The sequence below is a fragment of the Caballeronia sp. KNU42 genome, assembly GCF_053760385.1.
The window spans coordinates 1,888,411-1,946,081 of the sequence record NZ_CM132390.1 but is presented as its reverse complement, the minus strand read 5'-3'; the positions used below and the strand labels follow the sequence as shown (position 1 = coordinate 1,946,081).

The 57,671-nt window shown below is 60.6% G+C and carries 50 protein-coding genes (1 of these 50 running past the window's edge); 26 read left to right on the top strand and 24 right to left on the bottom strand.

Translation table 11 applies throughout. The annotated features are described in order from the left end of the window. On the bottom strand, window positions 1–906 hold the 5' portion of the coding sequence (locus ACSOSP_RS39985; protein WP_455314527.1) for a LysR substrate-binding domain-containing protein. It extends 27 nt beyond the left edge of the window; 906 of the gene's 933 nt are visible here — the first part of the coding sequence; its start codon is at window positions 904–906; its stop codon lies off the left edge, out of view. Between the two features lie 274 nt (window positions 907–1,180). Here ACSOSP_RS39985 and ACSOSP_RS39980 point away from each other — a divergent pair, with 274 nt between their 5' ends. The 3 genes from ACSOSP_RS39980 to ACSOSP_RS39970 are packed head-to-tail and all read left to right on the top strand — an operon-like array spanning window position 1,181 to window position 4,108. Further along, window positions 1,181–2,368, top strand: coding sequence for an NAD(P)/FAD-dependent oxidoreductase (locus ACSOSP_RS39980; protein WP_455314526.1), 1,188 nt, complete (start codon window positions 1,181–1,183; stop codon window positions 2,366–2,368). A gap of 60 nt (window positions 2,369–2,428) precedes the next feature. Further along, the gene (locus ACSOSP_RS39975; RefSeq protein WP_455314525.1) at window positions 2,429–3,178 is read left to right on the top strand and encodes an electron transfer flavoprotein subunit beta/FixA family protein; all 750 of its coding nucleotides are present in this window, start codon (window positions 2,429–2,431) and stop codon (window positions 3,176–3,178) included. Then, entirely contained in the window at window positions 3,179–4,108 is a 930-nt protein-coding gene (locus tag ACSOSP_RS39970) for an electron transfer flavoprotein subunit alpha/FixB family protein (RefSeq protein ID WP_455314524.1), read from the top strand. A gap of 78 nt (window positions 4,109–4,186) precedes the next feature. Here the strand turns inward: ACSOSP_RS39970 and ACSOSP_RS39965 are convergent, their stop codons facing one another. The 10 genes from ACSOSP_RS39965 to ACSOSP_RS39920 form a co-directional block, all read right to left on the bottom strand. After that, complete coding sequence (locus tag ACSOSP_RS39965; RefSeq protein ID WP_455314523.1) at window positions 4,187–5,326, bottom strand: alpha-hydroxy acid oxidase; 1,140 nt, start codon at window positions 5,324–5,326, stop codon at window positions 4,187–4,189. Next, window positions 5,327–6,778: an FAD-binding oxidoreductase gene (locus ACSOSP_RS39960; RefSeq protein ID WP_455314522.1), complete on the bottom strand. Its 1,452-nt coding sequence runs from the start codon at window positions 6,776–6,778 to the stop codon at window positions 5,327–5,329. Window positions 6,779–6,784: 6 nt separating this feature from the next. Then, entirely contained in the window at window positions 6,785–7,966 is a 1,182-nt protein-coding gene (locus ACSOSP_RS39955) for an ABC transporter ATP-binding protein (protein WP_455314521.1), read from the bottom strand. Between the two features lie 14 nt (window positions 7,967–7,980). Beyond that, a complete protein-coding gene (locus ACSOSP_RS39950) occupies window positions 7,981–8,835 on the bottom strand; it encodes an ABC transporter permease (protein ID WP_455314520.1) in 855 nt (284 codons plus the stop codon). Further along, on the bottom strand, window positions 8,832–9,668 hold the full coding sequence (locus ACSOSP_RS39945; RefSeq protein ID WP_455314519.1) for an ABC transporter permease: 837 nt from the start codon (window positions 9,666–9,668) through the stop codon (window positions 8,832–8,834). The genes ACSOSP_RS39950 and ACSOSP_RS39945 overlap by 4 nt, the downstream gene beginning before the upstream one ends. A gap of 58 nt (window positions 9,669–9,726) precedes the next feature. Beyond that, the gene (locus tag ACSOSP_RS39940; protein ID WP_455314518.1) at window positions 9,727–10,797 is read right to left on the bottom strand and encodes an ABC transporter substrate-binding protein; all 1,071 of its coding nucleotides are present in this window, start codon (window positions 10,795–10,797) and stop codon (window positions 9,727–9,729) included. 27 nt (window positions 10,798–10,824) lie between these two features. After that, entirely contained in the window at window positions 10,825–11,724 is a 900-nt protein-coding gene (gene dapA / locus ACSOSP_RS39935) for a 4-hydroxy-tetrahydrodipicolinate synthase (protein ID WP_455314517.1), read from the bottom strand. Between the two features lie 359 nt (window positions 11,725–12,083). After that, complete coding sequence (gene pruA, locus ACSOSP_RS39930; protein ID WP_455314516.1) at window positions 12,084–13,694, bottom strand: L-glutamate gamma-semialdehyde dehydrogenase; 1,611 nt, start codon at window positions 13,692–13,694, stop codon at window positions 12,084–12,086. Between the two features lie 328 nt (window positions 13,695–14,022). Then, the gene (locus ACSOSP_RS39925) at window positions 14,023–15,024 is read right to left on the bottom strand and encodes a LysR family transcriptional regulator (RefSeq protein ID WP_455314515.1); all 1,002 of its coding nucleotides are present in this window, start codon (window positions 15,022–15,024) and stop codon (window positions 14,023–14,025) included. A gap of 72 nt (window positions 15,025–15,096) precedes the next feature. Further along, window positions 15,097–15,948 (bottom strand): N-formylglutamate amidohydrolase, encoded by an 852-nt coding sequence (locus tag ACSOSP_RS39920; protein ID WP_455314514.1) that lies wholly within the window; start codon window positions 15,946–15,948, stop codon window positions 15,097–15,099. A 462-nt stretch (window positions 15,949–16,410) separates the two neighbouring features. On the opposite strand from ACSOSP_RS39920, the gene ACSOSP_RS39915 reads away from it, so the two are divergent. Beyond that, entirely contained in the window at window positions 16,411–17,202 is a 792-nt protein-coding gene (locus ACSOSP_RS39915) for an SDR family NAD(P)-dependent oxidoreductase (RefSeq protein ID WP_455314513.1), read from the top strand. A 141-nt stretch (window positions 17,203–17,343) separates the two neighbouring features. Here ACSOSP_RS39915 and ACSOSP_RS39910 read toward each other — a convergent pair whose 3' ends face one another. Further along, window positions 17,344–17,607 (bottom strand): hypothetical protein, encoded by a 264-nt coding sequence (locus ACSOSP_RS39910; protein WP_455314512.1) that lies wholly within the window; start codon window positions 17,605–17,607, stop codon window positions 17,344–17,346. A gap of 195 nt (window positions 17,608–17,802) precedes the next feature. Between ACSOSP_RS39910 and ACSOSP_RS39905 the strand changes: the two genes are divergently transcribed. Together ACSOSP_RS39905 and ACSOSP_RS39900 are read left to right on the top strand one after the other, a co-directional pair. Further along, a complete protein-coding gene (locus ACSOSP_RS39905; protein ID WP_455314511.1) occupies window positions 17,803–18,750 on the top strand; it encodes an AEC family transporter in 948 nt (315 codons plus the stop codon). A gap of 176 nt (window positions 18,751–18,926) precedes the next feature. Then, window positions 18,927–20,588, top strand: a complete 1,662-nt coding sequence (locus tag ACSOSP_RS39900; RefSeq protein WP_455314510.1) for an NAD-dependent malic enzyme — start codon at window positions 18,927–18,929, stop codon at window positions 20,586–20,588. A gap of 217 nt (window positions 20,589–20,805) precedes the next feature. On the opposite strand, the gene ACSOSP_RS39895 is transcribed toward ACSOSP_RS39900, so the two are convergent. From ACSOSP_RS39895 to ACSOSP_RS39885, 3 genes are all read right to left on the bottom strand, one after another. Then, window positions 20,806–21,858, bottom strand: coding sequence for a serine hydrolase domain-containing protein (locus tag ACSOSP_RS39895; protein WP_455314509.1), 1,053 nt, complete (start codon window positions 21,856–21,858; stop codon window positions 20,806–20,808). Window positions 21,859–22,025: 167 nt separating this feature from the next. Further along, window positions 22,026–22,208, bottom strand: a complete 183-nt coding sequence (locus tag ACSOSP_RS39890) for a hypothetical protein (RefSeq protein ID WP_455314508.1) — start codon at window positions 22,206–22,208, stop codon at window positions 22,026–22,028. Between the two features lie 10 nt (window positions 22,209–22,218). After that, window positions 22,219–22,473 (bottom strand): hypothetical protein, encoded by a 255-nt coding sequence (locus tag ACSOSP_RS39885; protein WP_455314507.1) that lies wholly within the window; start codon window positions 22,471–22,473, stop codon window positions 22,219–22,221. Window positions 22,474–22,735: 262 nt separating this feature from the next. Here ACSOSP_RS39885 and ACSOSP_RS39880 point away from each other — a divergent pair, with 262 nt between their 5' ends. The 9 genes from ACSOSP_RS39880 to tdh all read left to right on the top strand — a co-directional run bounded on the left by ACSOSP_RS39880 (window position 22,736) and on the right by tdh (window position 32,927). Further along, entirely contained in the window at window positions 22,736–23,242 is a 507-nt protein-coding gene (locus tag ACSOSP_RS39880; protein ID WP_455315388.1) for a metal-dependent hydrolase, read from the top strand. Window positions 23,243–23,697: 455 nt separating this feature from the next. Then, complete coding sequence (locus ACSOSP_RS39875) at window positions 23,698–24,387, top strand: ABC transporter permease (protein ID WP_455315387.1); 690 nt, start codon at window positions 23,698–23,700, stop codon at window positions 24,385–24,387. Between the two features lie 56 nt (window positions 24,388–24,443). Next, entirely contained in the window at window positions 24,444–25,157 is a 714-nt protein-coding gene (locus tag ACSOSP_RS39870; protein WP_455314506.1) for an ABC transporter permease, read from the top strand. A gap of 80 nt (window positions 25,158–25,237) precedes the next feature. Continuing rightward, window positions 25,238–26,029 (top strand): ABC transporter ATP-binding protein, encoded by a 792-nt coding sequence (locus ACSOSP_RS39865; RefSeq protein WP_455314505.1) that lies wholly within the window; start codon window positions 25,238–25,240, stop codon window positions 26,027–26,029. 996 nt (window positions 26,030–27,025) lie between these two features. Beyond that, a complete protein-coding gene (locus tag ACSOSP_RS39860) occupies window positions 27,026–28,075 on the top strand; it encodes a GlxA family transcriptional regulator (protein WP_455314504.1) in 1,050 nt (349 codons plus the stop codon). A gap of 117 nt (window positions 28,076–28,192) precedes the next feature. Further along, window positions 28,193–28,990: an ABC transporter substrate-binding protein gene (locus tag ACSOSP_RS39855; protein WP_455315386.1), complete on the top strand. Its 798-nt coding sequence runs from the start codon at window positions 28,193–28,195 to the stop codon at window positions 28,988–28,990. Between the two features lie 272 nt (window positions 28,991–29,262). Continuing rightward, window positions 29,263–30,543 (top strand): MFS transporter, encoded by a 1,281-nt coding sequence (locus tag ACSOSP_RS39850; protein ID WP_455314503.1) that lies wholly within the window; start codon window positions 29,263–29,265, stop codon window positions 30,541–30,543. A 130-nt stretch (window positions 30,544–30,673) separates the two neighbouring features. Beyond that, a complete protein-coding gene (locus tag ACSOSP_RS39845) occupies window positions 30,674–31,873 on the top strand; it encodes a glycine C-acetyltransferase (RefSeq protein WP_455314502.1) in 1,200 nt (399 codons plus the stop codon). Window positions 31,874–31,898: 25 nt separating this feature from the next. After that, window positions 31,899–32,927 carry an L-threonine 3-dehydrogenase gene (gene tdh, locus ACSOSP_RS39840; RefSeq protein ID WP_158934887.1) on the top strand — a complete coding sequence of 343 codons (1,029 nt, stop codon included), beginning with the start codon at window positions 31,899–31,901 and terminating at the stop codon, window positions 32,925–32,927. A gap of 49 nt (window positions 32,928–32,976) precedes the next feature. Here tdh and ACSOSP_RS39835 read toward each other — a convergent pair whose 3' ends face one another. The 5 genes from ACSOSP_RS39835 to xylA all read right to left on the bottom strand — a co-directional run bounded on the left by ACSOSP_RS39835 (window position 32,977) and on the right by xylA (window position 43,404). After that, window positions 32,977–37,851 (bottom strand): NAD-glutamate dehydrogenase, encoded by a 4,875-nt coding sequence (locus tag ACSOSP_RS39835; protein ID WP_455314501.1) that lies wholly within the window; start codon window positions 37,849–37,851, stop codon window positions 32,977–32,979. A gap of 107 nt (window positions 37,852–37,958) precedes the next feature. Next, window positions 37,959–39,158: a sugar ABC transporter permease gene (locus ACSOSP_RS39830; RefSeq protein ID WP_455314500.1), complete on the bottom strand. Its 1,200-nt coding sequence runs from the start codon at window positions 39,156–39,158 to the stop codon at window positions 37,959–37,961. Beyond that, window positions 39,155–40,711, bottom strand: a complete 1,557-nt coding sequence (gene xylG / locus ACSOSP_RS39825; RefSeq protein ID WP_455314499.1) for a D-xylose ABC transporter ATP-binding protein — start codon at window positions 40,709–40,711, stop codon at window positions 39,155–39,157. The genes ACSOSP_RS39830 and xylG overlap by 4 nt, the downstream gene beginning before the upstream one ends. 83 nt (window positions 40,712–40,794) lie before the next feature. After that, window positions 40,795–41,823 (bottom strand): D-xylose ABC transporter substrate-binding protein, encoded by a 1,029-nt coding sequence (xylF, locus tag ACSOSP_RS39820; protein WP_455314498.1) that lies wholly within the window; start codon window positions 41,821–41,823, stop codon window positions 40,795–40,797. 264 nt (window positions 41,824–42,087) lie between these two features. Next, window positions 42,088–43,404, bottom strand: a complete 1,317-nt coding sequence (gene xylA, locus ACSOSP_RS39815; RefSeq protein ID WP_031361119.1) for a xylose isomerase — start codon at window positions 43,402–43,404, stop codon at window positions 42,088–42,090. Window positions 43,405–43,661: 257 nt separating this feature from the next. Here xylA and ACSOSP_RS39810 point away from each other — a divergent pair, with 257 nt between their 5' ends. Both ACSOSP_RS39810 and ACSOSP_RS39805 read left to right on the top strand, forming a co-directional pair. Next, a complete protein-coding gene (locus ACSOSP_RS39810) occupies window positions 43,662–44,870 on the top strand; it encodes a XylR family transcriptional regulator (protein ID WP_455314497.1) in 1,209 nt (402 codons plus the stop codon). Between the two features lie 10 nt (window positions 44,871–44,880). Continuing rightward, entirely contained in the window at window positions 44,881–45,966 is a 1,086-nt protein-coding gene (locus tag ACSOSP_RS39805) for an aldose epimerase family protein (protein WP_455314496.1), read from the top strand. A gap of 5 nt (window positions 45,967–45,971) precedes the next feature. Here ACSOSP_RS39805 and ACSOSP_RS39800 read toward each other — a convergent pair whose 3' ends face one another. Both ACSOSP_RS39800 and ACSOSP_RS39795 read right to left on the bottom strand, forming a co-directional pair. Further along, on the bottom strand, window positions 45,972–46,346 hold the full coding sequence (locus ACSOSP_RS39800; RefSeq protein WP_455314495.1) for a cupredoxin domain-containing protein: 375 nt from the start codon (window positions 46,344–46,346) through the stop codon (window positions 45,972–45,974). Between the two features lie 46 nt (window positions 46,347–46,392). Beyond that, entirely contained in the window at window positions 46,393–47,358 is a 966-nt protein-coding gene (locus tag ACSOSP_RS39795; RefSeq protein WP_455314494.1) for a metallophosphoesterase family protein, read from the bottom strand. 278 nt (window positions 47,359–47,636) lie between these two features. On the opposite strand from ACSOSP_RS39795, the gene ACSOSP_RS39790 reads away from it, so the two are divergent. The 4 genes from ACSOSP_RS39790 to ACSOSP_RS39775 all read left to right on the top strand — a co-directional run bounded on the left by ACSOSP_RS39790 (window position 47,637) and on the right by ACSOSP_RS39775 (window position 50,582). Further along, complete coding sequence (locus ACSOSP_RS39790) at window positions 47,637–48,245, top strand: RNA polymerase sigma factor (RefSeq protein ID WP_455314493.1); 609 nt, start codon at window positions 47,637–47,639, stop codon at window positions 48,243–48,245. Next, the gene (locus ACSOSP_RS39785; RefSeq protein WP_455314492.1) at window positions 48,235–48,957 is read left to right on the top strand and encodes an anti-sigma factor family protein; all 723 of its coding nucleotides are present in this window, start codon (window positions 48,235–48,237) and stop codon (window positions 48,955–48,957) included. The genes ACSOSP_RS39790 and ACSOSP_RS39785 overlap by 11 nt, the downstream gene beginning before the upstream one ends. Before the next feature lie 676 nt (window positions 48,958–49,633). Then, window positions 49,634–50,020 carry a hypothetical protein gene (locus tag ACSOSP_RS39780; protein ID WP_455314491.1) on the top strand — a complete coding sequence of 129 codons (387 nt, stop codon included), beginning with the start codon at window positions 49,634–49,636 and terminating at the stop codon, window positions 50,018–50,020. Window positions 50,021–50,045: 25 nt separating this feature from the next. After that, on the top strand, window positions 50,046–50,582 hold the full coding sequence (locus ACSOSP_RS39775; protein WP_455314490.1) for a YMGG-like glycine zipper-containing protein: 537 nt from the start codon (window positions 50,046–50,048) through the stop codon (window positions 50,580–50,582). A 62-nt stretch (window positions 50,583–50,644) separates the two neighbouring features. Here ACSOSP_RS39775 and ACSOSP_RS39770 read toward each other — a convergent pair whose 3' ends face one another. Further along, complete coding sequence (locus ACSOSP_RS39770; RefSeq protein WP_455314489.1) at window positions 50,645–51,478, bottom strand: IclR family transcriptional regulator; 834 nt, start codon at window positions 51,476–51,478, stop codon at window positions 50,645–50,647. Window positions 51,479–51,645: 167 nt separating this feature from the next. Between ACSOSP_RS39770 and ACSOSP_RS39765 the strand changes: the two genes are divergently transcribed. The 5 genes from ACSOSP_RS39765 to ACSOSP_RS39745 all read left to right on the top strand — a co-directional run bounded on the left by ACSOSP_RS39765 (window position 51,646) and on the right by ACSOSP_RS39745 (window position 55,782). After that, window positions 51,646–52,413 (top strand): ABC transporter substrate-binding protein, encoded by a 768-nt coding sequence (locus ACSOSP_RS39765; protein ID WP_455314488.1) that lies wholly within the window; start codon window positions 51,646–51,648, stop codon window positions 52,411–52,413. A gap of 31 nt (window positions 52,414–52,444) precedes the next feature. Then, on the top strand, window positions 52,445–53,101 hold the full coding sequence (locus tag ACSOSP_RS39760) for an amino acid ABC transporter permease (protein WP_031361107.1): 657 nt from the start codon (window positions 52,445–52,447) through the stop codon (window positions 53,099–53,101). Next, window positions 53,098–53,844: an amino acid ABC transporter ATP-binding protein gene (locus ACSOSP_RS39755; RefSeq protein WP_455314487.1), complete on the top strand. Its 747-nt coding sequence runs from the start codon at window positions 53,098–53,100 to the stop codon at window positions 53,842–53,844. Before ACSOSP_RS39760 ends, ACSOSP_RS39755 begins: the two co-directional genes overlap by 4 nt. Window positions 53,845–53,853: 9 nt before the next feature. Continuing rightward, on the top strand, window positions 53,854–55,146 hold the full coding sequence (locus ACSOSP_RS39750) for an NAD(P)/FAD-dependent oxidoreductase (RefSeq protein ID WP_455314486.1): 1,293 nt from the start codon (window positions 53,854–53,856) through the stop codon (window positions 55,144–55,146). Between the two features lie 165 nt (window positions 55,147–55,311). Further along, complete coding sequence (locus tag ACSOSP_RS39745; RefSeq protein ID WP_455314485.1) at window positions 55,312–55,782, top strand: hypothetical protein; 471 nt, start codon at window positions 55,312–55,314, stop codon at window positions 55,780–55,782. Between the two features lie 203 nt (window positions 55,783–55,985). Here the strand turns inward: ACSOSP_RS39745 and ACSOSP_RS39740 are convergent, their stop codons facing one another. Then, on the bottom strand, window positions 55,986–57,518 hold the full coding sequence (locus tag ACSOSP_RS39740) for a sensor domain-containing diguanylate cyclase (RefSeq protein ID WP_455314484.1): 1,533 nt from the start codon (window positions 57,516–57,518) through the stop codon (window positions 55,986–55,988). Window positions 57,519–57,671: the final 153 nt, after the last annotated feature.

Genomic DNA, 57,671 nt, shown 5'->3' with positions numbered 1-57,671 from the left:
CGCTTCCGGCCTGCCGCCGTGCCCATCGAACAGGTGTTCGACGAAAGCGACGAAGGCGCGCGCTTTCGACGTCGCCATGCGGCCGGACGGGAAGACTGCCCACACATCGATGGGCGGCAGCGTCCATTCGGTGAGAACAGCTTGCACAGTGCCGTCGGCGAGTTCGGGGGAGAACATCCATTCCGACGCGACGGCCAGGCCCATGTGCGCAAGCACCGCCGTGCGCATGCCCTCGGCGGCGCTCACGCTTACCCGGCCCGACACGGCCACCGAGACCTCGGCGCCATCGTCGCGACTGAACGACCACGACTCGCCGCCGCCTCGCAGCGAGTACACGATCGCCTGGTGCCGGCTCAGCTCTGCCGGTGTCGTCGGAATGCCGGCGTCCGCGAAATAGCCCGGCGTTCCGACCACCAGCCGCCGCCCCCGCAGGATGCGCCGCGCGGTCATCGTCGAGTCGTCGAGCGTACCCATGCGCAGCGCCACGTCGACGCCTTGTTCGAGCAGGTCGATAGAGCGGTCGTCGAGGATGATGTCGATACTCAGTTTCGGATGCTGGTCGAGAAAGGACTTAAGCGCTGGCAAAACGTGCAACCGCGCGAACGTGACCGCAGCACCAATGCGCAAGCGGCCCGAAAGCCCGTCCGACGATTCGCGTGCCGCCTGTTCGGCCTGATCCGCCTCATCGATTGCACGGCGGGCGTGCTCGTAGAATCTCTGGCCTGCATCGGTGGGCGCCAGGCCTCTCGTCGAGCGCAGCAGAAGTCGCGCGCCGAGATGGTCTTCCAGTTGCGCAATCGACTTCGAGACCGCCGGCTGGCCTAATTTCAGCCGGCGAGCGGCGGCAGAAAATGAACCCGCGTCCACCACGGTTACGAACGTTTCCATCGCGGTCATGCGGTCCATGCGGTGCTCCCCTGCAAACTGTTCGTAATCAAATAGCAGAGTCTACCGAGCATTGGCGCATGCTGCCTTGGGCGCCAGGGCCTGCGGCATTTACCGGCTGTGAAGGATTGACGCCGCATGTCGCTCGGAGTCGCCCCGGGTCCGAAAAATCCATCCCGCGAACACCCGTACCCTGACAAGTGCTTCTGCTAAAAATCGTATTCGCTTATATTGCCCGCCCTTCGTTTTTGCCGCATCACACTTCGCTCACACCTTGATCAAAAGGAAGCTGAACGTGAATACGTATGACGTGGTTGTGATTGGAGCGGGTGTTATCGGCAGTTCAGTAGCGTTCCAGCTCGCCAGGCTGGGCGCGAAAAACGTACTCGTGCTTGAGCGCGGCACCATAGGAAGTGGAACGACGTCGCAATCATCCGGCATTTTGCGCACCCATTACTCGGTGAAGGAAAACGTCGAGTTGGCGCGTAAGTCGTGGGACGTCTTCAGCAACTTCGCGTCCTATCTGGGCGACGACGAAGCGTCGTGCGGACTGGTCAAATGCGGCTACATGATTGTCGCGGCCGAAGGCGACAAGCTCGAGCCGCTCCGGGCGTCGCTCGACCAGCAGAAAGAGCAAGGCATTCCGCTCGAACTGCTCGACGCCAGACAGGCGAGCGAGCTGCTGCCCATCGCGCAGTTCGGCGACGCCGCCCTGATTGGCTACGAGCCCGAGGCCGGGTTTGCCGACGCCTACCTGGTGGCCACCAGCTTCGCCCGTGCGGCCCGTCGCGGCGGCGTGACCATCCGCGAGAACGCGTCGGTCAACAAGGTTCTTATCGAAAACGGTAAGGTTGTCGGCGTTTCCACCAGCATTGGCGACTTCAAGACGTCCATGGTCATCAGCACCCAGAACATCTGGACGCCGGAACTGGCCGGCTGGACCGGCAGGTCCCTGCCCGTCATGCCCGAACGCCACGCGGTGCTGGCGCTCGAATGCGCGGCTGCCAAGTACACATTCTCGATGCCGGTTTTCAAGGACCTCGCATCGCCGGGCATGCTCTATTACCGCAGCTACGGCGGTAGCCAGATGCTCGTCAGTGAAGGCGTGGCAGGTGAAAAACTGAACACGACTGATGTAGAGCAAGGCGACATTCCGATGGACTACGTCATCGACGTCGGCGCCCAGGTCGCCGAGCGCTTCCCGCAATACGAGACTGCGGGGATTGCGTCGTCGTGGACGGGCGTCTACGACGTGACGCCGGACTGGAATCCGGTCCTCGGCAAGTTGCCCGGAATCGAAGGCCTGGTGGTCGGCTACGGCTTCTCCGGTCACGGCTTCAAACTTTCGCCGACAGTCGGACGCGTGCTCGCGCAGGAAGCGCTCGGCCTGCCGACCGACGTGTCGCTCAAACCCTACTCCATCGAACGCTTTACGACTGGCGAACTGCTGACCGGCAAATACGGTCTCGGCGCGGTGTCTTGAGCGCCGGTCGATGTCTGCCAGGGATGCACATGAAACGATTGAGATGATGAGGAAGATGAGATGAAGGTTATCACCGCAGTAAAGCGCGTCGTCGATTACAACGTGAAGGTCCGCGTAAAAGCCGACGAGAGCGGCGTGGATATCGGCAACGTCAAGATGTCCATGAATCCCTTCGACGAAATCGCCGTGGAAGCGGCGACGCGCCTGAAGGAAGCCGGCAAGGCCACTGAGGTCATCGCCGTGTCCTGCGGCCTGACGCAAAGCCAGGAAACCCTGCGCACCGCACTGGCCATCGGCGCGGATCGCGGGGTGCTGATCGAGACGGACGCAGAACTGCAACCGCTTGCCGTAGCGAAGCTTCTCAAGGCAGTCGTCGAGAGAGAGCAACCTCAACTGGTCATCCTCGGCAAGCAGGCCATTGACGACGACTCGGGACAGACGGGCCAACTGCTTGCAGCGCTCCTCGACTGGCCGCAAGCGACCTTCGCGAGCAACATCGAAATCAACGATGGCGCCGCGACCGTGACGCGCGAAGTCGATGGCGGCCTGGAGGTCATTTCGTTGCGCCTGCCTGCGATCGTGACGACCGACCTGCGGCTGAATGAACCACGCTACGTGACCTTGCCGAACATCATGAAGGCAAAGAAGAAACCGATCGAGGTCTTCAAGCCGTCCGACTTTGGTATCGATCCATCGCCGCGCCTGAAGACCCTGAAGGTCGTTGAACCTCCGGTACGCAAGGCTGGCGTGATGGTGCCGGATGTGGCGACTCTCGTCGCGAAATTGAAAACTGAAGCAAAGGTAATTTAAATGACGACGCTTGTTATTGCCGAACACGGCAACGCTCAAATCAAGAGTGCGACGCTTCATACCATCGCGGCTGCGAAGCAGCTTTCGAACGGCGTCCATGTCCTCGTCGCCGGCAGCGGCGCACAAGCTGCGGCAGAAGCCGCGAGCAAGGTCGAGGGCGTGGACAAGGTGATCCTGATCGATGCACCCCAATTCGCGGACACCCTGGCGGAAAACGTAGCCGCCCAGGTCCTGGCCCTGGCGAGTGGCTATTCACATATCTTTTTTCCCGCCACGGCCGCTGGCAAGAACACCGCTCCGCGCGTGGCGGCGAAGCTCGATGCATCGCAGATCTCCGACGTCATTGCTATCGACTCCGCCGATACATTCCAGCGCCCCGTCTATGCAGGCAACGCTATTGCAACGGTGCAGTCGAGCGACCCGGTGATCGTCGCCACCATTCGTACGACCGCGTTCGATGCAGCCCGCGCCGAAGGTGGAAGCGCGGTGATTGAAACCGCACCCGCTGTTGCCGATTCCGGCCTGTCAACTTTCATCCGCCGCGAAGTCGCCGCGAGTGATAGGCCTGAACTCACCGCGGCGCGCGTCGTCGTATCAGGGGGGCGTGGTCTGGGCAGCAGGGAGAACTTTGCCCTTCTCGACCCCCTGGCGGAGAAGCTCGGCGCGGCCGTTGGAGCATCCCGCGCAGCGGTGGATTCAGGCTATGCACCGAACGACTGGCAAGTCGGCCAGACCGGGAAAATCGTGGCGCCGGAACTCTATGTCGCTGTCGGCATTTCGGGGGCCATCCAGCATCTGGCCGGCATGAAAGACTCAAAGGTTATCGTCGCAGTTAATAAGGATGCCGATGCGCCTATTTTTGGCGTGGCCGACTACGGTCTGGTCGGAGACCTGTTCGAGGTCCTGCCCGCGTTGACGCAATCGCTGTGAGCGGTCCGGACGGCATCGTTTGTAGCCGGAGCATCAAGAGTCAGTCACGTTGTCGAGCACTGAAAACGTGACTGAGTATCAACGTGTATCAGCGAGGTAACTCGCGTCGAGTGACGAGATGTTGGGACAGCCAAGCAGCCGCAAGCAAATTTCAAGTTCTTTCCTCAGCATGCTAAGGACGTCACTGACCCCGTTTGCGCCGGACGCGGCAAGGCCATAAAGTGGGGCTCGCCCCAGCAGTACGCCATTGGCGCCCAGCGCTATCGCCTTCGCGATGTCACTGCCCCGACGGATACCGCCGTCTATCAAAACAACGAAATCCTTCGGGGTGGAGGACACCGTGTCCGCCAGAATGTCGAGCGAGCTGAGCGCTCCATCGAGTTGGCGGCCTCCATGGTTGGAGAGCACCACGCCGTCGACACAGTGTCGCGAAGCCATGACCGCGTCGGCGACAGTTTGTATGCCTTTGACGAGCAGCTTCCCGGGCCAGTGACGCCGCACCCAGGCAAGGTCGCTCCAGTTAAGCGACATATCCATTTGACGGCTGAGCGCTGCGGCCTGTGCTTGAATCCCTGGACCCAGTCGGGCGCTGCGTGCCAGATTCACCAGTTCGGGAACACCGTGCACGCCGACCATCGCGGTCCAGCGTGGATGGGCAGCGATGTCCCACAACAGCTTTGGAGTCCATCGAAGCGGCAACGTGAATCCCGTTCTGGCGTAGTGATCGCGTTGACCGGTAACCGGTGTATCGACCGTCAGCAGAAGCGTTGAAAATCCGGACGCCCTGGCACGCGCCATCATGTCTTCCGCGATTCTTCGGTCTTGCTGAACGTAGAGTTGCAGCCAAAGGTCTCCGTCTGACGCCTTCCGGACGTCTTCAAGGAGACTCGTGGATGCGCTCGACAGGACGAACGGCAGGCCTGCTGCACAGGCGGATCGCGCCAGCATCTCTTCCGCCTCGCGGCGGTAGAGTCCATTCAGACCTGTGGGGCCGACGACCGCCGGCCACGCTGCCGCCGTGCCCGCAAGCGTCACCCCGGTGTTGACCGAGGTGACGTCGATCAACACCCTCGGCGCCAGCAGGACGCGTTCAAAAGCGAGCCGGTTGCGCCGCATGGTGATCTCGTCTTCTGCCCCACCTTCAAGATAACTGAATGCGAAATTCGGGAGAAACCGCTTCGCGGCAGAACGATAGTCAGCGATGTTGGCGAACGCCATTCAACCGCTCTGGACCGTAGCAGCGACTTGAGGGAGGACGCGACCCGGATTCATCGTGTCCCTTGGGTCGAGCAGTTGCTTGAATTGCTGCATCAGGGCGATTTCCGCCGCATCTTTATAGATCCCCATCTCCGAAACGTGCAGCGAGCCGATCCCATGTTCGGCGCTGAACGTGCCACCCATTTCAGCCGCGATGTCATAGAGCAAATGACTCAGTTTCAGTTGAACGGCAGCCTTGTCCTCGACACTCGCCCAGTATTCGTGCTCGAACATGGCGATGTAGTGAAGATTCCCATCTCCCATGTGTCCGACGACCACGGGCACCGCCATCGGGAAGTGTTCCGCCAGCGCGCGCCCGCCAAGCTCGACAAAATCCGGAATCCGGTAGGTAGGCACGGCGATGTCATGAGTGAGCCCCATCCCTTCGCGGCCGTTCGCTTCAGTGACGCTATGCCGGATGCGCCAGAGGTCCGCGCGCTGTTGCTCGTTCGAGGCAATCACAGCGTCCTGGACTACGCCATCGCTGAATGAGTCGCTCAGTGCATCCGTCAACTTGTCAGCGAGCGCCTCACTTGTTCCAGTCGCTGCGGCGAGTTCAACGAGAACAGTCCAGCTTGGCGTCTTCTGGAAGGGGTTTCTCGTATTGGCAGCATGTCTCAGCGATATGTCGAACTCGCTTTGCGAAATCAGTTCGAGGCCGACAAGCTCGCCCGGAAACGCAGCTTGCAGCTTGAGACCTTCATCGACCGCTGCGGAAACAGTTTGCACGCCCAGCATCGCCGTAGCAACCGCGTGGGGCCGGGGAAACAGCTTGAGGGTCGCCGCTGTCACAACGCCGAGCGTCCCTTCCGAGCCGATAAAAAGGTTCTTCAGGTCGTATCCGCTATTGTTCTTTCTCAACGAACGCAAGCCGTTCCAGATACGACCATCGGCAAGCACCACCTCGATACCCAGAATCAGGTCACGGGTATTTCCGAAACGCAGTACATTCGTGCCTCCTGCGTTCGTCGCAATGTTGCCGCCGATCTGGCAGGAACCTTCTGCACCGAGCGTCAGCGGGAACAGGCGGTCCGCTTCCAGCGCCGCGGCCTGTATGTCCGCGAGCACGCAGCCGGCCTCGACGGTCATCGAATTGTTCCGAGGGTTCAACTCGATGATGCGATTCATCTTGCGCATGTTCAGCAGCACGCTCTGGCCGCTGTTGTCCGGCACCGAGCCACCGCACACACTGGTGTTGCCGCCCTGTGGAAACACCTTCACGGCGTTGTCGTTACACCAGGCGAGCACCTTCGACACCTGCTCTGTCGTTCGAGGAAACACGACACACGCAGCCCTTCCGGAATGACGCTTGCGCCAGTCAACCAGATGCGGCTCCATGTCAGACGGCGTGTCCATGACGTTGGCGTCACCCACCAGCGTCCTCATTGCAGCAACCAGGCTACTTGAATTCATATCGGGTTATTTTTTCAGAACCGCGCTATCGCGCGCCGACCAGCGAACGGTAAGCGGGCGCCCTATCGGCGAGCGTTCAGCCGCTCGCGCGGAAATCGTCTTGACCAGGAGCGTCGAGCCTGCAGGGGTAGTTAATTCGAACCGCGTCATGCCACCGACAAACGAAATCTGCGAAATGACACCTGTGCACTCATTCACGCCATCAGCTCCCAGCGCGGCCGGCTCTTCGCCATCGAGCACCGAAATCTTTTCGGGTCGCACAAGCACCTTCGCCTTCGAACCGATGGCATGCCCCTCGGTGTTCCGGACCTTAAGCGCCCAGTTGCCATTCACCAGGACCGTGTCGGCTGACTGAACCACTCCTTCGAGCAGATTGGATTCACCGACGAAGTCCGCAACAAATTCACTGGTTGGTTCGAAGTAAAGCTCATCGGGCGTACCGAGTTGCGCGATGCGGCCGCCGTTCATCAGGCACACGCGGTCGGATAGATTCAGGGCCTCTTCCTGGTCGTGCGTCACGTAGACGAGCGTTGTGCCCAGGTCGCGGTGCAAGCGCTTGATCTCACCTTGAAGCTGGTCACGGAGCTTCTTGTCCAGTGCGCCCAGCGGCTCATCCATCAGGATGACTGACGGGGAATAGACAATGCAACGAGCAATGCCAACCCGCTGTTGCTGACCGCCTGACATTTCACGCGGCTTGCGGTTCTCATAGCCCGTCAGACCGACCCGTTCCAGCGCGCTACGAACGCGTTGTTGAATCTCCGACTTGCCGAGTCCCCGGATGCGCAATGGAAAGGCAACGTTGTCGAACACGTTCAGATGCGGCAGCAGGGCATAGTTCTGAAAGACCATCCCCAGTCCGCGTTCACGCGGCGGGACCGTGGATACATCCTTCCCGTCTAGGACGATGCTTCCCGTGGAAGGCGCCACGGCCCCGGCGATGATGTTCAGGATGGTGCTTTTACCTGAGCCGCTCGGTCCCAGAAGGCTGAGAAACTCGCCTTTGCGCACCGTCAGATCAATGGTGTGCAACGCTTGCGAACTCCCGTAGCTCTTGCTGATGCCGCGGAAGACAATCATGTTCTCCCCGGCGCCGATCGAGCTCGACATGGTGTTCGACTCCGCGTTGACCGAGGGGTTTGTCTGGGCCGAAGGCCGCCCATCTGTCTCGAGCAGTACGTGTGACATGCTTTTCTCCGGCATCATTGTGACGACTCAACCGCAGCCGGCTGCAGAAACACCGACACGCAACAAAACACGAGCGAGAGCACCGTAAGAAGCGCCGAGACCGCGGCGATCACCGGTGAAATATCCCACTGAATGCTGCTGTACATCTTGACTGGCAGAGTTGTCGTCGTCGGGCTTGTGAGAAACCATGCGATGACGACTTCATCAAACGACACGAGGAACGCGAACAATGCGCCCGCGAAAATCGATGGTCTCAACTGCGGCAACACTACCTTGAAAAATACGGCCCTGCGATTCGCTCCCATGATGGTCGTCGCGAATTCCAGGGCGGGGTCCAGTTTTTTTACGCCGGCCATCACAGTCATCATCATGAACGGCGTCACGTACGCCACATGACTGACGACCAGGCCTGCCGTTGTCCCGACCAGATGGAGTCTCGACAGGTAGAGGTACAGCCCGAGCGAGATAACGATGACCGGCACGAGGATCGGGCTCATGAGAAGCAGCATCACCAACCTCTTCCCGGGAAAGTCGAAGCGCACGAGTCCGTATGACGCTGGGACTCCAATGAGTACCGACACGACCATCGTCAATCCGGCAACTTTCAGGCTCTGCAGGATTGGACCCATCCAGGAAGACGAACTGAATAACTGCCCGTACAACTCAAGCGACCAGACTCGGGGCGGAAAGGTCAGCTCGCCGTTCCCTCCAAACGAAATCGGAACGACAATCAGGGTGGGCACAAGGATGAACGCATATACCGCGAACGCCATGACGTTGCGAAGCCGGCTGTAGCGCCGCTCCAGCGAATCGACGACTTTTCCGGTAGCGGCAGCAGCCGGCAGAGCCATATCAACCGATGTTGTCATGCCATCACCCTTTTCTTCGCGTCCCGGCGCTGAAACTGGTCAGCGCCCATGGCTGCCAACGTGACGATTGCGAGGAGAATCACCCCTATCGCGGACGCCATGTTCCAGTCCATCGTCTCACGTGTATAGAAGTCGACGAGGTTCGACATCATCGCGTCCTTGCGCCCTCCCAGGAGCGCCGGTATGACGAAGAATCCCATCGACATCACGGTCGTGCTCAATGTTGCCGCTGCCACGCCCGGAAGACTCAACGGCAGCGTAATGCGAAAGAAAATACGCGGCGGCTTCGCGCCCATGATTTCAGACGCCCGATACAACGACTTGTCAATCGACAGAAGACTCGCGAGGACCGGAAACACGATGAATGGAATCAGGTAGTTCGTCATCCCTACCATCACGCCGAACCGGTTGAATAGCATCGGCAACTGCACCCGGGTGTGAAACGCCGCCGATAACAACTGGTTCACAAGTCCGTCCCGGCCCAGCAGGACGGTGAAGGCATAGCTCTTGACCAGGATGCTGGTCCAGAAGGGTACGAGCACCAGCACCATGTAGATGGCGCGCTTGCGCGGCGTTTGCTTCGCCAGATGCATCGCGATGGGGTAACCCAGCAGCAGGCTGGCCACCGATGCGGAAATGCTGATTTCGAACGTCGACCAGAGGGTGCGAAGAAACAGCTCGCTGCCCAGGAGCCGCTGGTACGCCGACAACGAGGGGCCGCCCGCAATCCAGAAGCTCGTATAGACGACATAGGCGAGCGGGACGAACAAGACGAAGAACAGGAATACGGTCGCTGGCCCGACGTACAGCAGTCCGTCAACACGTGATTTCATAAACCCTCCTTAACCCTCACCCCGATGGATCTCGACCGGCATCGGGAACAGTGCTCGATCAACTGAGCACCCACTCCTTGAATCGCAAGGTCAATTCATCATAGTGGTCAGCCCACCATACATCGTTGCTGACGACGTTCATCTTGTTGGAGGGGTCCGACAGCCACTTTCGCACCTCCGGCTTCACCATGGGCAGCGCGCTCTTACTTGCAGGCGTATTGCCAAGCGCATCCATCAGGGCGGCCTGGCGGTCCGGACGCAGTGCAAATTGCAGGAACTTGATGGCGTTCGCCTTGTTCGGCGAGTTCTTCAGCACCACCAGATACTCAAGACCAATCAGATTCTGCTTGAACGAGAAGTTGATAGGTTTGTTGGCTTCCTGAGCCGCCTTGACGCGCGTCGAGTAGGTGTAGCTGAAGTCAACCTGGCCGGTCTCGACAAGCGTGACGGTTTGCGGCGTCTGGTCTACCCAGTTGCCTATATACGGCTTGATACGGTCGAGCGACTTGAAGGCCCGTTCGACGTCAAGCGGGTACAGTTTTTCCGGAGGTACCCCGTCAGCGAGCAATGCGATTTCCATCGTCTCGCTCGCCCGGTTGCGCAGGGTCCGCTGCCCTGGAAACTTCTTGAAGTCGAAGTACTCGGCAAAGGTCTGCGGATGCTTGCCGTCCGGAAATTTGCTGTTGTCCCAACAGATTCCGCCCGTGAAGCCATAGAGAGGGACAGCGTCCTTCGTCATCGACGCGATGAGATCGCCGCGGTTGAACAGCGCCGGGTCAAGGGGCTCCCAGTAGCCGTTCTTCGAACCCGTCATCGCCATCGGGCCTACCGCGTCGAAAACGTCCCATTGGACGTTGTTCGTCATCACCTGAGCCTTCACCTTCGCGAGGTCCGGCGTATCCACCAGGGTCACGTGCACGCCGAACTCTTTCTCGAACGGCGTGGCAAGTGCGTCCTGAACGCCTGCATGGTAGTTTCCGCCCCAACTCACGACCGTCAGGTTGCTGGCCGCCATGGCCTTGCGTGAGGTGATGACCATCGGCGCCGCGATGGTAGTCGAGAGCAGCGTCGCGCCTGCAGCTTGCAGGAACCGGCGGCGTGGCAGGATGATCCTGGAATCAGATGACATGGCTTGGGCCTTTATGCGATGAGTGGTCTACTCGGTTTCACGTGCCAGGATGGGCGCAATGACGGTCGCGAGACGTTGCCGCAGCGCGTCTGACGCCGGCAGCATCGGCAGCAGGACGTCGCCGAAATCCAGTCCCTGCAGCGCGAGCGCGGCTTTGATTGGCGCCGGGTTTGGCTCGGCAAAAATCGCATCGATGAGGGGGCGCAAAGTCGCATGCAGCGCGACCGCTTCCTCAAGATGCCCGCTCGACGCGAGCGCCAACACCCTGGCCCATTGCCTCGGAATCAGGTTGGAGCTCGAGATGATTCCCCCGACTGCGCCCATTGCCACGTGCAGCGGGAGGACGTCTTCCTCACCGCTCAAGATCGCGATTTTCGTGGCCGCCAGTTCTGCTGCCCGCATCTGCTGCGCGAGGTCCGGGTTGCATGCCTTGATACCGACGACACGGGTCAGCTCCGCGAGTCGCGCGACAGTCTCGTAGTGCAGCGAAACACCCGTGCGATACGGGATCTCATACAGGATGATGTCCGCATCGACTTCGTCGGCGAACTTCTTGTAGTAGTCGACAATCCCGTCCTGGGTCGGACGAAAATAGTACGGCGTCACCACCATCAGGGCCCGGGCGCCGGCGGCGACGAAAGCCTTCGCGTTATCAACGGCATCGCCGATACCCGGTGACAGAATGCCGGGCACCACATGAAGCTTGCCGCCGCCAGCCTCGATCGAAGTTTCGACGACACGCAGGCGCTCGCTTGCCGTGAGTGAGGTGTATTCGCCGGTTCCGCCCAACGGCACGACCCCGTCAGCCCCGGCGGACGTCAGGCGCTGGATGTGCTGATACAGAGGCGCCGGCTGGAATCGGCCGTGTTTGTCGAGGGGGGTGGGAACCGCCGTCAGAATGCCCGCGTATTTGTGTTTCGTGCTCATCTGTACGCCCTTCTTCTGATGAAAATTCGCTTTGGTCGTCGTCCGGTCGCCGAACGTCGCATGATTGACACGATAGAAAGACAAAAATAAAGGTGTTGCACCATCAGTGCCAGTTACCCTCTTCATAAGACGCTGTTATCCAATCAGCATCCCTGCACCGTCGAGCGATTCTTGCACTGGGATAAACCCTCAGCCCGTCGGCATTGCATGGCAATCCGATGGCTTGATGAGTGCAACGCCTGGCGCTGGAACACCATGCCGATGGTGTGCCGCTCCAGCGCATTGCGGTTTATTGGCTTCCCCTGAAGAAGACCAGGGTCGACGCCGAAATCCTCCGCATGGGAAGCTGTGAAACGCGCTTACGCGCCGAACTGCCAGTCGCGCGGCGGCATGTACGTTTCCTTGACGGTTCGCGGTGACGACCAACGCAGCAGATTCAGATACGAACCGGCCTTGTCATTCGTGCCGCTCGCCCGGCCACCACCGAAGGGCTGTTGTCCAATCATTGCGCCGGTCGGCTTGTCGTTCAAATACAAGTTCCCCGCTGCATTGACGAGTGCGTCTTCTGCCTGGTGGAGAGCCAAGCGGTCCGTGGAGAATATCGAACCGGTCAGCGCATAGGGGCTGGTCGCATCGATGAGCTCAAGGGTCTCCGGCCACGCGTTGTCTTCGTACACGAACACCGACAGAATCGGGCCGAAGAGTTCCTCGGTCATCAGCGCATGCTTCGGGTCCGAAACCTGAAGCACGGTCGGCTCGACGAAGTAGCCCGGATCGGACCAGGTCTTGCCGCCCGAGACGACCTTGACTGCGGAGTCTTCCTTCGCCGCAGACAGGACGCCGCTGAGCTTTTGATGAGAAGCCTTCGAAATCACGGCGCCCATGAATGTGCTGAAATCGGCCACGTCGCCGACCTTGAGTGGCGCGAGACGCTCACGCAACTCCTGCTCGATGGCGCCCCACAGGCTTTTCGGAAGGTACGCGCGCGACGCCGCACTGCACTTCTGGCCTTGATATCCAAAGGCTCCGCGAATCAACGCAATCGCGACTTCGCTAGCGTTGGCGGATGCGTGCGCGAGAACGAAGTCCTTGCCACCCGTCTCGCCGACCAGACGCGGAATGGTCCGGAACGAATCTACCTTCGACGCGACGCCCTTCCACAGTGACTGGAACACAGCCGACGAACCCGTGAAGTGAATGCCCGCGAGATCCCGCGACGACAGCGCGAGCCGCGTCGTCAATTCAGCTTCGCCCGGTACGAAGTTGATCACGCCCGGCGGCAGGCCGGCTTCCTCGAGCGCCTCGAAAAAGATGTAGTTGGCCAACGCCGATTTCTCGGACGGTTTCCAGAGGACCGTATTGCCCATGATTGCGGGTGCGGTCGTCAGGTTTGCGCCGATAGCCGTGAAGTTGAAGGGCGAGACGGCGTAGACGAAGCCCTCCAGAGGACGCCAGTCGGTACGGTTCGCTGCAGTTGAAACCGACATCGGTTGCTCCGCATACACGCGTTGCGCGTTATAGGCGTTGAAGCGCAGGAAATCGATGAGCTCGCAGGCGCTATCCGGCTCGGCCTCTTCGACTGTCTTGCTCTGGCCCAGCATGGTTGCCGCGTTGATCTTCATGCGCGAACGTGTCGCGACAATTTCCGCTGCCCGATGAAGAACGGTCGCGCGGCTGGCGTGCGTCAGGTTCGCCCAATCACGCGCCACTGACTTTGAGCTGGCGATGGCTTCGTTGATCTGGGCTTCGGACGGCCGGTGAATACGAGCGAGCAGTCGTTGATGGTCATGCGGCGCACGCACTTCCACGACGTCGTTCGAGAAATAGCGCCTGCCGCCGATAACAGTCGGGATTTCGACAACGTCGCGCTGTTCAAGCGCCTTGGTCAGCTGAAGTGCCGCTGAAGTTCCTTGGCCGAAATGCACTTCCGGCTCATTAGCCGGCAACGGGAATTGTGGACCTGAAATCACGCTCACTCCTTAAGAAAGCTATTGGACGGACCGGGAGCAAGACGGGCGTCTCGCGTCGAATGCCATTTGTTGCATGCCATTTCTCGCGCTCTTCGTGGCCGACTCGTCTCACCGGTTCACTACGCTTTCGAGAGTAGCCGTGGCAAAAAACAGGGAGCCTTGCAAAACCAGCACTTATGGTTTGAATCGAACCCGGTTATGAAAAGGCATGTGCGAGGACGGCCTCGGCGCATCGGCGCCTGAAGGCGACTTTGCCAAAATCCCGTTGCTGAAGCACGTGAAGCCAAATGGTATGACGGCCGGCAATCCGGTGTACGGACACCGGCGACTAACCCTCTTCCGGCAAGAAAACATCTTCCGGGCTCAGGGATAGCGCCTTCGCAATGTCCCGTGAAACCTGCCGTTCATAGGCCCGTCGAAGCAGGTCGTATAGATCCGAGGGCAGATGACCCAGTTCGTTTTCCCGGAACGCAAGAAAGAATGAGCGGCTAAGTCCCGTATAGGGACGTCCGTGCCGCGAGAAGGCAGACAGCGGAACAACCCGCAGATCCGGAATGTATTGCCTCGATTGCCACACGCACAGCGGCGTGCTGATGGCGAAGCCAAGACCGGCAGCCACAAGACTGAGCATCGGGTCGGTCGCGTCGAATTCACAGGTTCGCTCGACGTTTTCCGAGTTCGCGGCCAGATACGCGTCGACATGTTGGCCGATTACCGAGCGGGCACTGTAGCGAATGAGCTGCAGATGCCGGCTCAGGTCCGCCAGCGTCGTGAAGCGGTCGACCTCGAAACTCTTTGGCAAGACGACAAAGTAAGGCTCGGAGAACAGCTTTTGCCGACGAATACCGGGCGCTTGCGTGAGGCCTGAAGTGGTCACTGCCATGTCGAGCTGACGTGCCTCGAGCTGCCCGTCGAGTGTCGGCGTAATGCCGGACCACAGGCGAATCTGATGCGAGGTGCCGGCCAACGCCTTGATGATGATTGGACCGATAGTGGCGGCAAACGAATCGACGCAACCGAGTCGAACGACGACGCGCTTCGCCCGGGTCACGTTGCGCACGCTCTCGACCATCTGGTCTGCGCCCTGCAAGAGAACGGTCGCATGCTCGAAGAGGCGGTGGCCCGCAGCGGTAGGCCGCGCAGGCCGCGTCGCGCGGTCAAGGAGCGTGGTGTCGAGAATCGTCTCCAGGGCCTTGATGCGCTGGGAGACCCCGGCCTGCGAAATGGCAAGCCGGCTTGCCGCGTCCGAAATGGAACCGGCCTCCACCACAGCCACCCAGCTGGCAAGCAAGTCCCAGTCAGGATACTGTTCGGGTACGCTCTCTTTCATGGTCTGCGACGAAGTGCCGGCAAAATGGTTTTAGATGGCCGCTCGGGCAGTGCAACCTTACGAACCCAAGGTTTAGTACCGCCCGTCAGGTTCGGAATAGATATGAGCGCCTTGTTCGCTCCTGGGCATCTTCCTCAGGACCGCATCGAGTGCAGCCAGCGCGTTGTCCAGCGCAGCATCTTGATCCGTTGCGCCCGAGCGCGACGCAACATCTCGCGGCTCGCAGTCGAGGCGCCAGCGGCCGGCCACCTCGACCTCGACCGCATGCACCCCATTCGCAGGCATACCGTAATGCTGGGCGGCAAAGGCGTCCGCAAGCTTCCCGTTGACCACCCACGAGCGCTTGAATGCCTGCACCGACTCCGTGATTGCAGCGACCAGGCTTCTGTCACAAGCCGCGCCGCGATTAGTTCCTATATTACATTCCGCAGCACCCGGCTGATCCCGGTAGGGCGACAACCACGAGCTGGCATGCGAGACGAGCAGCAGGACATTGTCGTGCATGCCACGCAGCCGTACCAGCTCCTCAGCGAGCGCTGCATGAAACGGCTTCCAGTATTCTTCGACGCGGGCGTTCACATCTGCTTCGGACGGCTCCCGTCCCTGCGCGTATAGCGCTTCACCCCTGGACGTGTGTGTTCTGCACAGCCCAACGCGATTGAGCCTGGACGAAAGCGGCCGGCTATCGAGCGCGACGTTAAAGTCGATGACACAAGGATGATATAGAGCAGAAAGGCATGTCATGCCTCTCCTGGATGCGGCCGACTGCAAAATCACGCCAAACGGGTCCGCCAGCCGCCCCTCGACAGGACCCCAGGCGGGATTGACCAGTAACGCCGCCGGCACAGACGTTCCGGTATGCGGAGTAACGACCAGCACGGGCGAGTCACCTCGGGAAATCTGGCCGTAAGGCAGGTTCTGCATGTTGGGATCCTCAGGTTCGCATCGATGCGCATCGAATGGTCGGTTTTCGCGCGCCGGCGTATCCGGACGTGACACGTTGTCAATGACACTACCCGAACAGAATTCCGGACGAGTCTCCGTAAGCCCGGGTTTAGCTGTTCATAAGCGGCGCTTAAGAACTTGGCGCCGGCTTTACGCGCGGGTGAACACCGCCTTACTGCAACGCAGCATCTGATTTCGTCGGGGGACCTGATGTCGGCAGGCACGGGGCGACGAGGATCGTCGCTTCATCTGAATCCAGTAGACTCGGGCAAATATAATGAACGTGATCTTCGCGTTCCAGACGAGATGCCGCTTCCTGCATTCGACGGTTTCGAGTCGGCAAACGGACCATTGCCGTCGCGCATATCCGTGCAGGTGAGCAGTTGATCGTCCGTCAATCTACTGTGCCCGTCTGACAACGGGCAGGCAAACGGAGGCATTGTGAGTGAACTGACAGGCAAAGGCGCGGTTGTGACCGGCGGTGGACGCGGTATCGGGCTCGCATGTGCACGCTTGATCGCCGAGCGCGGCGGATCCGTGGCATTGCTCGGTGAGAACCCTGAAGTGCTGGAGCAGGCAGTGGCGACGTTGCGTGCCGAAGGACACACTGTCACCGCCTTCGTCGCCGATGTTGGCATCGAAGACGAAGTTGCCGACGCGATGGAAAAGTCCGCAGCATTTCTTGGTTCTATCGATATCCTAATCAATAATGCGGCGATACAGCCCTATGGCACCGTTGCGTCCATGGGATCGGCTGAGTGGGACAACGTCATGCGTGTCAATCTTCGCGGAACGTATCTGGCCTGTCACTACGCTTTGCCGCACATGCTCAGGTTGCAACGCGGTTCGATCGTCAACATCGCCTCGGTACAGGCGCTTGCCAACCAGGCTCGGGTCGCCGCCTACGCCACCTCGAAGGCGGGGATGCTTGCTCTGACGCGTTCGCTCGCCGTGGATTTTGGTCCGTCGGGCATACGTGCAAATACCGTCTGTCCAGGCTGCATCGATGCACCGATGACACGCTTCGCAGCCGCTGAAACCGCGCCGGGGCGAGAGGACGAAATCCTTCGGGAATGGGGTAAGGCGCAGCCGCTCGGACGAATCGGGCGCCCGGAAGAAGTCGCTGAAGTCGTCGCCTTTCTGGCGAGCGATCGCGCAAGTTTTTGCACAGGAGCGGAGTTCAAGGTTGACGGAGGGCTGATGGCAAGCCTCGGCGTCACATTGCCGGAGTGACAGACACTGTCCGCGTTCGAACCCGGCGTGACGGGGTTGCCAGTTTCCGCAAGCGGGATCTGGCAATGCCCTGTCTGTGAGAGGTTCGGCAACCCGCATCACATGAATATGTAATACCGCGGCGGGAAACAACGACGTAAATTAAGCGCCGAACTCGTCGACACACCGGGAATTGACGAAATGCTTACCTCGACGGATTCCCGCGGGCGTCACTCCGCTGCTATCGCTCATTAGTAGCAGTTCGGGCAACCGGTCCGTGTGCGCGGGTTTTGTGCCAGTCGCGAAGCCGTCGCCTACGGTCGCGAACGAATCGAAGACCTGACTGATTGGGAAGTGATTGCTGCGAAGCCGTGACTTGAATGCATGCAGGATGCCGCTGAGCGCCGCCCGATCCGATTCGGACAAGCGGCCTCGATTCTTCTTGCGCCACGGCTTAGGCGGCAGTCAAGGTCCGATCAGTGTCTACCATTCATTGTCATAGATCGGCATTACCATCCCTTGGCATCCGTTCTCCCGACGTCGAAGCTTAACCGCTCACCGAGAAATCAAGCGCCCCTCAGGGTTCTTTGAACTGGCCTCCAGACTAAAAAGGTCGATCCCGTGATTGAAACGATCCTTAACGGACTCTTGCCGGTTGCATTCGTCATCATTCTCGGATGGTTCTCGGCCAGGATCGGTCTCCTGAAGCATGAGGATGCCGGTGTGCTGGCAACGCTGGTTATCCGTTTTGCATTACCGTTCGCGCTGTTTTACGCGGCGGCGACCACGCCGGCGGATAAGATAATTGATGTAAGACTGATGCTATGTCTCACATTTGGATTGATGGGCAGCTATTTGATTGCCCTGGCGGTGGGCCGCTTTGTGTTCAAGCATGACCTGCGGACTGCCACCATGCAGGCACTGGTGTGCGGATATCCTGACATGGCGTATTTTGGTGCGCCCATCCTGGCAGCCATGTTCGGTCCGGCAGGGTTTCTGGTGGTGCTTGTCGGCAACCTGGTCACCAGTATCATCATGTTGCCCTTGACCATAGTCTTGACGCGTATTTCGGACAAGCAGGACGAAGGGCACGGCTGGAAGGACACCTTGCATGTCCTGGGCCATGCCCTTCAAGGTGCGGCTACCAATCCCATTGTCTTTCTGCCAATCCTCGGTGTCGTCCTGAGCTTCTGCCGCGTGACGCTCCCGACGCCCGTACTTACATCAGTGGACTTGATCGGCAAGTCATCGGGTGGCGTCTCGCTGTTCGCACTTGGCTTGATGCTCTACGGAGAGAAATTCCAGATCAACCTCAATGTCTTCACCAACATCGGCATAAAGAATTTCTTTATGCCGGCGTTGATGCTGCTAGGCGTGTACCTCTTCAAGGTAACGGGAAATTCCGCCCACCAGGCCATCATCACCGGAGCGGTTCCGACTGCGACTGCAGCCGCCATGTTCGCCTTAAAGAACAAGACCTACACCGCTGACGCGACTTCAACAATTTTGCTAAGCACGATTTTGGGGATCGGGACAGAAGCAATACTCATCGGCTTGTTCTCTAGCTAGCGGGCGCTGAGCTCCCGCCGATTGCCGCGAAGTTATCGCAGAGTCCATATAGACAATCCAGCCATTTGGTATCGATATTTTTCGCACCAGGATCCAAAGCGAACTGCTCTGACCTTATTTAGGAAATCGTCATGGAAAAAATAGTTGATGTAGCGAATCCAATTGCGACGGAACTGATGAGCTACGACCTGATCAACCAGCCTGGACTTAACAAGGGAACGGCCTTTACGGAAGAGGAACGCGATCTGTTCCACCTGCATGGACTGCTTCCGCCGCACATCGGTACTCTGGAAGACCAGGCAGCGCGACGGATCAAGGTGCTGCGCGGCTTCGAAACCGACTTCGAACGCTACGCGTTTCTCCGGGACTTGCAGGATACCAATGAGACGCTCTTCTATTCGGTGCTCGTCAACAACCTCGAAGAGTTGTTGCCGATTGTCTATACGCCGACCGTCGGCGAGGGATGCCAGCGCTTCAGCGAAATCTGGCGCAAGCCCCGCGGATTATTTCTAAGCTATGCCAATAAGCACCGTATCCGCGAAATCTTTGCCGACAAGAGCTTCGATCGAGTTCGCGCCATCGTGGTGACCGATGGCGAAAGGATTCTTGGGCTGGGTGATCAGGGTGCCGGCGGGATGGGAATCTCGATCGGCAAATTGGCCCTGTACGTGGGTTGCGCCGGCATTCATCCGGAAGAGACACTGCCAATCTTGCTCGATGTCGGCACCAATAACCAGGAGCGTCTCAACGACCCGCTTTACGTGGGATGGCGGCACGAGCGCGTCACCGGGGCCGAGTACGATGAATTCGTCGAAGAGTTCGTCACCGCTGTGGTCGAGCGTTGGCCGGACGTGCTTCTCCAGTGGGAAGACTTTGCCGGAGGCCATGCCGGACAGTTGCTTGAACGCTATCGCGACCGGCTCTGCACGTTCAATGACGATATTCAAAGTACCGCTTCAGTCGCGCTGGCAACGCTGCTGGCGGCCATCAACGTCACGGGAATACCGCTGACCGAGCAGCGCGTCGCCCTGCTCGGCGCCGGTTCCGCTGGCTGTGGCATCGTCTCGCTCGTGCTGCGGGCCATGATCGAAGCAGGCGCCAGCGAAGCAGAGGCGCAAAGCCGCTTCTATGCGATTGATCGCGACGGGCTTCTGGTCGACGGGATGCCTGGGATCACTCCGTGGCAGAGACCGTTCGTGCAGAGCCAGGCTGCCGTTGCCGGCTGGAAGACGCAGTCGCCAGGCAAGATCGGGCTGTTCGATGTGGTGGCGAATGCGCACCCGACGGTGCTGATCGGCGTGTCGGGTCAGTTTGGCGCGTTCACGGAAGAAGCCATCCGTCTGATGGCGCAGCATGTCGAGAAGCCGGTCATTTTCCCGCTCTCGAACCCGACATCGCGCAGCGAGGCCACGCTTGAGCAACTCGTCGCCTGGACGGACGGCCGCGCGCTGGTTGGCACAGGCAGCCCGTTCAAACCCGTTGTCTGGAACGGTGTGGAAATAGCCAACAACCAGACGAACAACTCTTACATCTTCCCAGGCATGGGCCTCGGTATCCTGGCCGTGGGGGCAAACCGGGTGACAGATGCCATGTTCATGGTGGCTGGCAAGGCGGTGGCTGCCCTGTCGCCGACAGTAACCGACCCGAAAGGAAGGCTCTTGCCGAGAGTTAGCCAGTTGCGCGATGTGGCAATTTCGGTGGCGAAGGCGGTTGCCCGGCAGGCGCAACTGGACGGCGTTGCCACGGTTAGCGATGAGTCGGCTATCGATGCGCGCATCGCGGACTATATGTGGGAGCCGCAGTATCGCCGCTATATCAAGCGCACCTCGGCAGGCTGATGCGGATCACACCATGCGGTCGCGCCCCCTACATTGAGCGTCTCGCTGCATGACGGTGGACGATCATTGCAGCCGGCCGCAGCGCGGTTGCGGGAAGTCATCATCGAGACGTTGACGGCAAGTCTTCGTGAACTCGCTGCGCCGAAGGTCGCGACACTGCCATGAGCAGGACTCAATGCATCGATGCCCATCGGCATGTTGTCCCGCCCTTCCAAACTTAACCGCCGGCCCCTTCCCCAGCCGCCCTCACCGCGTCCTCCAAAAGCGCGATGAGCGCGGGCCGCCCGGCACGGTGGGTGGTAAAGCCTGCAATCGACACACCTGCATCCGGTGAGTAATAAACCGCGGTTCCCCAGTACCCCGTGTGCGAAAAACACTCCCGTCCGCTCAGACGCTTCGCCGCCATACCCAGCCGATATTCTTCAGCGCCCTCATGGTCACCTTGGCGCAGCATCTCGGCAAGCGTGGCGGGATCGTCGAATACGCGGTGCTCGAAGAGGTCTTGCTGGAACGTAGCAAGATCACGGACCGACATGACCAGTCCGCCGCCGCCATAAAGATCGAGTGTTGCGCTGACATCGGTGACATCGGTTGCGGCCGCGTCGTCGAGGAATTGGCGCGCGCGTGCCTGCGTCCCCGCGGGTTGAGACTCGACCATTTCCCACCATGTCGATGAGAGCCCACGCTCGTCAAGACGCAACTGATGCCGCACGCTCTGCGCGAGCGGCGCTTGCGTCACGCGCTCGATGATGTCGCCCAGCAGAACGTAGCCGGTATCGGAATACAGGTACTCCTGGCCAGGCTCGTTGGTGGGCTCTGAGCAGTAACAGGAAAGGCCGACTTGCTCCTCACGGGTCCAATGATGTGTGGGATCAGCGAGCACCGCCTTGAAATAACGCGGATCGTCGGCGTGATCGAATACGCCAGCGCTATGGCTCAGGAGATGGCGCACCGTGATCTTGTCGGTGAGGTATCCGCGGGACGTCAGCAAGCGCTCAAGCGCTGGCGTAAGCAGCGGCGCAATGGGCGCATCGAGGACGATCGCTCCCTGCTCCCACAAGCGCAGCACCGTCGCGGCTACGAAGGTCTTGGTATTGCTCGCGACCCGCAGCGGTGTATCGATGGTCAGTGGCCTGCCGGTGGACGCATCCGCCATCCCGGTCGCAATACCCCATGGGGACGCCACGTTTTTGCCCGTGACAAACACGGCCATTGCGACGCTCTGCTCCTGCAACGCCGCAGTCAAGGCTTCCCGTTGTAGAAAATCCAAACCCTTCTCCCGGTGATCGATGAAAATCGAGCGCTGCTCGTGTCGGCGCAGTCAGCGCACCTCGAAGGTTACCGGGAAACGTCCGGCAAACGGAGGCCCGTGCCGGGTGCATCGTACAGGCAATGTCAAACGGACCCCTCGGTCCTTGCCCCTCAACCAGTCAGTTTTTAAAGCCTTTCGAACTGCTTGCGGGTCGTCATCGCCGTGCCTAACGGAATCGCGATGCCGGCCAAAATCCCCAGTACCGATCCGAACCCGTGCGCGACACTTACCGGTGTCAGCGCCGACAGGTGGATAAAACCTGGAGACAACAACGCAAGAACCGTTTCGATCGTCTGCGTCAGCATCATTGCTCCTTCTTCATGCGGGCTTGAGCACCTTCTTGTGTTTGCTCGCCGCAGGTTGCTTGAACATCGCCTTGCAGTCAGGACTGAGTTGCTGAACATGCGCCTTCATGCAGACGGTGATTTTTTGCTCGTTCGGAATCTCCGCTGCGCAGTAGCGAATCGCGTCGCCTTTGCAGGCTGCCGTCTGCTCATCGCGGGTCGCGGCAAACGCCGTACTGCTCAGCAGGATGCCAAGTAAGGAAACGGCGGTCAGGACAAAACGGGACATGGCTTTGGTAGAAGGTGGCGATATCGTCATGCAGCAAATCGCGCGCCTGCCCCTGCCCCCTTGCCTTGCGACCGAACGCGGACGCGAGCGGCGAACCATAACGACGTGCCGGCGCTGCTCGCTCGCCCTCTTTCCGGCGCGTCAACAACCCATCCGCGAACACTGGAGCGTGCCTGCAGCCTCTCTGGTCAATGCGCACAATACGCAGCGATTGTGTCAACATGCGCGACTTCATTTCATTCGCCAGACGCGGCATTTCTTCATGGCTTCGAGCAACGCGCATCACGCGACCGGGTGGGCAGCAGGTCTTATTGCTGCTGCGGTGGTCAGCAAAGCCGGCGCAGCCGGTCCGTATCACGTTTTGGGGATTCTGAGCTTTTGGGCGGGCGTGTTTGGCGGCACCGCACCGGACTGGCTCGAAGTGGCGTGGTGGACGCGGGCGAGAAGGTTATGGATCACGCACCGCACGCTCACGCATTGGGGTGTCGGCTGGGTTGCACTGCTCGCGGTTTCCTACCACTTGCTCGGCGTCCACCCATGGGCCGCCGTCAGTTTCGGCTTCGCCTGCGGCGGCCTGATGCATCTCTTCGCCGACTGGCCCAACCCGCTCGGCGTGCCCTGGCTCGTCTCGCGACACTCGCTGAACTGGTGGAACAGCGGTCGATGCGACGCGTTGATCGTCGGTGCGGCATGGATCGCGGCGGCCTTGGCTGTCGACCATGTCTGGTTTCATGGCGCGTATGGCCTCAGGCTGTTGCACGTGCTCTGAACGGAACGCTTTGATTTTTCTGCCCTTCTTCACCGGCGATACATGGCCGGACACGCGCGCGCGTTGATCCATTCGATTGCAGGACGCACCGGCGTCATCGAGCTTCCATCTGCGCAGGATCGAACCGGTGGATTTTCACGCCCCAGCCCTGCCGATGCGCTTTTCCAGCCGCTTTGTTTCTATCGAAAAAGCGACGCAAAACCTGTGGATTCCGCTCGTCGGCCGACGTCGCGCGACAGGTCATAGGGAAGTCGCAACGCAACCGAAGCCCCTGCCCCGGGGAGCATTGTTCGCAACCCGCATCGATCGGCGCGTTTGTTGCGGCGCAATAAAACACCCTCACCGCGTTTGAGCAATTAATTTTCGCCGGTGACTATCGGCGCCAGTCGTCCGGACAGCACCGCCGTCATAAGGCGCGTGTCCACACGATCCCTTCAACCGACGGAGACATGCACTTGTTCCTATACGGCTATGGTCCACTGCTGCTGGCGGGCGCGAAACAGACGATTGCGCTCGCGGTCCTGTCGCTCGCGGTATCCATCCTGCTCGGGCTCGCCGGTGCGAGCGCCAAGCTATCGGGCAACCGCGTCACGCGCGGCGTCGCCACCGCCTACACCACGCTGATCCGCGCGGTGCCCGACCTGGTCCTGATGCTGCTGCTTTTCTACAGCATCCAGATCGCGGTCAACAACCTGACCGATGCGTTCGGCCTGGAGCAATTCGACATCGATCCCTTCACAGCCGGCGTGCTGACGCTTGGCTTCATCTACGGCGCTTATTTCACCGAGACTTTTCGCGGCGCGTTTCTCGCGGTGCCGCGCGGCCAGCTGGAAGCCGGCAGCGCTTACGGCATGAGCGGCGTGCGCGTGTTCGTGCGTATCCTGTTTCCGCAGATGATGCGCTTCGCGCTGCCGGGCATCGGCAACAACTGGCAGGTGATGATCAAGGCGACGGCGCTGGTGTCGATTATCGGTCTCGCCGATATCGTCAAGGCTGCGCAAGACGCCGGCAAAAGCACCTACAAGATGTTTTTCTTCATCATGGTTGCAGCCGCTGCCTATCTCGCGATCACGACTGTCTCGAACATCGTTCTGCTGTATCTCGAACGCCGCTATTCCACGGGCGTGCGGCACGCCGACCTCTAAGCTAGCGCTCAGTGCGCTCTCAGCCAGCTCTCAGCAAAAAAGGAAAAGCGACCATCATGATCCAGATACTTGCCGATTACTGGCGCCCGTTTCTTTACTCCGATGGCATGCGCGCCTCGGGTCTCGTGGTGACCTTGTGGCTTCTGGCGAGCGCGCTTGCGCTTGGCTTTATCGCGGCGGTTCCGCTTGCGTGTGCCCGTGTATCGAAGAACCGCTGGCTCGCGACGCCCGTGCGCATCTACACTTACGTGTTTCGCGGCACGCCGCTCTACGTGCAGTTGCTGCTGCTCTATACCGGCGTGTACGGTCTCGAATTCGTGCGTTCGCAGTCGCTGCTCGAAGCCTTCTTTCGCAGCGGTTTCAACTGCGCGATCCTGGCCTTCGCGCTCAATACCTGCGCGTACACCACCGAGATTTTCGCCGGTGCGATCCGCTCGACTCCGTACGGCGAAGTGGAGGCGGCACGCGCGTATGGCATGAGCACCTTCACGGTGTACCGGCGCGTGATCCTGCCGTCCGCGTTGCGGCGAGCGCTGCCGCTGTACAGTAACGAAGTGATCCTGATGCTGCACGCCACGACGGTTGCGTTTACCGCAACCGTACCGGACATCCTGAAGGTCGCACGCGACGCCAACTCGGCAACCTATCAATCGTTCGAGTCGTTCGGGCTTGCGGCGCTGATCTATTTGGCCGTGTCGTTCGTGTTGATCGGTGCGTTCCGGCGCGCAGAAAAGCACTGGCTTGGTTATCTGGGCACGAGCCGTCGTTGATGGTCGTCGCTTAGAATCTCGCAGCCAGAGCATCATCCTGGTCTAAACCGCAGTTCAGTCAACCACCCCGGGAGTATGAGTTGGAGCCAACCGCCAAAGATGCCGCGACAAAACTGGGCGCGCAGGACATTCACAAGCGCTACGGCGACAATGAGGTGCTCAAGGGCGTGTCGCTTTCCGCGCGCGCGGGCGACGTCATCAGCATCATTGGTGCGAGCGGTTCGGGCAAGAGCACGTTCTTGCGCTGCATCAACTTCCTTGAGCGGCCGAACGCGGGGCAGATCGAGGTGGATGGCGAGACGGTGCTGGTCAAGACCGACCGCGCGGGTAACTATGAGGTGGCCGACCGCAAGCAGTTGCAGCGTGTACGGACGAAACTCGCGATGGTGTTCCAGCACTTCAACTTGTGGTCGCATATGACCGCTATCGAAAACGTGATGGAAGCGCCGCGACATGTGCTTGGTCTCTCGAAGAAGGAAGCTGAGGAGCGTGCACGGATGTACCTTGAGAAAGTGGGTCTCGCGCCTCGCATCGAGAAGCAATATCCTTCGCATATGTCTGGCGGGCAGCAGCAGCGCGTGGCCATTGCGCGCGCGTTGGCGATGCATCCCGACGTGATGCTGTTCGACGAACCGACTTCGGCGCTCGATCCGGAACTGGTTGGCGAAGTGCTGAAGGTGATGCAGAAGCTTGCTGAAGAGGGCCGCACGATGATTGTGGTCACGCATGAGATGGGCTTTGCGAGGAATGTCTCGAATCATGTGATGTTCCTGCATCAGGGGCGCACTGAGGAAGAAGGTGCACCGGCGGAGGTGCTCACCGCGCCGAAGAGTGAGCGGTTGAGGCAGTTTCTCTCTGGGAGTCTTAAGTAGGGTCGTTCGCACTTGGGGTTGGTCGGGGGCGGTGTTTGGTTGGTGGGGGTGGCGTTGGGGTCAGTGCCGGGTTGCCAGGTTCCTGCGTTAGCGGTCGGAGTCAATGCCGGGTTGCTGCTTTCGGAGTTAGTGGTCTGCGTGGGTGAGCTATTTTCTTTATCACTATTAGCCACTGCGCGTGGCGGCGCGTCATTTCTTGGTCCTTAGCGACAAAGAAACGAAGCAAAGAAAGCGCTTTCAAAACGCGGGCTCGTAAGTTGACCCAGCGTGCAGTTTCCACGTTTTTGGCACCCCAAAAGCACGGTGCTCGCAAGAGCAACGGATGTTTGAACCCCTCCTTCTCGCGAATTCTTACACGCACACGCTTCGCCCCGTACGCTCTCGGGCAAGCACCCTTGCCAAGAAACCCGCACGGCATCACGCGTGTTTACCGTTGCGGATCTTCGTGGGTTGGTTGCCTGGCCGGCGCGGTTGTTTTTGTTGGTAGGGCCTCATGGTCCTGTTTGGCTTAGTTTCTTGGTGGGTTGGCGACGTGGTTCGGGATGCATACTAATTTGGTGGACGGTTTTTCGCGGATAGCGCGGGGTGTACCTTGGGCAGGTTCAGTCACTGGTGGCGAAGCGTGTGGGTATCGGTGTTCGGAGAAGGAGGGTTTCACACATCCGTCGCTCTTGCGAGCACCGTGCTTTTGGGGTGCCAAAAACGTGGAGGCTGCACGCTAGGTCAACTTATGAGCCCTCGTTTTGAAAGCGTTTTCTTTGCTTCGTTTCTTTGTCGCTTTGGACAAAGAAATGACGCGCCGCCACGCGCAGTGGCTAAAAGTGATAAAGAAATTAGTCAACCTAAGCAGACCACTAAGCCAAGCAGCAGCAACCCGGCATCGACTCCGACCGCTAACCCTAGAACCTGGCAACCTGAGCACTGACCCCGACCGCTAACACCCAAACGCCCCCCCACCAACCCACCCCCGAGTGCGAACGAAAACCAATTCCAAACATGAGCGCGAGCGATAACCCCGCCCCGGGAGCCAAACCACTCAAGGTCGCAGTCGTGGTCCTGCCACCCTGCTCCATGAGCGGCGTAGGCATGATCCTCGACAGTCTGCGTCTCGCGAACGAAATCGACGGTCACGCCCTCTACAACTGGCAAATCTGCTCATGGGACGGCCGCCCCCTGACATTCGCCGGCGGCGCGCAGCTCCACGCCGATACCGCGTTCGGCGACGCCGTCAGTTGCGACTGGCTCATCGTGCTCAGCGAGCGCTATCAGCAATTCGCCGACTACCGCCTCTTCCTGCAAAGCCTCGCACGCGTGGGCAGCCGCACGCCGCGCGTGACGGGCATCCACCACGGCGTCTGGTGGCTTGCGATGGCGGGCCAGTTGAGCGCATACCGCGTGGCAGTGAACTGGGAAACCTACCAGCAGTTCGCCGAGGAGTTCGAACGTTCGATCGTCACGCAACAGATATTCGAAATCGACCGCGATCGTTCGACCTGTACCGGTGGACAGGCTACTGTCGACTTCATGCTTGCAATGATCGCGCGCGACCAGGGCGCGGATCTGGCGGAACGGATCGCCGATTCGCTGGGCATCGGCGTATTGCGCTCAGGCGAAGAACGCCAGCGCATTCCATTCGTGACCGCGCCAGGTGAACGCCATCCGAAGCTCAATGACGCACTGCAACTGATGGAAGCGAACATTGAAGACCCACTCGCCACCGATGAAATCGCCGGGCTTGTCGGCATCTCCCGACGTCAGCTCGAGCGCCTGTTCCGACAGTACCTCGGCGCAATGCCATCAAAGTACTACGTCAACCTGCGCCTGACCAAGGCACGCACGCAATTGCAGCGCACCAGCAAGTCGGTCGTGCAGATCAGCCTCGCGTGCGGGTTCGCATCGGCGGCGCATTTCTCCAACGCGTACCGCGACCGCTTCGGCGTGACACCCCGCGAAGAACGCCGCAACTGGATCGAAAAGCACAGCGGACAGGCACCCGATGAACCGCGTGGCGGCGCGTTGCTCGGTTCATCGCGTGAGCCTGTTTGAAGTCCCTTTTGCTGGTCTGCGCATGGCCCTCATCTCGCGTTCGCCGGTACTGACCGCTCGTACGATTAAAATCACCGCCCCACTCCTCAGAGGTATGCATTGAAGAACGTTTATTGGATGGATCACAAGGTCGCCGCTTTCGCGCTCGCCGCCACCACGGTATTCGCCGCCTCATTCGCCGCATCAGGCGCGCATGCGGCCGATCTCAAGGAAATTCGCTTTGGCGTCGAGGCGTCGTATGCGCCGTTCGAATCGAAGTCGCCAAGCGGCGAGCTGGTTGGTTTCGACATCGATGTCGGTAACGCGGTATGCGCGAAGCTCAAGGTCAAATGCGTCTGGGTCGAGAACTCGTTCGATGGCCTCATCCCCGCCTTGCAGGCTCGCAAGTTCGACGCGATCAACTCGGACATGACCATCACCGACCAGCGCAAGGCGGCCGTCAACTTCACGAACCCCATCTACGCGATCCCGAATCAGCTCATCGCGAAGAAAGGCAGCAAGATCCTGCCCACGGTCGAGGGCCTGAAGGGCGCGCACGTCGGCGTGCTGCAAGGCTCGATCCAGGAAACCTACGCGAAGGCCAAGTGGGCGACGGCCGGTATCGACGTGGTGTCGTACCAGGCCCAGGACCAGGTGTATGCGGATCTCGCAGCGGGCCGTCTGGATGCAGCATTCCAGGATGCGGAAGCGGCGTCGAAGGGCTTCCTGAAGACCCCGCAGGGGGCGGGCTTCGCGTTCGCGGGACCCGCCGTGGCTGATCAGAAACTGCTGGGCGCGGGGGTGGGTTTCGGCGTGGCCAAGAACAACCATGCGCTGAAGGATGCCCTCGATCAGGCGCTCACGGATCTGAAGGCGGATGGCACCATCGACAAGCTGGGGTCGAAGTACTTCGACGTGAAGGTGGTGGTGAAGTAAGACCCGGTCTTGCAATGCGGCACGGGCGCGCTCAAGCAAACGCCCCGTGCCTGCATGGGATCTGGCATGAGCGATCGACCGAATACCATGGGCCGATCGACCTTTTTTGATCGTGCACGCCGCGCTGTATCATCACGGGCTCACACAGGCTTCGAGTTCAAGGGTTGTTCATCGAGCGGACCGGCGCAGGCACGCCGCTGCCTCGATCAGACCTGGCTCGACACCAGAGTGCATTGGCAAGGCCACTGCCATTCGCACGGAGCCCATTCTTCATGACAAGCCACAAGCAAGACCGCGTCGATTCGCTCGATGTCCCGACCCACGGCAGCGCGCCTGACACGGTCGGCACGCACAGCCCCGTTCGCGCGTTGATCGCAGCCGTTTCAGGCTACGCGATGGACGGATTCGACCTGCTCATCCTCGGCTTCATGCTGAACCTGATTTCCGCCGACCTGGGCCTGACGAGTGCCCAAGCGGGATCGCTGGTCACGTGGACGCTCACCGGCGGGGTCGTGGGCGGCGTAGGCTTCGGCATACTGAGCGACTACCTCGGCCGCGTTCGCGTGCTGACCTACACCATCCTGCTGTTCGCGCTCTTCACCGGCCTCTGCGCGCTCGCAACGGGTTATGCCGACCTGCTTGTTTACCGGTTTGTGGCAGGCATCGGGCTAGGCGGGGAGTTTGGTATCGGCATGGCGCTTGCCATCGAAGCGTGGCCGGCAGACCAGCGCGGGCGCGTGTCGTCGTATGTCGGCATGGGCTGGCAACTGGGCGTCCTCGCGGCGGCCGTGGTCACGCCGCTGCTGCTGCCGCATATCGGCTGGCGTGGCATGTTCGTCGTCGGCCTGTTTCCGGCCGTGGGGTCTTTTGTGATTCGCAAGGCTATCGGCGAATCCGAACTGTTCGTGCGCACGAATGCCACGAATGCCACGAATGCCACGAAGAAACGCGAGTTCCCGATCAAGACCTTGTTCCGCGACAAGACCACGACCAAGCACAGCATTGGCGTAATCATCCTTTGCTCGGTACAGAACTTCGGCTACTACGGGCTGATCGTCTGGATGCCGGCTTACCTTTCGAAGATGTTCGGCTACACGCTCACCAAGTCCGCCATCTGGACCGGCGCATCGATCCTCGGCATGCTCGCCGGCATCTGGATCTTCGGCCAGCTTGCGGACCGGATAGGACGCAAGCCAACCTTCATCGGGTATCAGGCCGGCGCGCTGGTCATGGTGTTCGTCTACTCGACGCTCAGCACCCCGGATGCGCTGCTGATCGGAGGCATTTTCATGGGCTTGTTCGTGAACGGGATGATGGGCGGCTACGGCGCGCTGATGGCCGAGCTCTACCCCACTCACGCTCGAAGCACCGCACAAAACGTGCTGTGGAGCATCGGGCGCGCGGTAGGCGGTTTCGGTCCGCTCGTGATCGGAGCGCTCGCCACGCATTACTCGTTCGGCACGGCAATCGCGTTGCTGGCGTCGATCTATATTCTCGATCTGCTCGCAACACTCTTTCTGATTCCGGAGCTGCGCGGGGTCGCGCTGGAGTGATTGCCGCGGGTGAATGTGTCCCCGGACTCGCCGGACGTTCGCGCAAATGGCATTTTCCTTCATACTGGCAACTGCGGCATCGAAACGGCATCGCCGTGCGCTGTCTTCGTATCACTCAGGAGCATGATCCATGCATGATTCTTATCTTGCGCATGTGCGCAGCACCCTCGACCAGATTCGCGCCGACGGTTTTTACAAGACCGAGCGCGTGATCTCGAGTCCGCAATCGGCCGATATCCAGCTCGCGGGCGGCGGCGACATGCTGAACTTCTGCGCCAATAATTACCTCGGTCTCGCCAACGATGCCCGCCTGATCGAAGCCGCCAAAACGGGCCTTGACCACGATGGTTTCGGCATGGCGTCAGTGCGGTTTATCTGCGGTACGCAGACCGTCCACAAGGAACTCGAGCAAGCGCTCGCCACCTTCCTTCAGACCGATGACTGCATCCTGTACTCAAGTTGTTTCGATGCAAACGGCGGCCTGTTCGAAACCTTGCTCGACGAATCCGACGCCATCATCAGTGACGAACTCAATCACGCGAGCATTATCGACGGCGTGCGTTTGTCGAAGGCAAAACGGTACCGCTACAAGAACAATGATCTCGCGGACCTTGAAACGAAGCTGCGCGAAGCGGATGCAGCCGGCGCGCGTTTCAAGCTGATCGCCACCGACGGCGTGTTTTCGATGGACGGCATCATCGCGAATCTCGCGGGCATCTGCGACCTCGCCGATCGATATGGTGCGCTCGTCATGGTCGACGACTCGCACGCGGTGGGTTTTATCGGCGAGCACGGTCGCGGTACGCCGGAGCACTGCGGCGTACTCTCTCGTATCGACATCATCACCGGCACATTGGGCAAGGCGCTCGGCGGCGCGTCCGGTGGTTACGTGGCCGCGCGTCGCGAGATCGTGGAGTTGCTGCGGCAGCGCTCGCGCCCGTATCTGTTCTCGAATTCGCTCGCACCCAGCATTGCCGCCGCCACGCTCAAGGTGCTCGAACTGCTGGCGAGCGACGAAGGCGCCCAACTGCGCGCCAGCGTGCGCGCCAACGGCGCCCATTTCCGCGACGCCATGAGCAAGCTCGGTTTCACGCTCGTGCCAGGCGAACATCCGATCATTCCCGTGATGCTGGGTGATGCACAAGTGGCGTCGCGCATGGCGGACGCGTTGTTGCAGGAAGGCGTCTACGTCATTGGCTTTTCGTTCCCCGTGGTGCCGAAAGGCCGCGCCCGTATCCGCACGCAGATGAGCGCCGCGCATACGCCGGCGCAGATCGATCGCGCGGTCGATGCGTTTGCGCGCGTCGGCCGTTCACTGGGCATCATCTGAAGCATCGGGACAAATCGGAACCATCATGAAAGCACTTGCAAAGCTGGAACGCGGCCCTGGACTGACGCTGACACGCGTAAAGAAGCCCGAAGTCGGTCATAACGATGTGATGATCCGCATCACGCGTACGGCGATCTGCGGCACCGACATCCATATCTGGAAATGGGACGAGTGGGCGCAGAAGACGATTCCCGTGCCCATGCATGTGGGTCACGAATACGTGGGCGAGATTGTCGAGATGGGGCAGGAAGTGCGTGGTTTCGCGATCGGCGACCGCGTGTCGGGTGAAGGTCATATCACCTGCGGGTTCTGCAGAAATTGTCGCGCGGGACGCCGCCATCTGTGCCGCAATACCGTGGGCGTGGGGGTCAATCGTCCTGGCGCATTCGCCGAATTTCTCGTCATTCCAGCCTTCAATGCGTTCAAGATCCCGCCGGAAATTTCCGACGATCTCGCCGCTATCTTCGATCCGTTCGGCAACGCGACGCATACCGCGCTGTCGTTCAATCTCGTCGGCGAGGACGTGCTGATTACAGGCGCCGGGCCCATCGGAATCATGGCCGTGGCAATCGCCAAACATGTTGGCGCGCGCAACGTAGTGATCACCGATGTGAACGACTACCGGCTGGAGCTTGCGCGCAAGATGGGCGCGACGCGTGCGGTGAACGTATCGGAGACGTCATTGCGCGACGTGATGGCCGAGCTGCACATGACGGAGGGCTTCGACGTGGGGCTGGAAATGTCCGGCGTGCCGAGCGCGTTCACGGGCTTGCTCGAAGCGATGAATCACGGCGGCAAGGTGGCATTGCTCGGCATCCCGCCCGCACACATGGCGATCGACTGGACCCAGGTGATCTTTAAAGGACTGGAGATCAAGGGCATCTATGGCCGCGAGATGTTCGAGACCTGGTACAAGATGGTCGCCATGCTGCAAAGCGGACTCGATCTCTCCCCCATCCTCACGCACAGCTTCGCCGTGGACGACTACGAAGAAGCGTTCGCGACCATGCTGTCAGGCCAGAGCGGCAAGGTGATCCTGGACTGGACGGTTTGATTTTGATCGCCGGGCTGGAGTCATGTCCATATGACTCCAGCCCATGCAGCTACGCACGTTCCAGCGTCGCTATCTCCCGAACCACAACGAGCAGCATCGAAAGACTCGCGCCCGTTGTCGCACGCAATTCCGCCAGCAAACGCCCGTAACGCTCGACCGCGGCTTCCCGTCTGCAACGCCAGTTTTCAACGATCACTTCAGGTGTATCGGCATCGCGTGTTTGCTCCAGCGCACTGATCGTCAACGCACGCTTCAGGCGCGCCAGTTCTTCCAACGCAGCCGCCCGCGCCAGCAGGTCCCAGTGGGTGGAAGCAGGCAACGCCATCGCGCGCTCGGCGATCCAGCTGTAGTTCAACAGCGTGCCTATAGCGAAATAAACGCTCGCGACTGTCTCAAGGCTACGGTCGCAGCTTGCTGCAACTTCAGCGCTATCCAGCACCGCAGTCGATAACTCGCCGCTCGCCACCAGCGCCGCCAGCGGAGCTTCAACCCCGGCCTCCTCCAGCACGCGACGCCGTTCGGTCCAGCCATCGAGTTCGTCCGCAGGCAACAGACGCGGCAACTGCGGCGCGAGCCTTTGCGCCGCTTCACGGCAACGCGCGACACGTTCGGCCGCAAGACTCGCGTCCTCCGTCGAAACCTTCAAATGGCGCAGGAACCAGAGCGTCGCACCCTCCAGCAAACGCACGACATCGACGAACATCCGGGCTTGCACTTCGTCCGCCACGCGATTGTCGAGCGCGTCGATATTGCGCCAGACCTCGTTCAGGTCGAACACATCGCGCGCCATGATGCAGGCACGCACGATCTCGCTCGGACACGCATCGGTTTCCTCCATCAGGCGATGCACGAAGGTGCTGCCGACCCGGTTGATCAACGCGTTCGTCAGGTGCGTGGCGAGGATTTCGCGCCTGAGCGGATGGCGCTGCATCGGTTCGCTGTAGCGCGCCTGCAGGGGCAGCGGGAAATAGTCAGGCAGCATGCCCGCAACAAGCACGTCCTCGGGAACGTTGGAGGCGAGCAGTTCGTCGTAGAGCCACATCTTGCTGTAAGCCAGCAGCACCGCGCGCTCGGGCGACGTGAGCCCAAGCTTGGCCGCCTGACGCTCGGCGATGTCTTCATCGGACGGCAGGAATTCGATCTTGCGTTTCAAGCGCCCTGCGCGTTCGAGCCAGCGCATGAGCCGCGCCTCACCGTCGAGCATCTCGGCCACGTAGCGGTTCGCAATCGATAGCGCCTGCGTCTGCGCGTAGTTGTCCTTCAGCACGAGCAGGCCGACTTCATCGGTCATCTCGGCCAGCAGCGCGTTACGCTGCTTTTCAGTCATCTCGCCGTCGGCCACCACCAGGCCCAGCAGGATCTTGATGTTCACCTCGTGGTCCGAGCAATCGACGCCTGCGGAGTTGTCAATGGCGTCAGTGTTGATGCGCCCGCCGTGCTGTGCGTATTCGATCCGGCCGAGCTGCGTCACGCCAAGATTGCCGCCTTCGGCGAGTACCTTGCAGCGCAGTTCGGCACCGTTGACGCGTACGGGGTCATTGGTGCGGTCACCGACCTGGGCAGGCGTCTCGCGCGTCGACTTCACATAGGTGCCCACGCCGCCGTTGTAAATCAGATGCACATCCGCCAGCAGGATCGCGCGGATCAGCTCGTTCGGTGCCAGCGTCGCGGCTGTCACGCCGAGCGCGGCCTGGACCTGCGCCGACAACGCGATCGTTTTCGCCGTGCGCGGGAAGATTCCGCCTCCGGCTGAAATCAGCGTGGCGTCGTAGTCTGCCCAGCTCGATCGCGGCAGCGCGAACAGCCGCTCGCGTTCGTTGAAACTCGCGGCGGTGTCGGGGTTCGGATCGAGGAAGATATGGCGATGATCGAACGCCGCGATCAGGCGGATATGACGCGACAGCAGCATGCCGTTGCCGAACACATCACCCGACATATCGCCGATACCGACCACGGTGAAGTCCATCGTCTGCGTATCCACGCCCATCTCGCGCGAATGGCGCTTGACCGATTCCCACGCGCCGCGTGCGGTGATCGCCATCCGCTTGTGGTCGTAGCCCACCGAACCGCCTGACGCGAACGCGTCGTCGAGCCAGAAGCCGTATTCGTGCGCAATGGCGTTCGCATAGTCCGAGAACGTGGCCGTGCCTTTGTCGGCGGCGACAACGAGATAAGGGTCGTCGGGATCATGGCGCACTGTATCCGGCGGCGGCACGATGACGCCGGCCACGCGGTTGTCGGTCACGTCGAGCAGGCCGCGCAGGAACATCTGGTAGCACGCCACGCCTTCCCGCGCGAACGCCTCGCGGTCCGTGACTGGTGGCGGGTTCTTCACCACGAAGCCGCCCTTCGATCCAACCGGCACGATCACGGTGTTCTTCACCATCTGCGCCTTCATCAGGCCGAGCACTTCAGTACGAAAATCTTCGCGACGGTCCGACCAGCGCAAGCCACCGCGCGCCACCTTGCCGCCTCGCAGATGCACGCCCTCCACGCGCGGCGCATAGACCCAGATCTCGAACATTGGCTTGGGTTCGGGCAAGCCCGGCACCATCGACGGATCGAGTTTGAATGACAGATAACATTTGGACTTACCTTCGTCATCCTTACGAAAGTGATTGGTTCGTACAGTCGCGTTGATGACGCCTAGGAATTGCCGCAGGATGCGGTCTTCGTCGAGGTTGGGTACGTTGTCGAGCGCGGTTTCTATTTCGGCCAGAACATGCTGCGTGCGGGTGTCGCGAAGCTCACGGCTTTGAGGGTTATCACTGACCACGCCGGGAAGCGCTGGATTGAAGCGCACCAGGAACAGTTCCAGCAACTTGCGCGCGATCGCTGGATTGCCCGTCAGCGCGCGTTCTATGTAGGCGTCGCTGAAGGTAGATCCGACCTGCCGCAGGTACTTCGCATAGGCCCGCAGGATCGTGACGTCGCGGGCGCCGAGTTGCGCGCGCAGGACCAGCCGGTTGAAGCCGTCGTTCTCGACTTCGCCGGTCCAGACGCTTGCGAACGCGTTCTCGAACAATTCCTTGACGCGGTCGATGTCGAATTCAACGTCGTCGGCAAGCTCAAGCCCGAAGTCATGTATCCACGCATGCGGCGCACCGAGCGGTTCAATGCGATAAGGCCGTTCTTCATCCACGCGCACGCCAAGATGCTCCAGCATCGGCAGGCTATGCGACAGCGCGATCGGGTCGCCCACTCTGTACACCTTGAAGCGAAACGCCCGCCGCCCGGCTTCAATCGGCCTGTAAAGGCTCATTGCGAGCCCGCCCGCCCTCACCTGCGTCTGCTCGATCAATTCGATATCGCGCACCGCAGTACGTGCCGGATAATCCTCGCGATACCCCGCCGGGAACGAATCCGCGTATCGATTCAAGAGCCGGTTGCCCTGCTCTTCGCCGAAGCTGTCGATCAGCGCATCCGCGAGATCGTCCTGCCAGCGGCGCGCGACTTGCACGATGCGTTGCTCGAGTTCGCGCGTATCGGCCTCGGGTATCGTGCCTTTGTCCGAGCGCACCGTGATAGCGATGCGCGCGAGCGGAGACTCGGACAACAGCGGCGTGAACTCGATGCTCTTGCCGTTGAACGCCTCCATGAGGACCTTCGCGATGCGTTTGCGCAGGTCCGTATTGAATTTGTCGCGCGGCACGAATACGAGGCATGAGACAAAGCGGTCGAACCGGTCGCGCCGCACGAACAGGCGCGTGCGCTGATGCTCCTGCAAACGCAGCACGCCGAGCGCGATATCGAACAGGTCGTCCTCGTCGGCCTCGAAAAGTTCTTCGCGCGGATATTGTTCGAGCACGGTCACGAGCGACTTATGCAGATGCCCCTTCGCGAGAAAGCCTGCACGCCTGATGATGTTCGCGCATTTGCGCCGCACGATCGGGATCTCGGACGTGGGAACCAGATAGGCGGTGGACGTGTACAGGCCAATAAAGCGCCGCTCCCCGATCACCTTGCCATCCGCGCCGACGCGCTTTACGCCAACGTAGTCCAGATACCCCGGCCTGTGCACGGTCGCCCGTGAATTGGCCTTGGTGAGGAAAATCGGCGCTGATCCGTTGATGATGGCCGCCGCGGCCGGGGGCAATGGCGTGATGTTATCGGCTGAGGCCGGACGCAGGCTTTCACGCAACAGTCCTGCGCCGGAGCCTGGCACGCCGCGAAGCGCAAAGCCGCTATCTTGCGTAATGAGTTCGTAGTCGCGGTGCCCGAGGAAGGTGAAATGATCCGCCACCATCCACTCCAGGAACGCGCGTGCTTCCACTCCATCGGCGCTCGTCTCGCGCGCTTTCATTTCACCTATGGTCGCCCGCGCGACCTCGACGATCTTCGGCCAGTCCTCCACGGAAGCCCGTACGTCGCCGAGCACCCGGGCGATGTCACTGCGCAGCTCATCCAGCTTTGCTGCTTCGCCGCATCGGTCGACTTCAAAGTGAATATACGATTCGAGACGCGATTGCGGATCGGCGCCGTCGACATGACCCAGCGCAATACGCGTGATCGCCCCGCTCGCGTCGCGGGAGACGCGGAACACCGGGTGTATCGCGGAGTGCATCGCGAGACCCAGGCGGTTGACCGCCATGGTGACCGAGTCGACGAGGAACGGCATGTCGTCATTGACGATCTCGACCACCGTGTGATCGGAATGCCAGCCGTGTTGCTCGAGGTTGGGGTTGTATACCCGCAGGACCTCGCGGCCCGTGGTGAATTTTTGCGCCGTCTGCCAGTGCGCCATGGCCGCGCCGTAGAGATCGGCTATATCGCGGCTCTGGACGTCTTCGGGGTCCGCAAGCTCGTAGTAGTGGGTGAGGAGTGGTTCAACGACATTGAACGCGGGCTCTGGAAGCCGTCCCCGTGCAAAGTCGACTACATCGGTGAGAAGGTGCGCAACGCGTTCTTCGCTCTTGGTCAGCATGTCGTCTCCCGGATCTTTCGCGTTCGGTGCTCGGATTATGCGCCTAGTTTTATGACACTAGAGCGCCCGAAGCACCGTCCGAGGAAACCCTGACCCTGACGCTGACACTAACGCTGATTGGATCCCGACACGACATCGATCCATACCGCGAGCACAAGAATGCCGCCTTTCACGATCATCTGCCAATACGAATCGACATCGAGCATCGACATGCCGTTGTCCAGGCTCGCCATGACCAGCGCACCGATCAATGCGCCATAGACGGTCCCCGATCCACCTCGCATGGACGTCCCGCCAATAAAGCATGCGGCAATGGCGTCAAGCTCGCCCATCGTTCCCGCCGATGGCGAACCGGCTGCCAGCCGCGCCGTGTTGACCAGTCCAGCAAGCGCGCACATCAGGCCCATCAGCGCAAAGATCATCAGCTTCACGCGGTTCGTATTCACGCCCGACAAACGGGTCGCTTCGAGGTTTGAACCAACCGCATAAATGCGCCGGCCGAACACGGTCTGCGTCGCGATATAGGTGAAAATACCGAGCAACGCCAGCAGCAGCAATACAGGTACGGGAATACCGCCATACTGATTCAGCGTCATCACGAACGCCACCAGCACCAGCCCCGCCGCCACGATCTTCACGCCGTCCTGCCACAGCGGCACAACTGGCAAGTTGTAACGCAGGCGGTTCTGCCGTTGCCGCACGGTCAACGCGACCAGCAATGCGAACAGTACGACTGCAAGCGCATTGCCCGCCATGCGAGGCAAATATCCCTGGCCGATGAACACCAGGTTGCTGGAGACCGGCGCGATAGTTGAACCGCCGGTCACGCCAAGCAGCACACCCCGATACGCGAGCATGCCGCCCAGCCCGACGATAAAGGACGGCACCCGCAGGTAAGTCGACCACCAGCCATTGAACATGCCGATCGCGATACCAAGCAGCATCACCGCCGGCACGGTGAACTGGATCGGCCAGTGATGCGAGACATCCAGAATGGCGGCCACGCCGCCGAGCAATCCGAGCAGCGATCCAACCGACAAATCGATCTCGCCCGAGATGATCACGAACACCATGCCGCACGCGAGCATGCCGGTGATCGACATCTGCCGCAGCAGGTTCGACAGGTTGCGCGGCGTGACGAACGCGCCATCGGTGAGGAACGAAAAGAAGATCCAGATGACAGTGACCGCCAGCAGCAACGCAAGCAATTTGTATCGCGTGAAAAGCTGCTTGAAGCGCTGGCTGGAGGTGGTGCTCGCGCCGCCGGTGGCGCTGCGTTTGGGCGACGAGGTGACGTCAGGTGTCATGCGACGCTCGCTTGAAAAGAGTTTGTCTGTGGGGTCGCGCGGATGGCCGCCGCCAGGATATGTTCCTGCGTGAGCCCCTCGTTGATGAAGTCGCCACGCAGTTGGCCCTCGCCTATGACCAGCACGCGGTCGCTCACGCCGAGCACTTCGTTGAGCTCGGACGACACCACGATGATCGACACGCCGCGCCGGGCCAGCGCGAACATGAGCTTGTAGATCTCGAACTTGGCGCCTACATCAACGCCTCGCGTAGGTTCATCGAGGATAAGGATTGCCGGGTCGGTCAGCAGCATCTTGGTCAGCACGGCCTTCTGCTGGTTGCCGCCGGAGAGGCTGGCGATGGACAACATCGGCGTGGCGGCGCGCACGGAAAGCCGCTTCATCTCAGTGTGGATCGTGTCGAGTTCGGCAGCGGAATCAATCCGGCCACCTTTTGCAAAACGCTTCAGCACAGCGAGCGTGATGTTATGCCCGACGCCCAGTTGCGGCACGATGCCGTGACGCTTGCGGTCTTCAGGCACCATGCCGATACCGGCATCGATTGCATTGGCCGGTGTCTTGATCTTGAGGCGCTTGCCGTTCAGATAAACCTCTGCCTCGCTGATGCCCGGGTACGCGCCGAAGATCGCCTGCATCAGTTCGGTCCGCCCCGCGCCGACGAGACCTGCCACGCCAAGAATCTCGCCCTTGCGCAGCGAAAACGAGACGTCGTCCACGCGCTTGCGCCGTGAGTTGGTCACATCGAAACAGGTCACGTGGCGCGCCTCGAAGATCACGTCGCCAATGTCATGCGGCTCACGCGGGAACAGGTTCTTGATCTCCCGGCCGACCATCATCGAAATGATGCTGTCGGTGCTCAGGTCCTTCATCGGCTGCGTGGCGACGTGCTTGCCGTCGCGAATCACGGTGATGGTGTCGCAGACGGCTTCCACCTCGTCGAGCTTGTGCGAGATGTACACGCACGCCACGCCGCGCTTCTTCAGGTCGCGCACGATGTCCAGCAAGATGCGGATTTCGCTTGCGGTCAGTGACGATGAAGGTTCATCGAGGATCAGCAACTTCGCGCGCTTGTTCAACGCCTTGGCGATCTCGATCAATTGCTGATGGCCGCCGCCGTAATTCATCACCGGCTGGGCCACGTTGATGCCGCTGATGTTGAGTCCGCGCAGCAGTTCATCGGCACGCTGATACATGGCGGCGTAGTTCATCCGGCCGCCGCTTAGCGTGATCTCGTTGCCGAGGAAGATGTTCTCCGCCACCGATAACTGCGGCACCAGCATCAGTTCCTGATGGATGATGACAATGCCGGCGTCCTCCGTTTCGCGGATAGTCGATGCCTGTAAAGGCTTGCCTTCCCAGAGAATTTCTCCTTCCCACGTGCCGTGCGGATACACGCCGGACAGCACCTTCATCAGCGTCGATTTGCCTGCGCCATTCTCGCCGCACAAACCCACGCATTCCCCGGGCGAGACCACGAGGTCGATTCCATCGAGCGCCTTCACACCGCCAAACGTCTTGACGATACCGTGCATTTCCAGCAGCGCGTTTGCCATGCGGTTTTTATCCTGGACAGTGAATCAGCGTGAAGGCCCCTGAACCCCGCGGCCCTCACGCCCGGCATGACGCGGCAGAGTGGTTAATTCCCTGCCAACTGGGCCTGCGTATAGAAGCCGTCCTTCACCACGGTATCGACATTGCTCTTGGTCAGGAGCGTCGGCTGCAGCAACACGGTGTTGACCTGCTTCATGCCGTTGTCGTATTTCGCGTTATAGGCCGGTTGCTGCCCTTTCGCCAGGTCCACCGCCAGTTTGGCCGCTTCGCCTGCAATCAGCTTCAGCGGCTTATAGACGGTCATGGTCTGCGTGCCGTCCACCACCCGCTTGACCGCTGCAAGGTCGGCATCCTGGCCGGAGATAGGCACCTTGCCCGCGAGGTGTTGCGCGGCCAGCGCCTGGATGGCGCCGCCGGCCGTGCCGTCATTGGACGCCACGATGGCGTCGATCTTGTTGTTGTTCGCGGTCAGCGCGTCTTCGGTGATGCGCAGCGCGGTTGCCGCGCTCCATTCCGGCACCCATTGCTGGCCGACAATCTTGATGTCGCCGCGATCGATGGCCGGCTTCAGGATCTTCAATTGCCCTTCACGCAGCATCTTCGCGTTGTTGTCGGTCGGTGCGCCGCCGAGCATGAAGTAGTTACCCTTGGGCTGCGCGTTGAACACGCCTTGCGCCTGCATTTCACCGACCTTTTCGTTATCGAAGGAAATGTAGGCGTCCACATCGGCATCGAGGATCAGGCGATCGTACGACACCACCTTGATGCCCGCCTTCTTCGCTTCGGCCACTACATTGCCTAGCGTTTTCGAATTGAACGGCACGATCACGATGACATCGACACCCCGCGAGATCAGGTTTTCAATCTGCGATATCTGCCGTTCTTCGCTGGCGTCGGCGGATTGCACGGACACCTTGGCGCCCAGCTTCGTGGCGGCAGCGACGAAATAATCCCGGTCGCGCGACCAACGCTCGACCCGGAGATCGTCAATACAGAAACCAATTTCAGGCTTGTCCTTGCTCGCATGAGCCAAGGTAGGAAGCACGGTCAAACTGGCGAACATCGCTCCACAGACTAGCGATCCGAGTACGGCGCGGCGTTTTACAGACTTCATGTCTCACTCCTCTTTATGGTTGACTAGCCGATGCGTTTCCCTGCGCGGCCGGTCGAGGCAACGCATAGGCGAGAGAGGAAACGTCGGCGGAATCTACTGCTTGCGCCGCGAATCGATGTTCGTGGTCGTCGGTTTTGCGGTTGATGGTCTCTCAGGTTTTTCGTTAGCTTGGACCCTTATTCGCGTTGAACGCAATTGCGAAATCAGCCGGGCCGCTTAATGATTTTCGATGCGGTTTCCTGGCTATTTTGCTAAGAAACAGCATCACTTATAAATAGCCCTGTTCACAATATTCTCGAGCTGCTCTTGTTGTCCGCTCACATGCTGCGGGTTAACGCGACGTCCAAGCGCATCGATTGCGAGCGATTCCAGCGAGTAACCGCCCGAGAGGATCTTGCGGCCGAATTCCGTGTCCCAGCCCGCGTAACGCTGGGTCTTGAATTCGGCGAGCTTGTCGTTTTCGACCAGCGTGGCTGCCCGTTCGAGCGCGATGGCGATGACGTCGATCGCGCCTATATGCCCAAAGAACAGGTCCTCGGGCGCCACGCTCTGGCGGCGCACTTTCGCATCGAAGTTCATGCCGCCGGTGCTGAAGCCGCCGTGCCGCAGGATTTCATACAGCGCCAGCGTCAGCTCTTCAACGCTGTTCGGGAACTGGTCGGTGTCCCAGCCATTCTGCGGATCGCCGCGATTCGCATCGACACTGCCGAAGATGCCAAGCGCGTACGCCGTCGCAATCTCGTGATGGAATGAATGCCCCGCGAGCGTTGCATGATTCGCCTCGATGTTCACGCGGATTTCATTTTGCAAACCGAACTGTGCGAGAAAACCATGGACCGTCGCCACGTCGTAGTCGTACTGGTGCTTGGTCGGCTCCTGCGGTTTGGGCTCGATCAGCAACGCGCCTTTGAAACCCGTCTTGTGCTTGTGCTCCACCACCATGTTGAGGAAGCGCCCAAGCTGATCGCGTTCGCGCTTGAGATCGGTGTTCAGCAGCGTGTCGTAACCCTCGCGGCCGCCCCACAACACATAGTTTTCACCGCCAAGCCGATGCGTCGCTTCAAGTGCCTGGAACACCTGCGTGGCCGCGAACGCAAACACTTCCGGGTTCGGATTGGTCGCGGCACCCGCTGCGTAACGCGGGTGCGAAAACAGGTTGGCCGTGCCCCACAGCAGCTTGATGCCGGTTTGTTCCTGCTTGGCCGCCAGATAGTCCGTGACGCCTTTGAAGTTGTTGACGTAATGCTTGATGCTGTCGCCTTCGGGTGACACGTCCGTGTCATGGAAGGTGTAATACGGCGCGCCCAGTTTCGAGAAGAATTCAAACGCCGAGTCAGCCTTCACGTGGGCGCGTTCTATAGCGTCGCCGGGTTGCTGCCACGGCCGGTGAAAAGTCCCCTGCCCGAACATATCGACGCCGGGCCATACGAACGTATGCCAGTAACAGACGGCGAGGCGCAAGTGATCTTCCATCCGCTTGCCAAGGACCAGCTTGTCGCGATCGTAATGACGGAAAGCAAAAGGATTGTCGGACTCCGGGCCTTCATAACGCACGGCCGGCAAGTGTTCGAAATATGACATGGCGTCTCCTTCCTTTAGTGTGACCCCATGCTGCCAGCTTCGTTGCGCAACGGGCAATTGCGAAATCCGCCAGCGCCCATGGTGTTTCTTCAGGTAAGTCATAATCGGGCTGGCGGTGGCTTCACGCGCGGGCCTAGAATCAGCAAACGCTAAAAAGACGCGTGAAAAAAACAGGCGCATATTGCGCTGCAACGGAGACGACGGGCGTATCGCAGTGGCATTTCGCAACACTGCGGCATGCATCCGTCCGGAGTTCGATGACTCGACCACAGACAGCTCAGGCTTCGCACCGGATCGCGCTGCTGTTCAACGCGAACAAGGTGTATGACCGCGGGGTCATTACCGGCATAGGCAACTACTTGCTGTCCACGCGCGTCGCATGGGACCTCTTCCTCGAGGAGGATTTCCGCTGCCGGTTAAATGGCATCGAACGCTTCGAAGGCGACGGCATCATCGCGGATTTCGACGATCCGGAGATGGCCGAAGCACTCGGCGATTCGCAACTTCCCGTGGTCGCGGTGGGTTCGTCCTATGCGGACCCGGCGTGTTACCCCGCCAAGCTGCCTTATATCGCGACCGACAACACCAAGCTGATATCGCTTGCCTATACGCATCTGATCGGCGCGGGCTTGCAGCGTTTTGCGCTTTACAGCCTGCCTGAATCACCCGAAAACCGTTGGGCGCAAGAACGTGAACTGGCCTTCAAGGCGCTGCTCGCAGCCGATGGGCTGGAAGCGGATATTCATCGCGGCCTGCCGACCAGCGCGCCGGTCTGGAGCCAGGCAAGCGCGCAACTGACCTCATGGCTCGAGAGCTTGCCCAAGCCCGTGGGCGTGATCGCCGTGACCGACGCCCGCGCGCGGCATCTGCTGCAAGCATGCCTGATCTCGGGCATTGCCGTGCCTGAGCAGGTGGCCATCATCGGCATAGACAACGATCCGCTGACACGCTCGCTCACCCGCATTCCGCTGTCTTCCGTGATCCAGGGAACCGAGGAAATGGGCCGCACAGCTGCTCACTTGCTGCATCAGATGCTGGGCGGCGCGCGCTTTCACGGCAGGCGCATTCTCGTGCCGCCGGTGGGCATCAACGTGCTTGAATCCACGCGTCATCAGCCGGTGTCGAGTCCCTATGTCATGCGTGCGCGCCACTATATCCGGCAGTACGGTTGCCAGGGCATCAAGACCGAGCAAGTGGCTGACTATGTGGGGGTGTCGCGCTCGTCGCTGGAAGATCACTTCCGCCGCGAACTCGGCTGCACCGTGCATCAGGAGATCCTGAATCACAAACTCGATATCGCGAAGCAGCTCCTCGCGCGTCACGATCTGTCCAGCGCCGAAGTCGCCATCCGCTGCGGCTTCACGTCGCTGCAATACATGTACGCCGTATTTCGCCGCGAGCTGGACTGTACGCCGCGCGAATACCAGGAGCGCCTGCCGGTTGCGTCCTGCGAACAACCCGGCTGACCCGCTCTTGATGAACCTCGCCGATATGCCCACCTCTCCCCGCCCAGGCTCCGTGCGCGTCAGTGTCGAACGCTGGGGTGAGTTGCCCGGGGGCGACGTGGCGCGCCTGTTCACGCTGCGCAATGTGCACGGCATGCGCGTCGCCATCAGCGATCTTGGTGCGACGCTGGTCTCGTGGAATACCGCCGATCGTGCCGGACGCGTGGCCGATGTCCTGCTGGGTCACGACACACCCGCTGAATACTTCGCCGGCCACGCTTATCTGGGCGGCGTGATCGGACGCTGGGCCAACCGCATCGAGAACGCGCGCTTCGCGCTCGACGACGTCGCCTATTCGCTTGATCGTAACGAGGGCGACAACCTGTTGCATGGTGGCGCGGCAGGCTTTCATCGGGCGCTCTGGGACGCGCACGAGGTGGATGGCGGACTGGTCCTCACGCATGAGTCGCCGGAAGGCGACGCGGGCTTCCCTGGTAATGTGTCGACTACATTGCGCTACACGCTCGACGACGACGGCACGCTTACGCTCGCGTACGAAGCCGTATCGGATGCGCCTACGCCGCTCAACCTGACGAACCACGCATGCTTCAACCTGTCCGGTGACGAAACCGCCGATATCCGCGGCCACGTGATTTCCATCGATGCCGACACGTTCTTCGAAGTCGACGCCGCTCTGATCCCCGAAGGCCGCGCGCAGGTCGCAGGCCATGCGTTCGACTTCCGCGCGAGTGCGCCGCTGGGCGCGCGGCTCGACTGGCCGCACGATCAGCTCGCGCGTGCAGGCGGCTTCGATCATTGTTATGTCGTCGGTGAAAGCGGTAAAACGCTCAAGCCCGTCGTGCGGCTCTACGACCCCGGCAGCGGCCGCGAATTGACGATGGGAACCAACGCGCCCGGCGTGCAGTTCTACACCGGCAATCATCTGGATGGCATCGTGGGACGGCATGGCCGGCGCTATGGCAAACACGCCGGCCTGTGTCTCCAGGCCGGCGCGTTTCCTAACCAGGTCAACATGGCGGACGCGGGCAGCGTGATCGTGCGCCCCGGTGAACCCTACCGGCAGGTCACGTGGTACCGGCTGGGCTTGCAGCAATAGGCCCTTTATTTCACGACGATCGTGCCCGTCATGTGCGGATGGATCGAACAGAAATACTTGTACGTGCCGGGTTTGGAAAACGTCTGCGAAAAATGCTCCCCGGAATCGAGCGGCGCCGATTTGAATTCGCGCGGCGTTGCATCGTTGACGATGGTATGAGGCATGTCGTCATGGTTTTCCCACGTCACGGTCGACCCTGCTGCAACAGATAACTGAGCAGGACTAAACGAAAAATTATCGATCACTACAGTGTTCGCCGGCGCAGCCTGGGCCGCAAAGGCGGGAGGCGCCGCCAGCGCCGTTGCGAGGCATAGCGCAGCCATCGTTTTAGAAAGGGTCTTGGCCAGCCGTGCTCGCCGAAAGTCGAGTATTGCCATCATTATTCTCCGCTTGTTTCACTTGGATCGAGTTGGTTCAGGTTGGCGCTTATGCGCTGAGCCGTGAATCGACAACGGCCAGTTCGGTCTTGCCCGGGATATAGTTGACCGAACGCACGCCCAGCATCTTGCGCAGCGTGTCAGCAGGAACCTTCATCGGACCGGGGCCTGCCGCCGTGCCCGGCGCCGGCTGCGGAAACGCGGTCGACAACGCGGAGTAAAAGCTGATCTCGCCTTCCACTTTTTGCGCGACCTGGTGCACGTGGCCGTTGAGCACCGTGACCGAGCCGAAGCGCTTCATCAGGCTCAGCGCCTGCGCGCTGTCGTCCGTGCCCCACCCCCATTGCGGATACAACGACCAGAGCGGGATGTGCGCGAACACGACAATCGGCGTGCTGCTGGTGCGTCCCTGCAGGTCTTTTTTAAGCCATGCCAGTTGCTCATCGCCGAGAAACCCCAGGCCGCCGCCACGCAGGTCCAGCACATTGGTCAAGCCGATGAAATGCACCCCGTTCTGGTCGAAGCTGTACCACTTCGGGGCCGAGGGTTTGGAGAAGCGCTCGAAATACGAACCGCCGTCGTCGACAAGCACGTCGTGCTCACCCGGGACGTAGTGCACGTCGAGCCCGGCGCTCCCGATGATCTGCGTGGCGGTGTCGAACTCGTCGGGCTTGGACAGGTGGCTGATATCGCCGGTATGAATGATGAACTTGGGCTTCTCCGAGCTCGTGCGGATCTTGTCGACGGCTTCCTTCAAGGTGCTCGCCGGGTCGAGGTTCGGGTCCTTGCTGAAGCCGATGTGACTGTCGCTGATCTGCACGAAGCTGAATGCATGGCGGTTGACTTCGGCTGCCTCCGCGGTGCCGCCGATCAGCTTCGAGCCAGGCACGCCGCCATTCATGGTCCACAGCATGCCGGCGCCGGCCCATGCCATGCATGTCAGTGCAGTCCGCCGCCTGGCGCCGTGTTCAGTGAGGGATTCTGGTGGTACGATTTTTTTGTCGAGGTCGGACATGTTCGGCTCCTGGTGGGTGGGGTTGCAAACAGCTGTGCAAAGTGGGGATGCATTTCCCCATGCCCACCAAACTCAGAGGCCGATAGCTTTATTCCCGGTAAATTTTTTCGATGCGCTCGCATAATCGGGAATAAATCAGGAAGCCGGCGAGTAAGTACAGTTGAGAGCCGGGGTCGTGCAGTGCGTTGCACACCACCCCGGCGGTCCGTCATGCGCGTTGGCGCGTGGCGCACGTTCAGCACGTTCCACGGCAACAGCGGTTGCCAGGGAGAGTACCAATGGCGAAGCACTCGCCGAATCGCTTCGACGCGGTGATGCTGCCGCATCTTGACGCGGCGTATAACCTTGCGCGCTGGTTGAGCGGCAGTCCAGCGGACGCCGACGACGTCGTGCAGGAAGCTTTCCTGAGAGCTTTTCGTTTCTTCGATGGCTACGAGGGCGACAATCCGCGCGCCTGGTTGCTCGCGATCGTGCGCAACACCTGGTTCACCGAATGGCGCAGGCAACATAACCGCGCGGACGCCACGCCCTATGACGACTCGCTCAATGTCGACGACCAGCTTCCCGGCTGGGCCGATGAAAGCGGCGACGATCCGGAGAAGCTCGCCGTGCGCCAGGACGAGACCGCACTCGTGCACCGGGCGTTGGCGACGTTGCCGGTTGAATATCGCGAGGTGATCGTTTTGCGTGAGCTTGAGGACATGAGCTACAAGGACGTAGCGGCGGTGGCGGGAATACCGATGGGGACGGTGATGTCGCGGCTTTCGCGGGCGCGGCGCATGTTATGCACAGCAGTCAAGGCGGCCCAGGGTGGGCCGGACCAGCAGGCAATCCGCCTGGTCAAGGCGCCACCCGCAGGTCCCGAGGAGTCCAGGCGTGGAAACTAGATCTAATTCATCTCTTGCTGAAAAGTTGCGTGACGGCTCGCTTTACGAGCGTGCTCCGCAATCCCTGCGTGCGCAGGTGCAGGCGCGGTTGAACGCAGAAGCCGCCAAGCAAGCCAAGGAAGCCAAGCAAGCGCAGCAAAAGCCGTCGTTCTGGAGCGGCTCATGGCGCATGACGGGCCTGCCGTTCATCGGTGGCGGAGTGGCGGGAATCGGCTTGTGCTCGCTCGTCTTCATGACGCTGCTCTGGACCCAGCAGCCGACTCGTGGCGGTGACCTGCAGCAGGAGATCGTCGCGAGCCATGTGCGGGCGCTGATGTCGGAGCGCACGATGGATGTGCTGTCGAGCGACCAGCATACGGTCAAGCCCTGGTTCAACGGGCGCATTGACTATGCGCCGCCCGTGGTCGATCCCCAGGCGCAAGGCTTTCCGCTGGTCGGCGGACGGCTGGACTATGTGGATCATCGGCCCGTTGCCGTGATGATCTACCGGTATCTGAAGCACCCTATCGACTTGTACGTCTTCCCCGATGATCACGGCAAAGGCGACGGCAAAAGCGCGCCGTCGTCCACGCCCCTGGTCACGCAATCCGACGATGGTTACTCGCTGGTCGAATGGCGCCAGGACGGCATGGTGTATTGGGCGATCACCGATGCGTCGCCGGTCTACATCAAGCGTTTCGCCGAAGCGATCAGGGCGGGAACGCGGCAATAAGCGGGATGGTGCGGCTTGACACCGGTGGTCCGCGTTTCACCTGCTCGCGGACCGGGGGACCGGCGTCAAGGTCCGCATCATGGCGCGGCCGGAACCGTTGCTGCACCGCAGCTTGATCCGGCTTCGCTGCTCCCAATGCGAGCCACCCTTGCGTTCTTAACCTGCGCCACGAAGCGTCGCGCTTCTGCTTCCTCCACCGCTGCGTCAGTCCATTCCCTTCGATCCAATCGCCCTTCGCGCCGACAGTTGCGCGCGCGCACGTTCTCGGGCGCCCGCTCTTGTGCCTGATGACGATTCGGCGTCTCATGTGAACAACACCACGCGTCTGGAATTTTCGGGTGAGCTGATCGTTTGCAATCGTAAGAACCATACAGCGTGGCAATTGACCGAATGCGTGCATCCGCTTACGAGCGCGCGGAATGACAGACGATTTTTCTACAGGCTGACAAAGAAAATATTACTTGAGGCTGTCAATTATCTTGCGAACAGGGGCGTTAAATGCCGTTTTGTAACGATCGGAAAAATGGCGCGTAACGTCTGTAATGGCACTTCGTGGTCAACTGAATTAGCGTTCAGTTGTGCTCCTTTAATGCAGCGGATGGCGGGACGGTCCGATATCTGCTTGAGGTTAAAGAAATCGGAGAGCGTGTTGTCAAACCAGGTTGGGAGAAATGTCGTGAAACGCCTGAATTCTTGCTTGCCGCTGGCGGCGGTGGCGCTCGTTGCAGCCTGTTTCAGCGGGCCGGCGGCTGCGCGTGTCGTGGTGGGTGTAGGGGTTGGAGTGGGAGTTCCTTATTACTATCCGGTTGCGCCCGTCCCGTATTACTACCCTTACGCGCCGGCTTATGCACCTGTTTATCCGCCGGTCATGGCTGTGCCGGCGCCACCGGTGAACTACGTCGAACAGGGACCCGCACAGGGTTCGGGACCTTCGGCCGATGCCTCCGGCCAGCAAGGCGGTTCCTGGTACTACTGCGAGGCATCGAAAGCGTATTACCCGTATGTGAAGGAATGCCCGGCCGGCTGGCGTCCCGTGGCGCCGCAGCCAGGCAACTCTCAGTAATCCTTGAACGGAAGATCAAAGCGTCATGAAGTATCCAAGACTTGCATTACTCGTTTCGATGGGGGTTTCGCTGGGCATTCTTGGCGGTTGCGCCGTAGTGCCTCAGGGACCGAGCGTGATGGCCCTTCCGGGCACCGGCAAGACGTTCGACCAGTTCCGCGCGGACGACGGTTCGTGTCGTCAGTTCGCGTATCAGCAGGTCGGCGGCGACTCGACCAACCAGGCCGTCAGCAATAGCGCGGTGGGCAGTGCGGTGGTCGGTACCGCGTTGGGCGCAGCGGCAGGTGCGGCGTTCGGCGGCGGTTCGGGCGCGGCTGTTGGCGCCGGCGCCGGCTTGCTGGCCGGCAGTTTGTTTGGTGCGAGCAACACCCAGGGTTCAGCCTACGGCGTGCAGCAGCGCTATGACTACGCTTACCTGCAGTGCATGTATGCGAACGGTAATCGCGTGCCAATGCGCGGGCGCATGATGAGCGCAGCGCCGCCGCAAGGCGTTTATTCGACGCAGCCGCCGCCTCCGCCACCACCGCCCGGAATGCCGCCGCCTCCGCCGCCGGGGTATTGAAGCAGGCACGTTTCGTTCGCACCCGTAGAAGCGGTTCAGTTGGAGGAGTGCGAACGAAAAACCTATCCCAGCGTACGGATCGAATTGCTGATTCCACGCGCGCAATCAATCACCGCGGGCGCCAGGCGCTGCTCCGCTTCGGCGAGCGACCACCGGCTCGTAGGCGCCACGACATGCACCGACGCCACCGGCCGCCGCTCCCCGTCGACCACGGCCGCTGCAATCGTCATATCGCCGATAAACAACTCCTCCCTGTTCGACGCATACCCGCTGAGCCTCCCCTGCGCCAGCCGGGAATCAATCTCGCCGAGATCCGTCACCGTGTATTGCGTATGCGCCACACGCTCACTCCCCTCGAGCAGCACGCGTGACTCATCCTCCGGCAACGCCGCCAGATAAGCCCTCCCGGACGCAGTGCAATACATGGGGATGCGACTGCCAATAGGCATGTGAATGGGCAGGAATTTCGTGCACACGAAGCGCGCGACATAAACCATCTCGACCCCATCCGGCTCCGTCAGGTTGGTCGTCTCTCCCGTTACATTCGTCAGCTCCGACAGGAACGGATTGGCGACATCGATCAACGTATCCGCAGACAGATAGTTAAAGCCGATCTGCATCGCCTTCACCGCAAGCTGGTAACGCTTGGTGCGCGGATGTTTCTTCACATACCCGAGCTTCTCCAGCGTGTAGATCATGCGCTGCGCCGAACTCTTCGTGATCGACGTTGCCTCCGCGACCTCCGGCAGCGTCATCGTCCGCCGTTGCGCACTGAACGCTCGCAACACTGCAATGCCCTTCTCCAGCGACTGATTGAACAACGCATCCGGCGTGTCGGGAGCATCACCCGCCTCTGAAGACACGTCCGCTTGAAGGTCCGGTTTGATTCGGTTCATGGATTTACCCAATTGTTTGGCATCGGGGTTCGAGATCATGATGCAACATTATCATATCGAATATCGATATGCATATTTCGATTGACGATTTTATTGTCTCGAATAAGATAGCTCAAACTTCATTTACCGATTTTTTGATCGATCCTTCCCAATCAGTGGAGAGCCTCATGTTCCAGTTCGTCAAACGCTTCGCCTGTGTCTTTGCAACGGGATTGCTGCTCGCGGGCGCGCCGGCCCTCTCGGCGGCCGCTGCCGCCACTTATACGGTCGGGTCGACGGCGACGGGCGTGCCGTTCACGTTCCTCGACGTCAAGTCCAACTCGATCCAGGGCTTGCTGGTCGATGCCATCACGGCAACGGGAAAGGCGTCGGGCTTTGACGTCAGTATTGAACAAACCACGTTCTCCTCACTAATTCCGTCGCTGACCACGAAGAAGATCGACATCATTTCGGCCGCCATGCTGAAGACGCCGGCGCGCCAGCAAGTCGTCGACTTCTCGGACACGGTGTATTCGTATGGCGAAGGCCTGATCGTGCGCGCCGATGACACCGGCAAGTACCCGTCAATGGACTCGCTCAAAGGCGAAATAGTGGGCGCTCAGGTTGGCACTGCGTTTGTCGACGCGCTCAACAAGAAAGGCGTTTTCAAGGAAGTGCGCACCTACGATTCCGTCGCCGACATCATGCGCGACGTCGCACTTGGACGCATCAAGGCGGGCTTCGGCGACCATCCGATCATTGCTTACCAGCTTCAGCACAACCCGAATCCGCAATTGCGGCTGGTCAAGGAGTATCAGCCGGAAGTGGTGGGCCAGGTGTGCTTCGTCGTACGCAAGGGCGACACCGCCACGCTCGACCAGTTGAACGCGGGCATCAAGAAGATCAAGGCGGACGGCACGCTCATGCAGATCATCAAGAAGTGGCAGGTGGACTAAGCCCATCCTCGGCACAGAGAGGATTGAAGCCATGTTCTTCCAGAACGCCATCGAGTTCCTGCCGATCCTGCTGAAAGGCGCGGTCGTCACGATCGAGATCACCTTCTGCTCGTTCATCCTGAGCACGCTGCTCGGGCTGCTGCTGGCGCTGATGCGCGTGTCCTCGAACAAGGTCGCCTCGCACGCGGCCTCGACATTCATCAACGTGATCCGCGGCCTGCCGATCATCGTCCAGCTCTTTTATATCTACTTCGTCCTGCCCGATCTCGGCGTGAGTTTGTCAGCGTTCCAGGCGGGTTTTATCGGGCTGGGCATCGCCTATTCCGTCTATCAGGCGGAAAATTTTCGCGCGGGTATCCAGGCGATCGATCATGGTCAGATAGAAGCGGCGCAATCCATCGGCATGCGCGGCGGACTGATCATGCGCCGCGTGGTGCTGCCGCAAGCGTTCAAGATCGCGCTGCCGTCCTACGGCAACACGCTCGTGATGATGCTGAAGGACTCGTCGCTCGCCTCCACCATCACGGTCGCTGAAATGACGCGTGCCGGGCAGTTGATCGCATCGTCGACCTTCCAGAACATGACGGTCTTCACGCTGGTTGCGTTGCTCTATCTCGCGCTCAGCCTGCCGCTCGTCTATGGCTTGCGCCGCCTCGAACGCCGTCTCGGGCTCAAGGGGAAACGATGATCAAGGTCGACTCGATTCATAAACGCTTCCACGACCAGGAAGTGCTCAAGGGCGTCAGCCTCAACGTGGAAGCGGGTCAGGTGGTCTGCCTGATCGGCCCGTCGGGGTCGGGGAAATCGACGCTCCTGCGTTGCATCAATGGGCTGGAAACGCATGACGCCGGCACGATCACTGTGGATGGCAAGGCAGTCGATGCCCGCTCGCATCACATTCACGAATTGCGCATGCAAGTGGGCATGGTGTTCCAGCGCTTCAACCTGTGGCCGCACCGTACCGCACTGGAGAACGTCTGCGAGGGTCCGGTGTTCGTGAAAAAGGAAGGCCGTGTGCAGGCCCGCGAAAAGGCGCGCCATCTGCTCGACAAGGTCGGTCTTGGACATCGTATGGATGCCTATCCATCGGAACTGTCGGGCGGCCAGCAGCAACGCGTGGCAATTGCCCGCGCGCTCGCCATGGAGCCCAAGGCCATCCTGTTCGACGAGCCTACCTCTGCTCTCGATCCGGAGCTGGTCGGTGAGGTCCTGAGCGTCATGCGCCAGCTTGCCTATGACGGCATGACGATGATTGTCGTCACGCACGAAATGAGTTTTGCGCGCGAAGTGGCGGACAGGGTGTGCTTTCTCTACGACGGCACCATCTGCGAGGAAGGCGCCGCAGCCGATCTGCTCGAACGTCCGCAACATCCTCGCACGCGCGATTTCCTGCGCCGGGTGCTCACCTCCTCCGACGCGCCTTCGACCTGAATATCCAACATGAGCCTTGCTGAAGTTGCACGACCGTTGCCACCCTCTCTCTGGGCCGCAACTGCGGAACCGGCCGTCGATACCCCGCCGCTCGATACCTCGGTCAAGACTGATGTGCTGATCGTCGGGGCGGGTTATACGGGTCTGTCGAGCGCCTTGCATCTTGCCGGTCACGGCTTGAAAGTCTGCGTGATCGATGCGAATGAACCGGGCTGGGGCGCGTCCGGCCGCAACGGCGGCCAGGTGATCCCGGGGCTTAAATACGACCCCGACGAACTCATCCGCCGATACGGATCACGCGATGGCGAAGCGCTCGCGCAGATCGCGGGCAGCGCGGCAGACACGGTTTTCGACCTGATCGAACGCCACCATATCCAATGCGACGCCACCCGCAATGGCTGGATTCAACCCACGCATTCCGACAAGCTGCTCGGCACGCTGCACGCCCGCGCGCTCCAGTGGGAAGCGCGCGGTGCGCCTATAGAACTACTCGACCGCCCTCAGGTTGCGAAGCGGCTGGGCACCGAAACATTCGTGGGCGGCTGGATCGACAAACGCGCCGGCAGCGTGCAGCCCCTGAGTTACGCGCGTGGACTGGCGCGCGCGGCGAAGGCGGCAGGTGTCGCTATTCACGGCGCCACCCGCGCCGTTGCGCTCGAACGGAGTTCTGACCGATGGCGCGCCCGCTGTGCGGGCGGTGTCGTCATCGATGCGAAACAGGTGCTGCTCGCGACCAACGGTTATACCGATGCGCTTTGGCCCGGCCTCGCGCAATCGGTGATCGCGGCAAACAGTTTCATTGTCGCAACGCGCCCTTTACCCGACGATATCGCAGCGACTGTACTGCCTGCACGCGAAGTCGCATCGGACTCGCGGCGGCTCTTGCTGTATTTCCGCAAGGACGCCGCAGGCCGCCTGCTGATGGGTGGCCGGGGCCCCTTCCGCGATCCGCGTGCCGCCGCCGATTGGGCGCACCTTGAACGCGCGGCGCGGTTGATGTATCCGCAACTTGAAGGCATCGAATATGAATATCGATGGGCGGGACGCATTGCCATTACACGGGACTTCCTGCCGCATGTTCACACGCCTGCCGAAGGACTGACGATTGCGCTGGGCTACAACGGGCGTGGCATCGCCATGGCGACGACCCTGGGCAAACACCTGGCCGCGTACATGAGCGGAGCGGCACAGGGGTTACCTCTGCCGTCTACATCGATCAAGCCGATCCCCTTTCATGCACTGCAGCGCGTCTATATCAGCGCGGGTGTGGCGTGGTATGGCCTGCTGGATGCACTTTCCTGACACCTGTCCGATGCCGGCGCACGTGTGACGCTTGCGAAAAAAAACCTTGGCGAACCGAAGAAGCGTAAATTCATCGGATAGGTTCCGGCCGGTCGCGTGGCGGTTGCATGGCTCACGCGACGGGTCCAACGTCGAAGTCGGACAAGCTGTACAGGAGGAGCAACCATGAACACAAAACAAAGTAAAAAGGGACATCTCGAAGCTGCAGCGTCGCATCACGAGCAGGCCGCGCGATTTCACCGCGAGGCGGCACATCATTTCGGAGCGGGCAAGGACTACGACCACGCCGCCCACCAGGCGATCATGGCGCACGGCTACGCGCTGCACGCCATAGACGAAGCCAACTGTGTCGTCAAACATAACGCGGGTGCGTCGACGGTGTTGCCCGCGCCCTCTGGCTCCGCCGAAACCGTGACCGCAGCGCAGCATCACGCAACGGCCGCGGAACTCCATGGGCAAGCGGCGCAGCATTTGCGGCACGCAGCCAAACTCTTCGACGATGACCGCAGCGCTGTCGCTCACGACACCCAGCTAGCGTTTTCCCTTGCCGTGCGCGCGCTGGCTCATGCCAACGAAGCGGCACGGCAGCATGTTACGTTGATGCGTGATAAAGCCCCGGTGACCGGTGCGGCCTGAGAGCGCGCGGTTGAAAGAATGTTGCCGCGAGCAACTTGAGGGACACCGTCAACGCCCTGGCCTCTTTGATCGGAAACGGAAAAACGAAAGCCAGGGCGCGTGCGTGTCACTATCAGCCTAAGCCCGCGCATTACGTACTTTTACGTACTACGCTTTAGCAATGGCTCACACCTGATGTGCGTGGCCTTGCATTTAGATCCGGCCTAGGTCGTAACGGCCGCTCCGCCAAATGGCTCGGCCATGATGGTCTGGTTTCTGCCTGACGCCTTCGCCCGATACACGGCCTGGTCCGCCGCTTTGATCAGCGCGAGCGCGTCGCTCACCTCTTCGGTGTCGGTACACGCTACGCCGATGCTCACCGTGATCACCCCATGTTCGCTCCCGCTGTGTTCGATAGCCAGTCCACGCACAGCCGCGTGGATCGCTGCTGCAACCACAGCCGCCGCCGCACCGTCGGTCTCAGGCAGCACGACGACAAACTCCTCGCCACCGAAGCGCGCAGCAATATCGCCCGGCCTCTGGCTGTTGCGCGCGATCGCTTGCGCCACGGCGGTCAACGCGTCGTCACCGGCCTGGTGGCCGTATGTGTCGTTGTAGCTCTTAAACCGGTCGATATCCACGAACAAAAGCGCCAGGGGTTTTCGCGAGCGTTTTGAGCGGTGCCATTCGAGCATGAGACGATCGTCCAGACTGCGGCGGTTACTCAGGCCCGTCAGCCCGTCGATACGCGTCATGTCGCGCAACTGCTGCTCCACGACCAGCCTGTGCCGGAATTCCACGGACAGGAGTTGCGCGGCAAACAACAGCCCGACGATCAAGAGCGCAGTGACAATGCCGATGTACCAGGCCCGGCTGGTCCAGTCCGCGAAGACGTAACGGGTCGCGGGCGCAATGATCACGATCATCTTCAGCTTGTCGAACTTGCGGAAGTTATAGAGCCGCTCCTCACCGTCGTTTCCAGATGTGCCGATGAACGACGTCTCGTGCGTTTGCTTGAAGTGCTCGAAGTTTTTTCGTCCGCTAAAGTTTGCGTCGGCCTGGATGCCATCATTCGGATAACGTAGGATTACATGACCATCATCCTGCAGGAGCGTGATGTTCCCACCGGGCCCGAGCTTGACGCCCGACAGCAAGTTCTGGAAGTAGTCGAGCCGAAAGGCTGCCACCACCACGCCGGCGAACGACCCATCAGGATGATTTACCCGTCGGCTGAACATGAGATCGACTTCGCCCGGATTGAGGCGTGACTGCAATGGACGGCTGACGAACAGCCCCAGGTTCGGATTGTCGCGATGAACGGTGAACCATGCGCGATCGGCCAGATCCACGCTGCGCGGAACCGCGCTTGTGGAATCCACAATGATCCTGCCCCGCGAATCAAGGCACAACAATGAGCCTATGTACTGGCTGGCGCTGGCGGATCGGTCGAACAGAAGCTCCCGCCTCAGGTGGTCCGGCAGCCGCATGACGTCCGCGTCTTGTGCTCCGTCCACGGCCGCTCGAATGGAAAGGTCCATGAGCTGGGAGGTGTAGGTGATGTCATGTTCAATGACGCGCGCGAGGTTGTCCGCATTCTCGACAGCGCGAGCGGTTGCGTCCTCACGCGCTTGCACCAGAACAGCCAGGGCGAACCCGAGCACGATCACTGAGAAAGCGATGCTGCCCAGACCTATTGCATTCGGATGGCTCGCTAAAGCCGCTCTTAGCCGAAAGAAAATGGTGGGTCTTTTCAACATTCGAATGCTTCCAACGCTAAGGCCTCATTGTCTGGCGCTAATTGGACCCGAGCCGCGCCTGTTCGCACTTCGCCGATCGGCCCTCCCGCCTGGCGCAAGCGGCTTCGCTAAAGGCGCAATTACCCACGCAATCCGTCATTGTTTTGCATGCGC

Excerpts from the sequence above, each read along its gene's own strand:
- xylF (WP_455314498.1), bottom strand. The coding sequence starts at position 41,823 with ATGAAGTCTGTAAAACGCCGCGCCGTACTCGGATCGCTAGTCTGTGGA.
- tdh (WP_158934887.1), top strand. The coding sequence starts at position 31,899 with ATGAAAGCACTTGCAAAGCTGGAACGCGGCCCTGGACTGACGCTGACA.
- ACSOSP_RS39805 (WP_455314496.1), top strand. The coding sequence starts at position 44,881 with ATGAACCTCGCCGATATGCCCACCTCTCCCCGCCCAGGCTCCGTGCGC.
- ACSOSP_RS39975 (WP_455314525.1), top strand. The coding sequence starts at position 2,429 with ATGAAGGTTATCACCGCAGTAAAGCGCGTCGTCGATTACAACGTGAAG.
- ACSOSP_RS39900 (WP_455314510.1), top strand. The coding sequence starts at position 18,927 with ATGAGCTACGACCTGATCAACCAGCCTGGACTTAACAAGGGAACGGCC.
- ACSOSP_RS39885 (WP_455314507.1), bottom strand. The coding sequence starts at position 22,473 with ATGTCCCGTTTTGTCCTGACCGCCGTTTCCTTACTTGGCATCCTGCTG.
- ACSOSP_RS39765 (WP_455314488.1), top strand. The coding sequence starts at position 51,646 with ATGTTCCAGTTCGTCAAACGCTTCGCCTGTGTCTTTGCAACGGGATTG.
- ACSOSP_RS39945 (WP_455314519.1), bottom strand. The coding sequence starts at position 9,668 with ATGAAATCACGTGTTGACGGACTGCTGTACGTCGGGCCAGCGACCGTA.
- ACSOSP_RS39965 (WP_455314523.1), bottom strand. The coding sequence starts at position 5,326 with ATGGCGTTCGCCAACATCGCTGACTATCGTTCTGCCGCGAAGCGGTTT.
- ACSOSP_RS39800 (WP_455314495.1), bottom strand. The coding sequence starts at position 46,346 with ATGATGGCAATACTCGACTTTCGGCGAGCACGGCTGGCCAAGACCCTT.
- xylG (WP_455314499.1), bottom strand. The coding sequence starts at position 40,711 with ATGGCAAACGCGCTGCTGGAAATGCACGGTATCGTCAAGACGTTTGGC.
- ACSOSP_RS39740 (WP_455314484.1), bottom strand. The coding sequence starts at position 57,518 with ATGTTGAAAAGACCCACCATTTTCTTTCGGCTAAGAGCGGCTTTAGCG.
- ACSOSP_RS39795 (WP_455314494.1), bottom strand. The coding sequence starts at position 47,358 with ATGTCCGACCTCGACAAAAAAATCGTACCACCAGAATCCCTCACTGAA.
- ACSOSP_RS39760 (WP_031361107.1), top strand. The coding sequence starts at position 52,445 with ATGTTCTTCCAGAACGCCATCGAGTTCCTGCCGATCCTGCTGAAAGGC.
- ACSOSP_RS39850 (WP_455314503.1), top strand. The coding sequence starts at position 29,263 with ATGACAAGCCACAAGCAAGACCGCGTCGATTCGCTCGATGTCCCGACC.
- ACSOSP_RS39870 (WP_455314506.1), top strand. The coding sequence starts at position 24,444 with ATGATCCAGATACTTGCCGATTACTGGCGCCCGTTTCTTTACTCCGAT.
- ACSOSP_RS39790 (WP_455314493.1), top strand. The coding sequence starts at position 47,637 with ATGGCGAAGCACTCGCCGAATCGCTTCGACGCGGTGATGCTGCCGCAT.
- ACSOSP_RS39880 (WP_455315388.1), top strand. The coding sequence starts at position 22,736 with ATGGCTTCGAGCAACGCGCATCACGCGACCGGGTGGGCAGCAGGTCTT.
- ACSOSP_RS39955 (WP_455314521.1), bottom strand. The coding sequence starts at position 7,966 with ATGTCACACGTACTGCTCGAGACAGATGGGCGGCCTTCGGCCCAGACA.
- ACSOSP_RS39940 (WP_455314518.1), bottom strand. The coding sequence starts at position 10,797 with ATGTCATCTGATTCCAGGATCATCCTGCCACGCCGCCGGTTCCTGCAA.
- ACSOSP_RS39770 (WP_455314489.1), bottom strand. The coding sequence starts at position 51,478 with ATGAACCGAATCAAACCGGACCTTCAAGCGGACGTGTCTTCAGAGGCG.
- ACSOSP_RS39775 (WP_455314490.1), top strand. The coding sequence starts at position 50,046 with ATGAAGTATCCAAGACTTGCATTACTCGTTTCGATGGGGGTTTCGCTG.
- ACSOSP_RS39970 (WP_455314524.1), top strand. The coding sequence starts at position 3,179 with ATGACGACGCTTGTTATTGCCGAACACGGCAACGCTCAAATCAAGAGT.
- ACSOSP_RS39925 (WP_455314515.1), bottom strand. The coding sequence starts at position 15,024 with ATGAAAGAGAGCGTACCCGAACAGTATCCTGACTGGGACTTGCTTGCC.
- ACSOSP_RS39835 (WP_455314501.1), bottom strand. The coding sequence starts at position 37,851 with ATGCTGACCAAGAGCGAAGAACGCGTTGCGCACCTTCTCACCGATGTA.
- ACSOSP_RS39810 (WP_455314497.1), top strand. The coding sequence starts at position 43,662 with ATGACTCGACCACAGACAGCTCAGGCTTCGCACCGGATCGCGCTGCTG.
- xylA (WP_031361119.1), bottom strand. The coding sequence starts at position 43,404 with ATGTCATATTTCGAACACTTGCCGGCCGTGCGTTATGAAGGCCCGGAG.
- ACSOSP_RS39745 (WP_455314485.1), top strand. The coding sequence starts at position 55,312 with ATGAACACAAAACAAAGTAAAAAGGGACATCTCGAAGCTGCAGCGTCG.
- ACSOSP_RS39830 (WP_455314500.1), bottom strand. The coding sequence starts at position 39,158 with ATGACACCTGACGTCACCTCGTCGCCCAAACGCAGCGCCACCGGCGGC.
- ACSOSP_RS39950 (WP_455314520.1), bottom strand. The coding sequence starts at position 8,835 with ATGACAACATCGGTTGATATGGCTCTGCCGGCTGCTGCCGCTACCGGA.
- ACSOSP_RS39960 (WP_455314522.1), bottom strand. The coding sequence starts at position 6,778 with ATGAATTCAAGTAGCCTGGTTGCTGCAATGAGGACGCTGGTGGGTGAC.
- ACSOSP_RS39750 (WP_455314486.1), top strand. The coding sequence starts at position 53,854 with ATGAGCCTTGCTGAAGTTGCACGACCGTTGCCACCCTCTCTCTGGGCC.
- ACSOSP_RS39855 (WP_455315386.1), top strand. The coding sequence starts at position 28,193 with ATGGATCACAAGGTCGCCGCTTTCGCGCTCGCCGCCACCACGGTATTC.
- ACSOSP_RS39860 (WP_455314504.1), top strand. The coding sequence starts at position 27,026 with ATGAGCGCGAGCGATAACCCCGCCCCGGGAGCCAAACCACTCAAGGTC.
- ACSOSP_RS39755 (WP_455314487.1), top strand. The coding sequence starts at position 53,098 with ATGATCAAGGTCGACTCGATTCATAAACGCTTCCACGACCAGGAAGTG.
- ACSOSP_RS39890 (WP_455314508.1), bottom strand. The coding sequence starts at position 22,208 with ATGATGCTGACGCAGACGATCGAAACGGTTCTTGCGTTGTTGTCTCCA.
- dapA (WP_455314517.1), bottom strand. The coding sequence starts at position 11,724 with ATGAGCACGAAACACAAATACGCGGGCATTCTGACGGCGGTTCCCACC.
- ACSOSP_RS39920 (WP_455314514.1), bottom strand. The coding sequence starts at position 15,948 with ATGCAGAACCTGCCTTACGGCCAGATTTCCCGAGGTGACTCGCCCGTG.
- ACSOSP_RS39845 (WP_455314502.1), top strand. The coding sequence starts at position 30,674 with ATGCATGATTCTTATCTTGCGCATGTGCGCAGCACCCTCGACCAGATT.